Raw genomic sequence first — 55728 nt, 5'->3', positions numbered from 1 at the left:
CGGTCGAGCCGTCGGTGGTGACGTCGATGGAGTCGGGCTGGCCGCCGAGCTCGATGCTCGCGACGGGCGCGAGCTCGTCGGCGTGCAGCACGCTGACGTGGCCGGAGGGGTTCGCGAAGTCGCCGTCGCTCGTGTCGACCACCGCGAGCACGTACTCGCCGGTCGCGTAGACCGAGGTCGGCTCGCCGCCCACGCCGACGCCGCCGAGCGGCTCGGGGGCGTCGGGGTCGGAGATGTCGAGGACGTCGATGCGCTGCCCGGCGGAGTCCGTCGAGTAGACCAGGCGGCCGTCGGGCGACGCGCTCGAGATCTCGGCGACGGCGGAGTCGGCGGACGGGTCGGCCGCGTTCAGGTAGGCCGGCACCGTGGCGATGCGGGTGAAGAAGGAGTCGCCCGCGGCGGAGGCGGGCAGGGCCGCGGCTCCGAGGGTGCAGCCGGCGAGGGTGACGGTGAGGGCGAGGGCGGCGGTGCGGGTGCTGGTGCGGGTGTGACGAGAGGACACGGGTCTCCTGAGCGGCTTCGAAGGAACCCGCCCACGCTGGCCGCCCCCGGTGAACGCCCCGCCGCCCGCAGGTGTCCGCCCGGCGAACGCGCGGTGGCGGAGCCGCGACCGGGCGGGGGTCTCGAGACGCCGCGTGCCGCAGTCCGCCGCACGGACGCCTCGAGATCCGCCAGGCGGCGTGGTCAGCGCGCGAGGCCCTCCGCGGCCGAGCCCCAGGAGCCGAGGGCCGCGCGGACTCGCTCGTCACGCGCGAGCGTCAGCGCCTCCGCGTACCCCTCCTCCAGCACGTCGTCGAGCCGCACCCGCGCACCCGTCTCGGAGGAGCGGACCGCCGCCTCCACCATCGCGAGGCTCCGCACGTTCGAGTGCACCTCGCCCGAGGGCACCGCCCCCGAGCCCAGCACCCGCACGAACTCCGCGAGCGAGCCCGCGATCTCCTCGGGCACGGGCTCGAGCGTGGCGGTCCGCACCGCCTCCGACTCGCGCGACTGCCACTCCGGAGCGCCGTCGCCGTCCCAGTGCGCGGTGCCGCCGGCCCCGTTCACGCGCCAGTCGCCGTTCCACGAGGTCTCGAGGCCGTCGGCGCACCAGCTGCCGGTGTAGCTGAAGCGCACTCCGCCGGCGAACTCGAACACGGCGCTCGCCGCGGCTCCGTCGGCGTACCAGCTCCAGCCCGGGTTGTACTCCTCGCAGTAGACCGCGACCGGGTCGCTGTCGAGCAGGTACCGCGCCGCGTCGAAGGCGTGGATCGCCATGTCGACCAGGAGCACGTGGTCCATCTCGTCGCGGAAGCCGCCGAAGCGGGGCGCCTTCGCGAAGTGCACGGAGGCGGTGCCCAGCTGCCCGAGCCCGGCGATCTGCTCGCGGAAGGCGGTGATCGCCGCGTAGTAGCGGCGCGACTGGCTGGTCATCAGGAGCCGGCCCGAGGCCTCGGCCGTCGCCGCGAGCACCAGCGCCTCGGCGATGGTCGGCGCGATCGGCTTCTCGGAGAGCACGGGCAGCCCGGCGAACAGCGCCTCCGAGCTGACGGGCAGGTGCGCCCGCGGCACGGTCACGTTGACCACGGCGTCGGCGCCGGAGCGCGCGGCGACCTCGGCGACGGAGGTGCCGACCGCGACCGGGCCGACCCCCTCCTCCTCCGCGGCAGCCGTGGCGAGGTCGACGTCGAGGTCGACCAGGCCGACGAGCTCGGCGTCCGGGGAGTCGCGGATGGTGCGGATCCAGGCGCGGCCCATCGCGCCGGCGCCGACCTGGACGAGGCGGACCGTCATCGGACGAGCGCTCCCTCGTAGTCCTGGCCGTTGTGGAAGTCCTCGGTCTCGTAGCGCTGCAGCACCGGGAGGCGGCGCTCGGGGCGCGAGGAGCGCACCCACTCGACGCCGTTCGCGATCACGCGGCGCACCTCGGCCTGGTGGTAGACGGGGTAGTCCTGGTCGCCGGGGGAGAAGAAGAAGATGCGCCCGTGGCCGCGCTTCCAGGTCATGCCGGAGCGGAAGACCTCGCCGCCCGTGAAGGTCGAGAGGAACACGAGCTCGTCGGGCGCCGGCACGTCGAAGAACTCGCCGTACATCTCCTGCTGCGGGATCAGGAAGGGGTGCGGGATCCCCTGGGCGATGGGGTGCGTGGGGTCGACGGTCCAGACCAGCTCGCGGTCCTGCTCCGAGCGCCAGCGCAGCGTGCAGGTGGTGCCCATGAGCTTGCCGAAGATCTTCGACCAGTGGCCGGAGTGCAGGACGACGAGGCCCATGCCCGAGAGGACGTGACGCTGGACGCGCTCGACGATCTCGTCGGAGACGTCGCCGTGGGCCATGTGGCCCCACCAGACGAGCACGTCGGTGGCGTCGAGGACGTCCTCGGTGAGGCCGTGCTCGGGCTCGTCGAGCGTGGTGGTGGAGACGGTGGCGCGCTCGCCGAGGTTCTCGCGGATGCCGTCGGCGATCGTGCTGTGCATGCCGTCGGGGTAGATCGCGCGGACCTTCTCCTCGATCTGCTCATGGCGGTTCTCGCCCCAGACGAGGACGCGGACGGGGGAGGAGGGTGTGGTCACGGTGTTCCTTCTTCGACGGTGGAGACGGTGCGGCGGTGGGCGGCCCGACACGGGGTTAACCGCTTTACCGGCCGCGTCTCCTAGGATGCGGGAGACGTCCGCCCCGCGTCAACCACGGCCGGGCGGCGCGAGCGGAGGAGGCGCGGTGGCCACGATGAGGGATGTCGCGCGCCTCGCGGGGGTCTCGATCGCGACGGTGTCGTTCGTGGTCAACGACACCAAGCCCGTCTCGCCCGAGACCCGCGAGCGGGTGCGGGCGGCGATGCACGAGCTCGGCTTCCGGCCGCACGCCCTGGCCCGCGCCCTCGCGCGGCGCCGCTCGGGGATCGTCGCGGTCGTCTATCCGCTCGTGTCGAGCCGGCCGCTCAACACCGCCACCTCGTTCCTGCTCGGAGCCGCCGAGGCCGCGGCGGAGCAGGACCACTCGATCGTCCTGTGGCCGACGGTCGGCGGCTCCGACCGCCTCGCCGACCTGCGCGCCGACGGCCTGATCGACGGCGTCGTGCTGATGCAGGTCACCAGCGAGGACGAGCGCGTGCCGGTCCTGCGGGACTCCGGCACGCCCTTCGCCCTCATCGGGCGCACCCGCGACCCGTCCGCCCTCGACTGGGTCGACATCGACTTCGAGGGGATGGTCGAGGAGGCGCTCGGCCGGCTCGCCGGCCTGGGGCACGCGCGGGTGGCGCTCGTGCTCGGCCCGGACCGCGACGCCGCGGCCGACTTCGGCCCCTACGCGCGCACCCAGGAGGCGTTCGCGCTCGCCTGCGCGGCCCGCGGCGTCGAGGGCGTGCTGCTGCGCTGCGAGGAGTCGCCCGCCGGTGGCCGCACCCTCGCCCGCTCGTTCGACCCCGCCTCCGCGACCGCCGTGGTGATCGTCAACGGGGGCGCCGCCGTCGGGTTCGCGCACGAGGTGCGGCACCGCGGGCTGCGCGTGCCCGAGGACCTCTCGATCGTCCTGCTCGCCTCCGACCCCGACGTCGCCGACCTGGCCGACCCGGCGCTCGACCTGCTCGTCGCGCCCGGCCGCGAGCTCGGCCGCCGCGGAGTGGAGGCGCTGCTCGCCCGCCTCGCCGACCCGGCGGCGCCGCTCCTCCAGGAGCGCATCGGCGGCCCGTGGCGCCCCGGCGGCTCTGTCGCCCCTCCGCGCTGACGGCCGGCGCCCCGGGAAGCCCCGGGAGCGCGCGCTACGGCACGATCGAGTCGATGTAGCCGCCGTCGACGCGCACGGCGGCGCCCGTGGTGGCCGAGGCGAGCGGGGAGGCGAGGTACGCCACCATGTGGGCGATCTCCTCCGGCTCGATGAGGCGCTTCAGCAGCGACTGCGGCCGGTGCAGGCGCATGAACTCGCGCTGCGCCTCCTCCCACGGCAGCTCGCGGTCGACCAGCTCGTAGACGAAGTCCTCGACGCCGCCCGTGTGGGTCGGCCCGGCGAGCACGCTGTTCACCGTCACCCCGGTGCCGGCGGCGGCCTTGGCGAAGCCTCGCGAGACGCCCAGCAGCGCGGTCTTCGACACTCCGTAGTGGATCATCTCGGCGGGCGTGACGACGGCGGAGTCGCTGCCGATGTAGAGGACGCGACCCCACTCGCGCCCCATCATCCCGGGGAGGTAGGCGCGGGTGAGGCGCACGCCGGTGAGCACGTTGACCTCGAAGTAGCGGCGCCACTCGTCGTCGTCGATGGAGAGCGCATCGGCGGAGCCGAAGATCCCGAGGTTGTTGACGAGCACGTCCACCTCCGAGGCCGCGCGCAGGAGGGAGGCCGTGCCCTTCTCCGTCGACACGTCGGCCGCGACTCCGCGCACCCGCGCCTCCGGCACCGCCGCGCCGACGGCCTCGATCGCCCGGCGGATCGACCGCTCGGAGCGGGCGTTCACGATCACCTCGGCGCCCGCCTCCGCGAGCGTCGTCGCGATGGCCAGTCCGATGCCCTGCCCCGACCCCGTGACGAGGGCCGTGCGCCCGGTGAGATCCAACCCGATCATGCTGCTCCGCTCCGCTCCGCGCCGCCGCCCGCCGGCCGCGCTCGGGGTCGAGCATGCCACCGAGCCCTGACATCCGGCCCACTCCCGGCTGAGGACGCCCGCGGGTCGCCGCGGCGTCGCTCGGAACGGCGGAGACCGTTGCCAACCGTACACTCGTGCGTTACGGTCTAATCAATCGGCAATACGTATTACCCGTGGGTAGTACGCCGATGACCCAGACTGTCGACGAGGACGAGGCGGACGCGTGACCCCGATGCAAGCAGATGTCGCCGTGATCGGCGGCGGACTCGGAGGAGTGGCCGCGGCAATCGCCCTCGCCCGCAACGGCCTCTCGGTCGTGCTGACCGAGCAGTACCCGTGGCTGGGCGGTCAGCTCACCTCGCAGGGCGTCCCGCCGGACGAGCACACCTGGGTCGAGCAGTTCGGCGTCACCGCCGACTACCGGCGCCTCCGGGACGGCATCCGCGGCTACTACCGCCGCAACTACCCCCTCACCGCCGAGGCGATGCGCGACGACCGCCTGAACCCCGGCCGCGGACTCGTGAGCCGGCTCTGCGCCGAGCCCCGCGTCGCCGTCGCCGTGCTCGACGAGATGCTCGCCCCCTACCGCTCGAGCGGAGCGATCCGCGTCGTCACCGGCGTCGTCCCCTTCGCCGTCGACGGCGGCCCGGGCCGGATCGAGCGCGTCCTGCTGCGCGACGCGGTCTCGGGCGAGGAGCTCGCCGTCTCCGGACGGTACGTGGTCGACGCGACCGAGACGGGGGAGCTGCTCCCCCTCGCGGAGGTCGACTACGTCACGGGCTCCGAGTCGCGCGACGAGCACGGCGAGCCCAGCGCTCCCGCCGTCGCCGACCCGATGAACGTGCAGGCCGTCACCTGGTGCTTCGGCTTCGACAGCGCGGACGGCGACCACACCATCGAGCGCCCGGCCGACTACGACTACTGGCACGAGTACGAGGTGCCCTTCTGGGGCGGGAAGCTCCTCTCCTTCACCGCGCCGAACCCGAGGACGCTGCGCCCCGAGACCCGCACGATGCACGTGAACGCCGTGGGCGACACCCGCACCGCGGACCAGCGCGCGCAGGGCGGGGACACCGACCTCTGGATGTTCCGCCGGATCCTCGCGACCGAGACCCTCCGGCCGGGCGCGCTCGACAGCGACATCGTGCTCGCGAACTGGCCGATGCTCGACTACCTCGACAGCTCGATCCTCGACGTGCCGGAGCCGGAGAAGCACCTCGCCGGCGCCCGCGCGCTCTCGCTGTCGTACTTCTACTGGCTCCAGACCGAGGCGCCCCGGCCCGACGGCGGCCGCGGCTGGCCCGGGCTCCGGCTCCGCGGCGACGTGATGGGCACCGCCGACGGCCTCGCGCAGGCCCCCTACATCCGCGAGTCCCGCCGGATCCGCGCGCTCACCACGGTGCGCGAGCAGGACGTCTCCGTCGCCGCCCGCGGGACGGGGATCCCTGCGCGCTTCGACGACTCCGTCGGCGTGGGCATGTACCGGATCGACCTGCACCCGACCACCGGAGGCGACAACTACCTCGACGTGGAGTGCTCGCCGTTCGAGATCCCGCTCGGCGCCCTCGTGCCGCGCACCCCGACGAACCTGCTGCCCGGGGGCAAGAACATCGGGACGACGCACATCACCAACGGCGCGTACCGCCTCCACCCCGTGGAGTGGAACATCGGCGAGGCCGTCGGCGAGCTGGCGGCCCTCGCCCTCGCCGAGGACCTGTCGCCCCACGAGATCGCCGCCGACCCCGCCCTCGTCGCCCGCCTGCAGGCGAGGCTCGAGTCGCGCGGCGTAGAGACCCACTGGCCCGACGTCGTCGGGTACTGACCGGGAACACCGAGAAGACCATTGGAGAAAGAGAGACGATGAGACCAGCGAAGAAGCTGATGGCCTCGCTCGCCGCAGTCGGAGTGATCGCCGCCCTCTCGGGCTGCGGCGCCGCCGGCGGCGGGGACGACTCAGCACCCGTCGCTCTGAGGATGTCCGTCTGGACCTCCGACGAGAAGCAGCTCGCCCTGTTCGACTCGATGGCCGACGAGTACATCGCCGACCACCCCGAGATCGAGTCCGTGACCTTCGAGTCCCTCCCGTTCGCGGACTACAACTCGACCCTGACCACGCAGGCCGCGGGCGGCAACGCCCCCGACCTCGCCTGGGTCGGCGACATCGCGAAGGACCTGATCGACGCCGGAGCGCTCGCTCCGCTGACCGAGACCTTCGAGGGGACCGAGGGCTACGAGTACGACGACATCCTGCCCAGCGTGGCGCAGTCGTTCAGCCAGGACGGCGAGCTCTACGCGTACCCGTTCTCCAACTCGCCGTTCGCGCTGTACGTGAACCAGGACCTCATCGCGCAGGCCGGGCAGACCGTCGACCCCGCGACGCTCAGCTGGGAGGACGTCGACCGCATCGGCGCGGCCGTCAACGAGTCGACCGGCAAGGCCGGCTACATCATCCGCGACTTCGACTTCTCGGGCTGGCTGAGCCTCGCGAACCTCTGGGCGGGCTGGGGAGCCCAGCCGTGGAGCGACGACGGGACCCAGTGCACGATGGACTCGCCCGAGATGGTGGAGGCGTTCCAGTTCTTCCACGACTCGGTCTACGTCAGCGGCGCGACCCCCGGACCCGGCGTGACGGCGGACTTCTTCGCCGGCGACGCCGCGTTCACGACCGCGCAGGTCTCGCGCGCGAGCCTGCTCGACGGCTCGTTCCCGTTCGAGATCTACCCGCTGCCCGTCGGCCCCGCCGGCGAGTACGGCAACATCGGCCAGGCCGGCATGGCGGCGCTCGCAGGCGGCGACCACGTGGAGGAGGCGACCGGCTTCCTCTCATTCATGACCAACCCGGAGAACTCCGCGAAGCTCGCGCAGTTCTTCCCGCCGCCCCGCGAGTCGCTGCTGTCCGGTGAGGAGCTGGCGAAGGTCAACACCCGCCTCAGCGCCGAGCAGCTCGACCGCGTCGTGGTCGACGAGCTCGCCGACGTGTCCGCCACCCCTCCGGTGACGAGCCCCGCCGAGATCACCTCGGTCGGCAAGACGGCGCTGGACCGCATGTGGTCGGCCGACGCCGACGTCGCCGAGGTGCTCGGAGGCGTCTGCGACGCCATCGCGCCCGTCCTCCAGGGGAAGTGATCCCGTGACCGCGACCTCGACGGACAGCCGCCGATCCGCTCCCGCCGGCGCCTACTGGAACCTCCGGCGCCGCGACGCGCTCGCCGGCTGGCTCTTCATCGCGCCCCAGCTGCTCGGTGTGATCGTGTTCGTGCTGCTGCCCGTCGGGCTCGCGGTCTGGTTCAGCCTCAACGAGTGGAACGTCTTCACCGGCTCCATGACCTTCGTGGGCGGCGAGAACTACGAGCGGGCGATCAACGACCCGAGCATCGGCGCGGTGCTCGGCACGACCGCGGTCTTCTCCGGGGGAGTGGTCGTCCTGAACCTCGCCCTCGGGCTGGGCCTGGCCGTGCTGCTGAACCGGAGGATCCCGGGCGGCGCCCTGTTCCGCACGCTCTTCTTCTCGCCCGTCGTCATCTCGGTGGTCGCCTGGACCCTCGTCTGGGGCTTCCTCCTCCAGGACAACGGCGCGATCAACGGCCTGCTCTCGCTGGTCGGCCTCGACGGGCCGAACTGGCTCCAGGAGGGACCCACCGCGATGGCGAGCGTCATCGTCACGCAGGTCATCCGCAGCGTCGGCGTCAACATGGTGCTCTTCCTCGCCGCGCTGCAGGGGGTGCCGGGCGACCTCTACGAGGCGGCCCGGCTGGACGGCGCGAGCCCCCGCGCGATCTTCTTCCGGATCACGCTCCCGCTCATCTCGCCCACCCTGCTCCTCACCGCCATCCTCACGATCGTCGGCTCGCTGCAGGCGTTCGCGCAGGTCGCCGTCCTGACCGAGGGCGGGCCGGAGCTGTCGACGACAGTGCTCGTCTACTACGTGTTCCAACAGGCCTTCGAGTTCAGCGACATCGGCTACGGCGCGACGCTCTCGCTGATGCTGCTCCTCTTCGTCCTGATCCTCACGGTCGTGCAGTGGCAGCTGCGCAGGAAATGGGTCTTCTATGAGAACTGACGCCGTCGTCGAGCAGGGGACCCCGCTCACGCCACGCCTCGAAGCCGTCCCGGAGCCGCCCGTCAAGCGCCGCCGCGGCCGCAGCCCGCTCATGACCGCCCTGCTCGTCGTGACGCTGATCCTGCTCGTGCTGCCGTTCGCGGTGCCGACGTTCTGGATGATCGCCTCGTCGTTCAAGCCGGTGAACGAGATCTTCTCGAACCCGCCGACCCTGCTGCCGGACTCGCCGAGCCTGGCGGGCTACGCCGAGGCGTTCCGGTTCCAGCCGTTCGCGCTCCAGTACTGGAACAGCCTCTACATCGCGGTCACGGTCACCGTGGTCACGCTGCTGGTGTCGAGCCTGGCCGGCTACGCCTTCGCCCGGATCCCGTTCCCAGGCCGCAACGCGGTGTTCCTCGTCGTCCTGACCGGCCTGCTGGTGCCGACGGAGGTGACGATCATCCCGCTGTTCCAGATCTTCCGGCAGCTCGGCTTCATCGACACACACGTGCCGCTGCTGCTGGTGCCGATGGTCGGAGCGCCGGCGGTGCTGGGCACGTTCATCATGCGGCAGTACTTCATCGCGATGCCCGGCGAGCTCGAGGAGGCCGCGCGCCTGGACGGCCTCGGCCGCTTCGGGATCTGGCGGCGCATCTTCCTGCCGCTGTCCAAGCCCGCGCTGTCGGCCGTCGCGATCCTGACCTTCCTCGGGTCCTGGAACATGTACCTCGAGCCGACGGTCTACCTGACCTCGCCCGAGCTCTTCACCCTGCCCCAGGCGCTCACCCGCTTCACCGACGCCTACGGCGGGGAGATGTGGGACGTGCAGCTCGCCGCGGCGACGATGACGGTCGTGCCCGTGCTGGCCGTGTTCCTCCTCGCTCAGCGGCAGTTCGTGGAAGGGCTCGCGCACTCCGGTCTGAAAGGCTGACCCGGTGTTCACGGATCGCCCCCTCGCCGCCCTCCGCGAGTTCCGTGCGGAGGTCGCGGAGCCCGACGACTTCGACGCCTTCTGGCGGGCCACCCTCGCGCTCGGGCGGGAGGGCGGCCCCGGCGTCAGCGCCGTGCCGGTCGACGCGGGCCTCCCGCTGGTGCGGGTGCGGGACGTGCGGTTCCCCGGCTTCGCGGGCGAGCCGATCGCCGCCTGGCTGGTGACCCCCGCGGTCGACCCGGGCGCCCCGCTCCCCGTGGTGATCGAGTACCCCGGGTACGGCAGCGGACGGGGCCGGCCGATCGAGCACCTCTGGATCGCCGCCGCCGGGTACGCGCACCTGGTCGTCGACGCGCGAGGCCAGGGAGCCGGCCGCCTCGCCCGCTCCGGAGCCACCCCCGACCCCCACGGCAGCGGCCCCGCCTACCCTGGGGTCACGACCCGCGGCATCGAGTCGCCCGAGACGTACTACTACCGGCGCCTGATCGCGGACGCGGCGCTCGCCGTCGACGCCGTGGAGGCGCTCCCCGGGCTGGACCCGGACCGGGTGTCGGTCTTCGGCGGCAGCCAGGGCGGAGCGCTCGCGACCGCCGCGGCGGCGCTGCGCCCCCGGGTGCGCGCGGCGATCGCCCTGGTGCCCTTCCTCTCCGACGTCCTCCGCGCCACGACCGTCACGAACGAGGCGCCCTACGTCGAGATCGCCCGCTACCTGGCGACCCGCCCCGAGGACCTCGACGCCGTCGAGCGGACCCTCTCCTACGTCGACGGCGTCCACTTCTCGCGGCGCCTGCGCTGCCGGGTGCACCGCTCGGTCGGCCTGATGGACCCGATCTGCCCGCCCTCGACGGTCTTCGCCTCCCACAACGTCTCCGGCGGCGAGACGTCGATCGACGTGTGGCCGTACAGCGGGCACGAGGGCGGCGGGGTCGGCGACCGCGAGCGGGCGCTGGAGGTGCTGCGGGAGGTCCTCGGGTGACCGCGCGGGCGTGAGCCCGCGTCTCAGGACGCCGGCGCCTCCTCCATCCCGAGCCGCATCGCCAGGTCCATGGCGCGCAGGCGGGCCGGCGAGACGTCGTAGGGCAGGCTCCGGATGATCTCGCCGGCGCTCCGGGCGCGGGAGCCCTGCGCGGGATCGGGGGCCGGCGCGGGGTCCTCGGGCGGGTGCGCCTCGTCCCACGCGTCGAAGATCGCCTCGTCCTCCTCGAGCTGACCGGACTCCTCGACGACGCGCATCAGCCGGGCCTCGAAGGCGTGCCGCTCCTGCGCCACCTGCTCCACCCGGGGGTCGTCCTCGGCGACCGTGTCGTCGAGGGCCTCCTCGGCGGCGTCGACGCGGTCGGCCTCCGCCCGCAGCGCCGGATCGGCGGCGAGGACGACGAAGCGGCCGGCCTGGGAGACGGCGCCCAGCGGGCCGAACATCCGCTCGGTGACCAGCAGGGTGTCGAGGTCGGCCTGGCGCAGCGAGCCCTCGGGCGCGCCCTCGAGGCGGCGCGAGACGATGTCGTCGAGCAGCCCCAGCCGGCCGCCGAGGGTCCGCATGCGCCGGACCGAGGCCCGCTTCCGCTGCAGCTCCTCCTCCTGCGCGGCGAGCGCGGCGTCCAGCCGCGCGAGGACGCCCGCGACCTCGTCCTCGCGGTCGGCGCTGTCCTCGGCGCCGGCCGGGGCTGCGACGGCGAAGGCGTCCCGGATGTCCTCGAGCGCGACCCCGGCGTCGGCCAGGCGGCGGATCCAGAGCAGCCGGATGATGTCGTCGTAGCCGTAGCGCCGACGACCGTCTCCGCCCCGCTCGCGCTCGGGAAGCAGGCCGAGCCGGTGGTAGTGGCGGATCGCCCGCGGAGTGACGCCGGCGAACGCGGCGGCGTCGCCGATCTGCACCTGGCGGGGCGGGGCGGGGAACGACTGCATGGGGGACCTCTCCGATCGGGACGGTGTGCATCGAGCAGACCACATGACGCAGGGGCAGGAGCAAGCCGGCCCGGCCTGCTCCCGCCCCTCGTCCCCTCGCGCTCAGCGCGCCAGGCGCACCGTCGCGATCTCGAACGGACGCAGCTCGAGGCGCACGTCGGCCGACTCCGCCTCGACGGAGCTCTCGATGCGGACCTGCTCGGTGGGACGCTCCATCAGGTCGGTGCGGGTGACCGCCCGGGCGGCGAAGGCGGCGCGGAGGGTCGCTGCGGCGCGGCGGCCGAGCGACTCGTAGAGCCGCACGATCACGTCGCCGCTCCCGTCGTCCGCCGCCTTCACGGCCTCGACGATCACCGAGGGGTCGTCGATCGACACCAGGGGAGCGACGGGCGCGGCGCCGGTCAGCCTGCGGACCGGGGTGTTCAGCGCGTAGCCGGCCTCGACGGCGTCGGGCAGCTCGGCGCCGACCACGAGCGAGACGGCGAGGCGGTGGCGGCCCTGGTCGGCGTCCGGGTCGGGGAACAGCGGCGCGCGCAGGAGCGAGAGCCGGACCGTGGTCGTCGGGGTGCCGGCCGCGGCGCGGTCGCGGGTGATGTCGTGCCCGTAGGTGGAGTCGTTGACGACCGCGACGCCGAAGCCCGGCTCGCCGACGTGCACCCAGCGGTGCGCGACGGTCTCGAAGCGGGCGGCGTCCCACGTCGTGTTCACGTGGGTCGGGCGGTGCACGTGGCCGAACTGGATCTCGGACGTCGCCCGGTCCGAGAGCAGGTCGAGCGGGAAGGCGAGCTTGAGCAGCTTGCGGCGCTCGTGCCAGTCGATGTCGAGGCCGAGGTCGACGGCCGCCCGGCCGATCTGCAGCGAGACGGTCTGCACGACCGTGGAGCCGCCGAACGAGCGGGTGATCACGACCGCCGGCACCTCGCGGCCGAGCGGGTCGCTCACGGTGCCGGCGCGGACCGAGTCGACGCCGACGAGGTCCTCCACCGTGCGGCGGTAGTTGTCGTCGAGGTCCCAGGCGTCCCACTTGTTCGGGGTGTCGCGGTGGAGCTGGAGGAGCCCCGCGGCGGCACCGGCGGGCACGACCTCCCGGCCGCTCGCGAGGTCCACGACCGACTCGAGGAGCCCGGAGGCGCCGATCCGCACCCGGACGAGCCCGTTGTCGAGCACGTGGGCGTCGCCGTCGGAGCGGAGCGTCGGGGCCGAGTGCTCCGCGGCGGGGTCGGCCGCGGCCGCGCCGAGCGCCGGCACGCCCCCGACGGCGAAGGGGGAGGAGTTCACCAGCAGCTCCGCGGAGCCCTCGCCGGCGAGGGCCCGGACGGCCTCGGCGATCATCTCCTCGATCCGCTGCGCGATGCGGGCGTAGTTCTCCTCCGCCTCGCGGTGCACCCAGGCGATGGAGGTGCCGGGCAGGATGTCGTGGAACTGCTGCAGGAGGACCGTCCGCCACATCTCGCGCAGCTCGTCGGCCGGGTACGGGACCCCGGCGCGGACGAGGGCCGTGGTCGCCCACAGCTCGATCTCGCGGAGCAGGTGCTCGCTGCGGCGGTTGCCCTGCTTGGTGCGCGCCTGCGACGTGTAGGTGCCGCGGTGGAACTCGAGGTAGAGCTCGCCCGACCAGGTGGGCGCGTCCGGGTACTCGGCCTGCGCCTCCTCGAAGAAGCGGCGGGGTGTGGACAGCTCGACGGTCGGCGAGCCCTCGAGGCTGCGCGTGCGGCGGGCGGCCGCGATCATCTCGCGGTTGGGGCCTCCTCCGCCGTCGCCGTAGCCGAAGGGCACAAGCGACATGGTGCCGCTGCCCTTCTCGGCGTACTGGCGCTCGGCGCGGGCGAGGTCCTCGCCGGAGAGGTCGGAGTTGTAGAGGTCGACGGGCGGGAAGTGCGTGAACACGCGGGTGCCGTCGATGCCCTCCCACCAGAAGGTGTGGTGGGGCATCGTGTTGGTCTCGTTCCACGAGATCTTCTGCGTGAGGAACCAGCGCCCGCCCGCTCCGGCGATGATCTGCGGCAGCGCCGCGGAGTAGCCGAAGGAGTCCGGGAGCCAGACCTCCTCGGTGTCGATCCCGAACTCGTCGAGGAAGAAGCGCTTGCCCTCGAGCAGCTGGCGCACGAGCGCCTCGCCGCCGGGCATGTTCGTGTCCGACTCGACCCACATCCCGCCGACCGGCACGAAGCGGCCCGCGAGCACGTGGCCGCGGACGCGCTCGAACAGCTCCGGGTGGTCGCGCTTCAGCCACGCGTACTGCTGCGCGGAGGAGGCGGCGAAGACGAAGCCCTCCTCGCGCTCGATCAGGTCGCAGACGTTCGAGAAGGTGCGGGCCACCTTGCGGGCGGTCTCGCGGGCGGGCCAGAGCCAGGCGGAGTCGATGTGGGCGTGGCCGACGGCGTGCAGGTGGTGCGCGCTGGCCGAGGCGGGCCGCTCGAGGACGGTCCGCAGCGCCTCCCGGCCCGCGGCGGCGGTGACGGACACGTCGTCCGGATCGAGGACGTCGACGGCGCGGTCGAGGGCGCGCACGATCTCGGCGCGGCGCTGGGAGGACTCGGGCAGCTGCCCGATCAGCCCGACGAGCACGGCCATGTCCTGCTCCAGCTCCCAGACCTCCCGGTCGAGCAGCCCGAGCTCGAGGCGGCGGAGGCGGTAGAGCGGGTCGGACGGCAGGGCGCCGTCGGCGGGGCGGCCGCCGAGCGCCGTGGGGGTGAAGGACCAGTCGCCGGTGATGTTCGGGTTGGCGGCGGCCTCGATGTAGAGCTCGACCGTGCGGTCGCCCGCCTCGCGGCCGGGCAGCCGGTCGAGCGGGACCGACTGGTTGAACGGCTCGACGGCCTTCACGACCGTGCCGGTCGCGGTGAAGACGAGCCCCTCCGCCTCGAAGCCGGACTGGGCGCCGGTGTAGCCGAGGTCGACGACGAGCTCGGGCTCGCAGCCGTCGACGCCGAGCCAGGAGGCGGGGATCTCGCCGCGCACGTGGAACCACACGGTGCCCCAGGGGGCGCCCCACGGCTCCCCGATGCGGGCGGGCGCGTAGGACGCGGCCCGCGCCTGCTCGAAGGGGACCGGCTCGCCCGGAGCGGTCCACGACTCGATCCCGAGCGGCTCGACCGCCCGGTGGATCGCCGGCCGGAGGCTCTCGGCGCGGAAGCGGGCGATGCGGGCTTCGATGCGGGTGCTGTCGTCATGCATGCGTTCTGGTGCTCGTTCCGTGTGCGGTGGGGGAGGGCGGCGGCGCGGAGGGCGCCGCCGCCCGGGGTCAGGAGGCGATGACGACGCGGTGCCCGTCGGGGAAGACGGCCACCTTCCGCCAGGTGTCGCCGGAGCGCTCCCAGCCCTCGTTGACCTGCCCGGCCGGAGGGGTCGGGATGGTCTCGGGGGCGCGGGCGATCGTGGTGTAGCCGGCCGCGCGCTCCACCCGGCCGCGGCCGAGCTCGAACGAGGTCAGGCGTCCGTCGTCGACGATCAGCGAGCCCTCGTCCACTCCCGCGGCGCCGCGCTCGATGAACGGGTTCACGAGGCGCGTCTGGGAGGAGTCGCTGCCCAGCACGATCGCCTTCTGCTGCGGGAAGCGGCCGAGGCTGAGCCCGTAGAAGCCGCCGAGGACGGTGAGGTTGCGCACCTCGAAGTCCGCTCCGCCGTTCGTCAGGCCGACGCCGAGGCAGTTCGCGCCCGAGGTCGGGAAGAAGTTCGGGTTCACGATCATGTGGCTCGTGCCGGCCTCGATCAGCACCTCCCAGCCGTCGCGGGAGCCCTCCGAGCGGAAGTTGATCAGGGTCAGGCCGGAGTTGACCGAGCGCCGGTTCTCGTTGCGGATCGACCGGAGGCCGACCGTGCCGCCGATGGCCTGGCAGTCGAGCAGCGTCATGTTCGTCGGCGCGAGGAGGAAGCCGCCGAGGCCGGGGCTGATCGCCTCGACGTTGGTCATCGAGCCGCCGATGGAGGCCTTGCCCGAGTCCTCCACGCCCCAGCCGGCGGGGGCGACGATCTTGATCTTGTTCCAGGAGTTGGCGTACGAGTACTCGTCGTCGACGCCCGAGACGAAGGTGGCGCGCTCGCGGAAGATGCCCGACTTGCCGGTCTTCTGGATCCACAGGTTGCGGAACTCGCAGTTGACCAGCGAGCGCAGCGACATCCCGTGGCCGCCGGAGGGCGTGCCCGTCATCTCGAAGTCGGCGAGGACGACGCCGGTGGCCTTGTTGTTGTTGGCGGGGCCGGCCGCGTCGCCGGTCTGGCCGGAGACGGTGAAGATGTCGCGGGTCGAGCCCTCGATCTGGACGATCCTCGTCTGGCGCATGCCGGCGCCGACGATCTTCGGCCCGGCGTAGCCGTAGGGCGGCCCGTTCTCGGGCTGCACCGGGTAGCCGCGGTAGTCGACCGCGAGGCCCGTCACCCGGATCTCGCCGGCGGGCAGCGACACCTCGCCGCCCGGAGCGGTCATCGCCTTGTCGATGGCCGCCTGCACCGCGCGGGTGTTGTCGGCGCCGGCGCGGTCGTCCCAGCGGAACTCCTTGTCGAGCGGCGAGATCGGCCCCTCGGTGACGCTCAGGCGCTTCTTCTGCCCGGGAGCGTCGGCCGGGGGCGCGGCGGCGGCCGGAGTGGCGGCGCCGACGGCCCCTGCCGCGCCGGCGAGGGCGGCGGCGCCCCCGGCGAGGAAGAGGCGGCGCGAGTTGTCGGGCCTGCGCTGCGGATCGTGCTCGGGCTGCTGATCGGGCTTGTGCTGCCGATCGGGCCTCGGGGAGGCCGTGGTCTGGTTGTCTGGGTCTGCGGGATTCATCATCGTCGACGTTCCGCCCTCTCTCGCCCCGGATGGGCGTACGGCGATCCTTCGTCATCGGTAGCCTGAGGTCAAGACGTAATACCTATTACCAGGATGAAGCGGGGGTGTCCGGGTGCCGCGGATCACGCAGAAGGACATCGCGCGTCTCGCGGGAGTCAGCCAGACGACGGTGTCGTTCGTGCTCAACGACAAGGGCGAGCAGCTCGCCCGGGTCCCGGAGGCGACGCGGGCGCGGATCCTCAAGGCGATCCAGGAGACGGGGTACGTCGCCGACCCCATCGCGCGCCGCCTCAAGCAGGTCGGCACCGGCATGATCGGCGTCTACACCTACGAGAGCCTGTTCCCGCTCGACCGCGAGGACTTCTTCCACCCGTTCCTCGCCGGCATCGAGGAGGAGGCGCAGAACCGCGACATCGACCTCCTCCTGCTGACCAGCGGCCGTGTCGGCGGCCGCCGCGGCGGCCTCAGCGGCGGCACCACCCGGCTGCGCCTGGCCGACTCCTGCATCCTCCTCGGGCAGCGCATGCCCCGTGAGGAGCTCGAGTTCCTCAACGCGAGCGGCTTCTCCTTCGTCAGCGTCGGCCGCCGCGACGACGCCGGCGGGCCCGTGCCCTACGTGGCCGCCGACTACGCGTCGATCGTCCGCGAGCTGATCTCCTGCGCGCGCGCCCTCGGCCACACCCGCTTCGCCTACGCCGGCCACGGCGAGGGCGTCGAGTCGTACACCGACCGCATGGCCGGCGCGCGGGCCGAGCTCGGCGACGGCTTCCTCCACCTCGTCCCGGGGCCGGAGGCGTCGCCGCGGGAGTGGATCCGCCGGATCGCCACCGAGGGCGTCACGGTCGTCCTCGCCGAGCAGGAGGAGCAGTTCGTCCTCCTGCAGGAGGCCGCCGATGCCGAGGGGGTGGCGGTGCCGGGCGACCTGTCGCTGGTGTCGCTCTCCGGATCGGCCGACCGCACCGGCTGGCAGGCCGGCTTCGAGCTGCCCCGGCGCGACATGGGCCGCCGCGCCGTGCAGATCCTGATCGAGGGCGACCCCGCGCGACGGGAGCAGCAGCTCCTCCGCTGCACGCTCGTCGACGGCGCCTCCCTGGCCGCGGCCCCGGCCTGACCGCTCAGTCTGAACGGCCGGGCTCAGCCCGAGTGGTGGCGCCCGATCGGCAGCACCAGCGGCGTCCGCGAGACCGGGTCCTCGATCACGCGCGACTCCATCCCGAACACCGCGCGCACCGTCTCCGGCGTCACCACCTCGGCGGGCGTGCCCGAGGCGTACAGGGCTCCGTCGCGCACGGCGACGAGGTGGTCGGCGTAGCGGGCGGCGAGGTTGAGGTCGTGCAGCACGATCACGATGGTCGTCCCGCGCGAGCGGTTGAGGTCGGTGAGCAGGTCGAGCACCTCGACCTGGTGCGACACGTCGAGGTAGGTCGTCGGCTCGTCCAGGAGGAGCACGTCGGTCCGCTGGGCGAGGGCCATCGCGATCCACACCCGCTGGCGCTGCCCGCCCGAGAGCTCGTCCACGGGGCGGTCGGCGAGCTCGAGCGTGCCGGTGTCGCGCAGCGCCTCCTCGACGATCGCGTCGTCGTCCGATCCGGAGCCGCGGCCGAAGAGGCCCCGGTGCGGGTAGCGGCCCCGGGCGACCAGGTCCGAGACGGCGATCCCCTCCGGCGCGATCGGGGTCTGCGGCAGCAGCCCCACCTGCTGCGCGACCTGGCGCGTCGGGAGCCGGTGGATCGCGCGCCCGTCGAGCAGGACGCTCCCCGAGCGCGGGGTGATCAGCCGCGCCATCGCGCGCAGGAGCGTCGACTTGCCGCAGGCGTTCGCGCCGACGATCACCGTGATCCGGCCGGGCGGCACGGCGAGCGAGAGCCCGTCGACCACGACGCGCTCGTCGTAGGCGAGGGTGACCGCGTCGGCGGAGAGGGTGGGCGGGGCGTCGGTCACAGGGAGCCTCCGGAGCGGTTGCGGCGGGCGAGGAGCCAGAGCAGGAAGGGCGCGCCGAGGGCGCCGGTGACGACGCCGACCGGGAAGCGCGCGCCCGAGAACAGCGCGCCGACGACGTACTGGGCGAGCAGGTCGGCGGCGAGCACCACGACCGCGCCGACCAGGGCGGAGGGGATCAGCAGCGTGCGCGCGCTCGGCACGATCCGCCGCGCGATCGGCCCCGAGACGAAGGCGACGAACGCGATCGGGCCGGTGGCGGCGGTCGCGACGGCCACGAGGCCGACTCCGACCGCGAGCAGGGCCAGCCGGCTGCGCCGCACGTCGAGCCCGAGCGCGGTCGCCGACTCGTCGCCGAGCTGCAGCACGCCGAGCCGGCCCGAGAGCAGCAGCGCCAGCGGCACCAGCACGAGCATCGTCAGCGCGAGCGGCGGGACGGAGGGCCAGGCGGCCGAGTTGAGGCTGCCGGTCAGCCAGCGCAGCGACTCCTGGACGTCCTCGAAGTCGGCGCGGGTCTGCACGTAGGCGATCACGCTCTGGAACATCGCCGCGACGCCGATGCCGATGAGGATCAGCCGCGCCCCGATCACTCCGCCGCCCTCGGCCAGCCCGGCGATGATCAGGGCCGTCGCGAGCCCGGCCGCGACCGCGATCACCGAGACCGCGCCTCCCGAGAGCCCGAAGAACGCGATCGCGACGACGGCCGCCGCGCTCGCCCCCGAGGTGATGCCGATGATGTCGGGGCTGGCGAGGGCGTTGCGCAGCATCGTCTGGAAGATCACGCCGCCCATTCCGAAGCCCACGCCCACCAGGACGGCGGTGATCGTGCGCGGCAGCCGCAGCGTGCCCACGGTGAAGGAGGCGCCCGGCACGGTCTCGCCGAGGATCACGCGGACGACCTCCGGCACCGAGTAGACCGTGCTGCCGACCGTGAGCGAGACGACGACGAGCGCCAGCGCGAGCACCGCGAGGACCGCGCAGCCGATGACCGTGCGTTGACGGCGCAGCGTGCGGCCGGCCGCGATGCCGACCGCAGCGGGCGCCTCCGCGGTCCTCACAGCGCCCGCACCTTCGAGCGGCGCACGATCGCGATGAGCACCGGGGCGCCGATCAGCGCGGTCACGATGCCCACCTCGACGTCGCTCGGCCGGGCGACCACGCGGCCGACCACGTCGGCGACGAGCAGCAGCAGGGCGCCGAGCAGAGCGGAGGAGGGCAGCAGCCAGGCGTGCGCGGGGCCCGTGACGCGGCGGGCGAGGTGCGGGACGACCAGGCCGATGAAGCCGATCGGTCCGGCGATCGCGGTCGCGGCGCCGCAGAGCAGCACGGCCGCGAGCCCCGCGACCAGGCGGATGCGCCCCACGCGCCGGCCGAGGCCGGTCGCCAGGTCGTCGCCGAGCGCCAGGGCGTCGAGCCCTCGCGCGCTGGAGAGGGCCAGCACCGCGCCGACCGCGAGGAACGGGAGGACCTGCAGGATGCTCGCGGTCTCGGCGCCGCCGACTCCGCCGACCTGCCAGAAGCGGAAGCGGTTCAGCGTGGCCTCCTGGGTGAGCAGGACCGCGCTGATGAGGGAGGTGAGCGCGGCGGCGGTGGCGGCTCCGGCGAGGGCGAGCTTCAGCGGAGTGGCGCCCTCGCGGCCGAGCGACGCGACCGCGTAGACGCACGCCCCGGCGGCGGCGGCTCCGAGGAACGCGAGCCAGATGAACTGCGGCAGGCTCGTCGCGCCGACCCCGGCGATCCCGAGCACGACCGCGAGCGAGGCGCCCGAGTTGAGGCCGAGGATGCCCGGATCGGCGAGCGGGTTGCGGGTCAGGCCCTGCATCACGGCTCCGGCGAGCCCGAGCGCGGCGCCGACCAGGATCGCGAGGACCGTCCGCGGCACCCGCCCCTGCACCGCCGCGTCGACGATGGACGCCGGATCGGGCGAGGTCAGCGCCGGCCAGACCTCGCCGAGCGGGATCTCGCGGGAGCCGTACACGAGCGAGAGGACCGAGGCGACGGCCAGCGCGACGAGGGCGACCGCCAGCGCGGTCGCCCTCGTCTTCCGGGTGGGTGCGGTGCGGGTCACGACACCTTGTCGGCGGCCGCGGCGAGGCCGGCGGTGTACTCGTCGAGCACCCACGGGATGCTGAGCAGGTTCGGCGACGAGGTGGCCATGGCGGCGGAGGAGCCGTCCTCCAGCACGTAGACGGAGCCGCGCTCGACGGCCGGGATCTTGGAGAGCAGCGGGTCGGCCTGCAGCGCGGCGAGGGTCGTGTCGTCGCCGTAGACGACGAGCACGTCGGCGTCGAGCTGGTCGGCGTTCTCGGAGCTGATCGTGCCGCTGAACGCCTCCGAGTCGCCGGATAGCTCGGCGACGCTCGGGGCGACGTCCAGCCCCAGGTCCTCGACGAACTTCACGCGCGCGTCGTTCGGCGTGTAGTAGGTGAAGGTGCTCGCGTCGGTCGGGTCGTACCAGCCGTACATGAACGTGGTGCCCGCGAGCTGCGGGTAGGACGCGGTGGTCTGCGTGATGTCGCTCTCGATCTCGCCGACCTTCGCGACGGCCTCGTCCTCGAGGCCCAGCGCGGCGCCGTCGAGCTTCGCGGAGTCCTGCCAGGTCGTGCCCCAGGGCAGGCCCGGGTAGGCGACGGTGGGGGCGATCTGGCTGAGGGTGTCGTAGTCCTGCCGGGTGATGCCGGAGTAGGCCGAGAGGATCACGGTCGGGCTGAGGTCCGAGATCGCCTCGAAGGGCACGCCGTCGGTCTCGTCGAACAGGGTCGGGGTCTCGGCGCCGGAGGCGTCGAGCGCTTCCTTCGTCCACACCAGCAGGCCGTCGCCGTCCTCGTCGCCGTAGGAGGCGCGGGTGAAGCCGACCGGGGTCACACCCAGCGCGAGCGCCACGTCCTGGTTGGTCCAGCTCGTCGCGACGACGCGGTCGGCCGACTCGACGGTGGTGCTGCCGAAGGCGTGGTCGACGGTGACGGGGAAGCCCTCGCTGCTCTCGGCGGCGCTGCTCTCGGACGTGCCCTCGGAGCCGGCGTCGGCTCCTCCCGAGCAGGCGGTGAGCAGCAGCGCGGCGAGGCCGAGCGAGGCGACGGCGGTCAGGCGGAGGGGGGTGCGAGTGGCGGGCACGGCGATCCTTCGAAGGGGGTGGTGTGGGTTGCGAAGGTTAACCTAACCTAACCGCCTGGACGGGGCCAGTGGCCGAGGGGATCAGCGGACGGGTCGCGCCTCCGCCGCCGCGTCCATCCGTCGCCCGCGGCCCGTGCCCGCCGCGGGGACGGGCCGCTGCTGACGGATCGATCGCGGGTGCGGCCCAGCGGGAGCATCGTTAGCGTGGAGGTCCGCGCCGATCGCCGGCGCCGAGGGGAGCCCCATGGATCAGACCGTCGAGATCGACGCCCGGGCGGAGGCCCTGCGCGCCGACCCCGAGAGCTTCGCCGCGATGGACGCGCTCTGGCGCAGCGTCTACGCCCTGCCGATGTGGTGCTTCATCGCGCGGGGGCCGGACGACGCGCCCACCCCCTTCGTCGGCGGCCTGGAGTCGGGGCCGATGGTCTTCGCCTTCACCACGGGGGAGCGCGCCCGCGCCGGGGCGCTGCACGCCGGCCTCTCCGACGAGGACGCGTCGCGCGTGCTGAAGGTGCCGATGCCGGCCGCGCTCGAGTGGATCGCGGCGATGGGATCCTCCGGAGTCGCGGGAGTGGTCTTCGACCTGCCCCGCTTCGGGTACTTCGCGCCCCTCCAGAACCTGCTGCCGATGCGCGACTTCATGGCGGCGAACCCGCCGGCCTGAGCCCCGCCCCGTCGAGACCAGCGGATCCGCCGATACCAGCTGATCCGCCGGTTGTCGCCGCCCCGAACTGGTCACTGGACGACACCCGAGGATGGTGGGCCGGAGGCGCGCCCGTCCTCCGAGGACGAGGCCGGGAGACGCCGATGGGGAAGCTGCACTACGACGGATCGGTCGAGATCGACGTCGAGGACCGGGTGCTCGCCCACCTGCAGATCGTCCTCACCGCGAAGCTGCGCCGGGGGGAGTCGTGCCTGCTCACCTGGCGCGACGAGAACGGGATGAGCGACGGCCGCAGCGCGATCTGGCTGCACCCCTCGCACACGCTCCGCTACACCTACGCCGGCGGCCGCATGCCCCGCATCAACCCCGCCTGGATCTCGGCGCTCACCGATCTCGCGAACTCCGCCGGCGGCCTCCGCTTCGTCCCCGAGCCGCCGGAGCCCGTGCATCCCCCCGGCGGGAGCGCTCGCCGGTGACCGGCGGCCGGCCCCGTGCCCGGCCTCGGGCTCAGCAGCCGGGGTCGGCGGTGTCCGCGTCGAGCGCCGCCGTGGTGCCGAGCGCGATCAGCGACTGATCCGTCGCGACCGCGACCCTCGGGAAGCCGAGCGCTCGCAGCAGCCCGGCGCGCTCGCGGTCGCCCGCGTAGGCCCCGGCGCCCTTGCCCGCGCGCCGGGCCGCCGCGGCGATCCTCGGCAGCGGGTCGTCCGGTCCGTCCGCGGCGAGCAGGTCGGACAGGTCCCGTCCGAGGCCGATCGCGAGGTCGAACGGGCCGACGAACACTCCGCTCACGCCCGGCACCGCGAGGATCCGATCGACGGCGTCGAGGCCGGCCTGCGTCTCGATCATGACCCAGAGCGCGGTGCGCGCCTCGGCGGCCGACGGGGGAGCGGCGCCCCAGAGATCGGTCATCGGTCCCCAGCTGCGGCGGCCGAGCGGCGGGTAGTGCGCGGCGCGGACGGCCGCGAGCGCCTCCTCGACCGTCTCGATCATCGGGACGACCACGATGTCCGCTCCGGCGTCGAGCGCCCTGCCGATCAGCGCGTCGGAGAGCCCGGCGACCCGGACGCCGACGGGCGGCCTCCCGCTCACGGCGCCGAGTGCGCGAAGGGAGGCGAGGACCGCGGCGTCGTCGAACGCGCCGTGCTGCGCGTCCAGGCACAGCCACGCGGGCCCGCCGCGAGCGATCTGCGCGACCGTCAGCGGCTCCCCGAGCCGGCACCACACCCCGTCGGCCCGTCCGTCTCCGAGAACCCGTTCCGCATCCACGGGTCCGATCCTCGCGCACGGGGCGCCGCCTAGGCGAGGACCGCCAGTGCCGTCGACAGGATCCCGAGGACGACGCCCGCCCCGAGCAGGATCAGCCCGGACAGGCGCAGGGCCCGCACCGCGTCGCTCCACCGGTGCAGGCGGATGCGGTGCGGATCCTCCTCGCGGTAGTGCACCTCCCGCTGGTCCGACCGCGTCGGCGTCAGCGGGTCCCCGGCGGACAGCGGACGCGACCGGACCTCGCCGGCCCGGGTCACCCAGTGCAGCGCGAGGGGCGGCCCCTCCTCGAGGTAGGCGGTCGTCGTCAGCCAGCGTCCGTCGATCAGCGCCGCGACGAACGCGGCGAGCAGGAACAGCACGCCGAGGGGGAGGGTGACCAGCGAGAGGGCCTCGGAGATCGTCTCCAGCATGCAGCGTCCCTCCGACCGGATCCGGTGCTGAGCGTACCGAGTCGGCGGCCGGCGCGTCCGCAGTGGGACGCGCCCCGCCGCCGAGCCCGCGGGCCTCAGCCCCAGGCGACCTCGAGGTCGACGACGAACGTCACTCCGAAGCGATCGCGCAGCATCCCGTAGAGGGGCGACCAGGCCGCCGGGGCCAGGGGCACGACGACCGCCGCCCCCTCCGAGAGGCCGTCCCAGAGGCGGTGCAGCTCGTCGGCGTCGGAGCCGCGCAGCGACACGAACACCGGGATCGTGCCCGGGTCGTAAGCCGTGTGCGCGGGGACGTCGTACGCCATGACGCGGAAGCCGGCCTCGGAGACGACCTGGCCCCACATCAGCTGGTCGGCCTCGTCGGGCGCGGTGACAGCGTTCGCGTCCGCGTAGGACATCGCGTCGACTCGGCCTCCCGTGACCGAGGCGTAGAACTCCAGTGCCTCGCGGGCCTGTCCGCGGAAGTTGAGGTGGGTCGTCGTGGTGATGCTCATGGTGCGCTCCTCGCAGTCGTGCCGGGTCGATCACCCGGTGCCCCGACGCTCCCAGGAGAAGAGGACGGTGACGGTCCTCTTCTCGGAATACCCTCGGGACGTGCCCACGACGACCGAGCGGCTCCTCCTGCTCCTCTCCCTCCTGCAGACCCGCCGCGACTGGCCGGGCGGAGTGCTCGCCGAGCGCCTGGGGATCGCGCCGCGCACGGTGCGTCGCGACGTCGACCGACTCCGCACGATGGGCTACCGGATCGACGCGGCGAAGGGCCCCGACGGCGGGTACCGGCTCGAGGCCGGCGCCGAGCTCCCGCCGCTGCTCTTCGACGACGAGCAGGTGCTCGCCCTCACCGCCGCCCTGCGCGCGCCGATCGCGGGGCTCGAGGAGGCGTCGGCCCGTGCGCTGGCGACGGTGCGGCAGGTCCTGCCCGCCCGGCTCCGGCCCCGAGCTGATGCGCTGCGCTTCACGGTCGCGGCGGCGCCGGCTCCCGCGGTCCCCTCGGAGCGGCTGGTCGCGGTCGCGGCGGCCGTCCGGGCCTCGGAGGTGCTCCGCTTCGCGCACGCGGAGGCGGTGCGCCGCGTCGAGCCCCACCACCTGGTCGCGCGTCAGGGCCGCTGGTACCTCATCGGCTTCGACCTCGACCGCGACGACTGGCGGGTGTTCCGCGTCGACCGGCTCGAGCCGCGCTCACCCCGCGGTGCCCGCTTCCGCCGCCGGGCGCTGCCGGTCCGGAGTCCCGCCGAGTTCCTGGAGGCGCGGTTCCGCGGCGGAGCGCCCGGGGAGGGGTGGCCGTGCCGCGGCTCGGTCGTGCTGACGGCGCCCGCCGCCGAGGTCCTGCCCTACGCGGGCGACGGGGAGGTGGAGGACCTCGGCGACGCGGGCTGCCGACTCGCCCTCGGCGCCTGGTCGTGGGAGGCGCTCGCCGCGTCGTTCGGCCGGTTCGACGCTCCGATGGCCGGGGCCGAGCCGCCCGAGCTGGCCGCCGCGTTCCGCGTGCTCGCGGAGCGGTACGCCGCGGCGGGAGCCTGACCGGACCGCGGCGGCCGTCCTCCGCCGCTACTTCACCGAGTACCGGGCGCTCCCCGTGCTGCCGTCCGCCGTCGTGACCGTCAGCGTCCAGCAGGTGCCCCGCTTCGCGGGCACCGTCCACGCCTTCACGTAGCGGTTCGTCGCGGTGTCGTAGCGGAGGCGTCCGGTCAGGGTGGTCGTCGGCGCTCCGGTGAGGACGGCGCCGGCGGTGCAGGAGGTCTGCTTCTGCGTGACGCTGCGCACGTCGGCGAGGGCGGAGTGGCGGAACGTTCCCGCGGAGGACGTCGAGGTCACCTGGAACGTCATGCCGGTCGCGGCTCCGGCGGCCACGCTCTTCACCGAGGTGCTGAGCCCGCCGATCGTCCACGGGGTCACGGTGTAGGACGCGGTGAAGGTCGAGACGTTGCCCGCCCGGTCGGTCGCGGTCGCCCGGTACACGTGCGGACCGACGGAGCGGCCGCCGCCCGTGATCACGCAGTCGCCGGTGAGGCCCGAGAGCGCGTCGTCCGCGAGGCAGCGCGCCTCCGGGAGCACCGTGCCGTAGGGGTAGGACCCCTCGGGCCTCGACGTGAACGAGAGCCGCGGCTTCGTGGTGTCGATGGCGATGCCGCTGCGGGTCGTCGTGGCGCGGTTGCCCGCGTTGTCGACGGCGGTGCCGGTGACGCTCTGGCCGGGGCCCTCGCGCAGGATCCGCGCGGGGGTGCAGCTGCGGACCCCGGAGCCGCTGCCGTCGGCGCAGGAGAAGCCGACGGAGACGGGGGAGCGGAACCAGCCCGCGGCGTTCGGAGCCGTCGGCGCGGTCGTCGCGGCGATGGTGGGGACGCCGGTGTCGACGATCCGGTAGGTCGCGGCGGCGGTCGTGGTCAGTCCTCCGGGGTCGGTCCAGGTGCAGGTCGCCGTGCGGGTGCCGAGGCCGTTCACGAGCGTGCCGGTGACGACGGCCTCCTCGCTGAACGTTCCGCTCTCCGCATCCGTGATCGCGCAGGCGGCCCTCGGCTCCGAGCCCTTCTCGTAGGAGGCGCCGTCGGTGGCGGAGGCGACCGTCACGACGGGCGGGGTGTTCGCGGGGACCACGGTGACCGTGTGCGGCACGCCGGCCGTGGTGCCGTACGCGTTCCGCGCGCTCACCGTGAAGGTGGAGTCGCCTGCGGTGGTCGGCCTGCCCGAGACGACGCCCTCCGGCGAGAGGGTCACCCCCGCGGGAAGGGCGCCGGACGAGACCTCGAAGGTCGCGGCCGGGCCGGACGCCGTGAAGGTCGCGGAGTAGCGGGTCCCGGTCTTGACGAGCGTCTCGGCGGTGTCGGCGGTGAGGGTCGGCAGCGGGCCGATCGCGAAGGCGTGGTTGAAGCCGACCGCGATGCCGGTGGCGCCGGTGATCCCGGCCGGGACGTCCAGCTCCGTGTCGCCGTCGGGGTGAAGGGAGACGACGGTGCCGTCGGACGTCAGCAGGACGCTGAAGCCGATGCCGGCGGCGATCGCGGTGATGCCGCCGAGATCGGCGGGGACCCGCGGCAAGCCGGAGTCGGCGGGGTCGCCCCAGGTGACGACGGTGCCGTCCCGCTTCAGGGCGAGGCTGTGGGAGTAGCTGACCGAGACGGCGACGACGTCGCGGAGGCCTGCCGGGGCGGTGTACGCGCCCCTGTCGTCGCCGCCCCACGCCACGACCGTCCCGTCGGCGCGCAGCGCGAGGCTGTTCCAGCCGCCCGCGGCGATCGCGACCACTCCGGAGAGACCCGCCGGCACGTCGGTCGCTCCGAACTGATCGGAGCCCCAGGCCGCCACGGTCCCGTCGCCCCGCAGAGCGAGGGTGTGGTAGCTGCCCGCGGCGACGGCGGTCACGCCGCCGAGTCCGGCCGGGACGTCGGTCTGGCCCTGACGGTCGTCGCCCCACGCGACGACCGTCCCCTCCATCGTGAGGGCGATGCTGTGGAGGTACCCGGTCGAGATCGCGGTCACCTCGCGGAGCCCGGCCGGCACGTCCCGCTCGCCCTCCAGATCCGCTCCCCAGGCCTCGACCGTCCCGTCGGTGTGGAGCGCGAGGGTGTGGCTGTAGCTGCTCGCGACGTCCGTGAGGTCGGACATGCCCGCCGGCACGTCCCACTCCCCGTTGAGGTAGCGCCCCCAGGCTGCGACGCCGTTGGCGAGGTGGTCGTTCCCGACCGGCACCGGGTCCGGCTCGGCGGAGGCGAGGGGAGCCGCGGTGCCGGCGAGCAGCGCGACGGTCGCGGTCAGAGCGAGCAGAGTGCGGCGCAGACCCGCGGCGGTGCGGGCGGGGCGCGGAGAAGCGGGGTCGGTCACGGGCTCACGCTAGGGGCCGGCTCTCCTCCGCGGCGGGGGCGGGGGCGCCCTGTAGCGGACATGTCCTCTAGAGGGCGGAGCGCCGCTCCTCCAGGGCGGAGCCCGTCCCCTCCAGGGCGGAGCCTGGCCCCTTGAGGCCCGCGGCGGAAGGGCTTGCCCGGATCCGCGGCGGGGGATTGGCTGGAGGACAGGAGAGAGAGGTGTCACCATGACGCAGACCTTCCCCGCCTGGTTGCGGGATCAGCAGAAGAGGGACGACGAGGTCGGCCGCTTCGCGCAGGCCTTCGGCGGTCGCGACGACCTGCCCGAGCACGGCGGCCGCGCGATCTACGACGGCTACTTCGCCAGCGAGCCCGAGTCGGCGCAGGCCGATCTGGACCGCGCCTGGATGGAGTTCGAGGCGCACCCCGAGCCGTCCGCCACGTCCGACGAGCCGGAGGGACTCCGATGAGCGACCAGACCCCGAGCCCCGTCGAGGACCCGGACGACCAGTCCGACAAGCCGTCGCAGGCCGAGGGCGAGGACGAGCGCGACACCCCGCACGAGGTCCTGCCCGCCGAGGGCAAGCCCTCGAAGGCCGAGGGCTGAGCCGACGCACTGAGCCGACGCACTCCCCGGAGGGGCGAATCCTGCAGAGGGTGCGCCCCTCCGTCGCGTCAGCGCCCGGTGACCGCCAGCAGCTCGTGCGCCGCGGCGCTGTCCGGGTAGCGGGAGAGCACGCGCTCCAGATCGCGCCGAGCAGGAGCCGTGCGCCCGTCCGAGAGGAGCGTGCTCGCGCGCTCGAGCAGCGCCTCCGCCCGCAGCTCCACGGGACGCGCGCTGGTGACGGTCGGGCGCACCACGCGGTCGAACGCCTCGAGGGCGCCCTCGATCGGGCCGAGCTCGCGGAGAGCGACGCCGCGGCGGATGAGCACCGCGGCGGAGGCGGCGTCCACGTTCTCGACGGGCGCCGAGAACTCGGCCACGTCGCTCCAGCGGCGGCGGGCGGAGTAGAGGGAGGCGAGCGTCGACGCCGCGAGGGTCGACGGCTCCAGGGTCTCGACCGCCACGACAGCCGCGGTCGGATCCATCGGTGCTGCCAGCTCGGCGTAGAGCAGGCGCAGCGCCGGGGCGTCGAGCGGCACCTCCACGTCGAGGCCGCCGCTCAGCGGCAGGCGGACGGTCAGCGCGATCCCGTAGCGGCGGAGGAAGGAGTCGGCCGACGGGTCGTAGCGGATGCGCACCAGCCAGCCGGTGAGCCGCAGAGCGCGATCGTCGTCCGCGGAGTGCAGGGCGTCGCGGACGAGCTCGACGACGGCCGCGAGGCGCGAGCCCTCGGGGGAGCCGGTGGTCGCCTCGTGCAGGTCCTCCGCCGGCGCCCCGGCGCGCACGAGCCGGAGCAGGGGCGCCTCCCACGCCGGAGCGAGGGCGGAGGGGCGCACGAGACCCGGCCCGCCGGGCATGCTGAGCCAACCGGACAGCCGGGAGCGGTGGTCCTCGGGGGAGAGCGGGTCGCCGGCCGCCCGGAGCCGGGGGCGCGCGAGGGCACGGAGCTCACCGCTCCGCCGGAAGCCGACTGCCACGGCCGATCCCCCTCCGCGTGCGGCGGCGGCTGAGGACCGTCGATCCGCCGAGTCTACGGCGTCGCCCCCCGCCGTCACCCCCGAACGGGGAGCGACGCGCTGGCGGCGATCCCCCGCCTCCCGTCGTCGCCCCCCGGCGCTGTCAGGCGCCGATCGAGCCCGCCGTGCGCAGCGGCATCACGTCGGGCTTCTCGGCGGTGCTCGCGATCGTCACGACCGCGTTCTCCTCGTTCGAGCGGAGCACGGCGTCCATGATCTCGAGCACGTGCAGGGCCACGCGGCCGGAGGCGCGGTGCGGGCGGTCCTCCGCGATCGCCTCCGCGAGGTCGGCCAGTCCCACTCCGCGACCGGTGTCGATCACGCCGGCGGAGTCGGGGACGACCCGCCAGTCCTCGTCGCGGACGGCGACCTCGACCGGGTCCGAGAACATGTTCGGATCCGGGACCGAGATGGTGCCCTCGGTGCCGTAGACCTCGAACTTCGGGGCCCGGCTGCGCCAGACCTCGAAGCTCACGGTGACGGTGGTGGCGACTCCGCTCGCGTGCTCGAGCAGCGCGGTGATGTGCGTGTCGATCGTCACCTCGATCGGCGTGCCCGCCTTCGGCCCGGTCTCGATCGTGCGCGGGCGGTCGGAGCGGGTGGCCAGGCCCGTGACGCGGACGACCGGCCCGAAGAAGTGCACGAGCGCCGTCAGGTAGTACGGGCCCATGTCCAGCAGCGGGCCGCCGCCGGGCTGGTAGTAGAACTCGGGCGCCGGGTGCCAGCGCTCGTGGCCGGGAGCGGCCCAGTGCACCTGCGCGGCGATCGGGGTGCCGATCGCTCCGGAGTCGAGGGCGAGGCGCGCGGTCTGCACGCCGGTCCCGAGCACCGTGTCCGGGGCGCTCGCGAAGCGCAGGCCCAGCTCGTCCGCGAGGTCGAGCATCGGCGCGGCCTCGGCCGGGTTCAGCCCGAGCGGCTTCTCGGCGAAGACGTGCTTGCCCGCCTTCAAGGCGCGGGTGCCGATCTCGACGTGCGCCGCCGGGATCGTGAGGTTCAGCACCGCGTCGATCTCCGGGTCGTCGATCAGCGCGTCGACGGTGAGGGCGCGGACGCCCTGCTCGTCGGCGACCTGCTGCGCCCGCTCCTGGTTCAGGTCGGCGACCGCGACGAGGCGGAGGCCGGGGAAGGTCGGGAGGTTCGCGAGGTACTGCTCGCTGATCTTCCCGACGCCGATGATGCCGACTCTCAGCGGGACGCCCACAGCATTCCCCTCTCGATGATCGTGCGGACGTTGTCGTCCTGGAGGATCTCGACGCGGTGGCCCGGCGTCGAGACGAAGATGCGGCCCTCGCCCCAGAGGCGGGTCCAGATCGCGGGGGAGGTGATGGGGCGCTTCCACGGGTCCCACGGGCGGACGGCCTGCGTGGTCGTGGCGAGCACGTCGTTGTAGTCGTCGTGCAGCACCCAGTACTGCTCCGTGACCAGCTCGAAGTCGGAGATGCCCTGCGTGATCGGGTGGTCGGCGGCGAGGGCCGTCATCTCGATCGTGTGCGGCATGTAGTTGTCCGACTGCTCGCCGGTGCGCTCGTCCGGGTGCTTGCCGGGGTGCGAGGCGAACTGGCCGCCGATCAGCTGCAGGTAGTCGGAGTTGTCGCGGTAGGAGTCGGCGATCCCGCCGTGCCAGCCGGCGAGGCCTGTGCCGCGCTCGACCGCCGCGCGGAGGCCCAGGAACTCCTCCCACTGGATGGAGGTCATCGTGTTCGACTGCACGATCAGGTCGACCGTCCGCATGTAGGCCTCGTCGGCGTACACGGCGGTCGACTCCTCGACGCGCACGTCGTAGCCGTTGTCGCGGAGGAACGGCAGGAACAGCTCGGTCGCCTCGACCGGTTGGTGGCCGTCCCAGCCCCCTCGGACGACGAGGGCCGTCTTGCCGGGAGTGGTCGGGGAGTGGTCGGTCATCGTCGTCCTCACGTGCGGGCGGATCGCTCCGCGGTTCGTCATCGAACAGGACTTGCGCAACTTCTGTGCGGGAGCCCCGGCGTCCGACCATCATGCACCGCGGTTCCCGGCGGAGCAAGCCGTCCTGGCGCAGGGCTAGTTGCGAAAGTCGGTATCCGCTACGGTGAGCACATGCCCGACCACGACGACGTCTCCGGAGCGACCACCCGCCCGACCATGGCGCTGATCGCCGAGCGCGCCGGGACGAGCGTCCCCACCGTCTCGAAGGTGCTCAACGGCGGCACCGACGTCTCGGAGGCGACCCGCCTGCGCGTGATGGAGGCGGCGCACGCGCTCGGCTACCGCCGCCGCCCGCGCCTGCGCCCGCCGGTCGAGGATCCGCACTCCGCCCAGATCGTCGACGTCGTCGTCGGCCACATCGGCGGCACCTGGATCGGACCGGTCCTCGAGGGGATCGAGGCCGAGGCCTCCGCCGCCGGGGTCGACCTGGTGCTCACCCGCGCCCGCGACGACGGCGCCTGGATCAGCCGCCTCCTCCGCCGCCCCTCGCTCGGCGCCATCGTGGTGCTGGTCAACGTCTCGGCCGCGCAGCTGCACCTGCTGACCACCGCCGAGCTGCCCGTCGTCGTCGTCGACCCCAGCACGCGGCCGCCGGCCGACGTCGCGAGCGTCGGCGCGACCAACTGGGACGGGGGCCGCATGGCCGCCGAGCACCTCCTCGACGCCGGCCACACCCGCTTCGGCGTCCTCGGCGGCACCCGCACCCAGCTCTACAGCAGCGCCCGGATCGACGGCTTCACCACCGCGCTCCGCGCCGCCGGGGTCGAGGATCCGCGCGTCGCCTACTGCGACTGGGACCGCGAGCTGGCCCGCGAGGCCGCCGGGCTGATGCTCGCCGAGCCGGACGCGCCGACCGCCTTCTTCGCCTGCTCCGACGTGATGGCGCTCGGCGTCTACGAGGCCGCCGACGACGCCGGCCTCCGCATCCCGCGAGACCTCAGCGTCATCGGCTTCGACGACGTCGAGGAGTCGGCCTGGGCGACCCCGCCGATGACCACGATCCAGCAGCCCATCGGCGAGATGGGCGCCATCGCCTTCCGGATGCTGCACCAGGCGCACCGGTCGGCGACCCCGCTCGCCTCGGGAGCCTCGGCCACCCGCATGGAGCTGGAGACGCGGCTGATCCGCCGCGCCTCCGTCGCACCCGTGCGCGTCTAGCGCCGCCCGCGGGCCCTCCCGCCTCCCGCCCTCCCCGAGATCGATGCGTCACGATCGGCCCCTCTCCCGCGCCCGTGACGACCGTTCGTGACGCATCGACCCCGGCGGGCGCCGCGGTCGGTGGCGACCCGGGTCGCACCGCCTATGCTGCCCGGATGCGCAGCGCGACCGGGGGGATGGTGGTGGGGTCGTTCGTCTCGCGGATCCTCGGGTTCGTCCGGCTGGCGCTCCTGGTCGTGGCGGTCGGCGGCACGAGCGCGTCGGTCGGCGGGCAGGTGTTCGAGGTCGCGAACTCCGCGCCCACCTACCTGTACGGGCTCATCGCGGGCGGGGTGCTCGGCGCGGTGCTCGTGCCGCAGATGGTCCGGGCGCGGGCCGACGGACCGGAGGGCGTGCGGACCCTCGAGCGGCTGCTCACCGTGTGCCTCGGCGGAGCGGCGCTCCTCACGGCCGCCTGCACGCTCGCGGCGCCGCTGATCGTCGGGCTCTACGCCGGGGGCTGGTCGGCCGACTGGGCTCTGCTCGCCACCCAGATGGCCTACTGGTGCCTGCCGCAGATCTTCTTCTACATCGTCTTCGCCGTCTTCTCGCAGCTGCTCAACTCCGCCGAGAAGTACGGGCCGGGCGCGTGGGCGCCCGCCTGCGCGAACGTGATCTCGGTGCTCGGGATCGCGGTGTTCCTCCTGATCCACCCCGAGGCGGCGTCGACACCCGCCGACGAGTGGACGCCGGAGATGGTGGCGCTCCTGTGCGGCACTGCCACTACGGCGATCGTGGTGCAGGGGGTGATCGCGGTCGCGTTCTCGCGGTCCGTCGGCGTCCGCCTGCGGCCGCGCTTCGGCGTCGCCGGGCTCGGCGGAGTGTCGCGGGACGCGGTCTGGGTGTTCCTCGGCGCCCTCGTCGCAGAGGTGTCGTACATCGTCGTCTCGAACGCGGCGACGGCGGCCGGCCAGGCCATGAACCGCGCCGGCGTCGACGGGCCGAGCCTCAACTCCTTCTCGAGCGCGCAGCTGCTGCTCCTGCTGCCGCACGGCATCCTGGTCGTCTCCGTCGCCACGGCGATGTTCACGCCGCTCAGCCGGGACCTGCACCGCGGCGATCGGGCGGCCGCGGCGGTGAACCTCCGACGGACCGAGGACGCGGTGCTCGCCGTCACTCTGCTCGCGACGCTCCTGTTCGTCGCGGCGGCGCCACTGCTCACGCAGCTCGTCTTCGGCACACCGGTGATCGGCGGAGTCCTGCAGCTGCTCGCCCTGAGCCTGGTCGGCTTCAGCCAGACCTACGTCCTCAACCGGGCGATGTTCGCGCTGGGTCGGGCCCGCGACTCGCTGGCGACCCAGGTCGTCTCGGCCGTCGGCGTCGCGGTGGGGGCGCTCGTCGGCGGGCTCCTCCTGCCTGCCGAACTCGTCGTGCCGGCGATCGCGGGCGGCACCGCCCTCGGGACCACGGCCGCGTGGGCCCTCGCCCACTGGCTGGTCCGGCGCCGGATCGGCGTCGTGCCGCAGCCGACCCGGGACCGCCGCGCCGCTCTCGTCGCGGCGCTGGTCACAGCCTGCGCGTCGGTGCCGCTCGGCCTGCTGCTCGCCGTGCCCGCCGACCGCCTCGCGGCCGGCGCCGTGCTGCTGCCGGTCGGACTCGCGATCACCGCCCTGTTCGTGGTCGTGCACCGGGTCGTCGGCGGGCGCTGGCTCTGGTCGCTGGTGCTCGCGCCGCTCTGAGGGGCTGCGCGTGCGGTCCCGCAGCCCCGACCCTCAGTGCCCCGCGCCGAGGTTCCCGGCGAGGCGGCCGTGCATCCGGGTGGAGGCGTCGTTCATCCCCTCGATCACGGCGCGGGTGCCGTGGCGCTCGTACTTGGTGGTGACGGCGTCCAGCGCGGCGACGGTCGAGGCGTCCCAGATGTGGGAGCCGGAGAGGTCGATCACGACGTGCGCGGGGTCCTCCGCGTAGGAGAACTGCGTGGTGAGGTCGTTGCTGGAAGCGAAGAACAGCTCGCCGGTCACCGTGTAGTGGGCCGTCGATCCGTCGGCCGAGAGGGTGCGCTCGACGGTGGCGAAGTGGGCGACCCGGCGGGCGAAGACGACCATGGCGGCGAGGACGCCGACGACGACTCCGATCGCCAGGTTGTGGGTGAGGACGACCACGACGACCGTGGCGATCATGACGACCGTCTCGCCCACGGGCATCCGCTTCAGGGTCGACGGGCGGATGCTGTGCCAGTCGAACGTCGCCACCGAGACCATCACCATCACCGCGACCAGCGCGGCCATCGGGATGATCGCGACGAGGTCGCCGAGCGCGACGACGAGGATCAGGAGGAACACGCCGGCGAGGAAGGTCGAGATGCGGGTGCGGGCGCCGGACGCCTTCACGTTGATCATCGTCTGGCCGATCATCGCGCAGCCGCCCATGCCGCCGAACAGGCCGGAGAGCACGTTCGCGGCGCCCTGCCCGAGCGACTCGCGGGTCTTGCGGGAGGGGGTGTCGGTGATGTCGTCGACGAGCTTCGCAGTCATCAGCGACTCGAGGAGTCCGACGAGCGCCATCGCGACGGCGTACGGCGCGATGGTCGTGAAGGTCTCCCAGGTCAGCGGTACGTTCGGCAGGAACAGCTCGGGGAGGCTGCGGGGCAGCTCGCCCTGATCGCCCACGGTGGGGACGGCGACCGCCGTCACGACGACCGCCGCGGTGATGAGGACGATGGCGACGAGAGGCGCCGGAACGGCCTTCGTCAGGCGCGGCATCACGACCATGATCACGATCCCGACGGCGACCAGCGGGTAGACCAGCCAGGGCACGCCGATCAGGTTGGGGATCTGCGCCGAGAAGATCAGGATCGCCAGCGCGTTCACGAATCCGACCATCACGCTGCGGGGGATGAAGCGCATGAGCTTCGCCACTCCGAGCAGCCCGAGCACGATCTGGAGCACGCCCGCGAGGATCACCGTCGCGATGAAGTAGTCCATCCCGTAGTCGCGGGCGACGGGGGCGATCACGAGGGCGACGGCGCCCGTGGCGGCGGTGATCATCGCGGGGCGTCCGCCGAGGAACGCGATCGACACGGCCATCACGAACGACGAGAAGAGGCCGACCCGCGGATCCACGCCCGCGATGATCGAGAACGAGATCGCCTCGGGGATGAGCGCGAGCGCGACCACGAGGCCGGCGAGGACCTCGCGGGTCAGGATGCGGGGGGTGCGCAGCGCCGTCATCACGGTGGGCTCGGCGTGAGGGCGGGCAGGGGTCTTCGAGGCGAGGGCCATCGCGGCGGCTCCAGGGAGTGGGAGGGGTGCTCGACGAGGAGCGCGGAGGGCTGCGGCATCAGGTCGGCGGAAGCGGGCGGGGATGCCAAGCTTGCAGAGGCGTGTCAGCAGCACGGGCAACCCTACCCTCACGTAAGGGTAGATCTGAAGGGGTGAGCAGGATCGGCACCATGCACATCGGCGAGCTCGCCGAGCGGACCGGCCTCTCGCTCCGGACCCTGCGCCACTACGACGAGATCGGCCTCGTGAAGGCGTCCGGCCGCACCGAGGGCGGCTTCCGCCTCTACACGTCCACCGACTACGACCGCCTGATCCTCATCCGCCGCATGAAGCCGCTCGGCTTCTCGCTGGAGGAGATGGCCGCGCTGCTCCGCGTGATCGACACCCTCGAGGCCGAGGGCGACGACGCGCCGGCCGAGGTCCGCGCGCAGCTCGACGCCTTCGTCGCGCAGGCCCGCGAGCGCCGCGAGGCGCTGAGCGCCCAGCTCGCGATGGCCGACGAGTTCGTCGAGCTGCTCACCAGCCGCTGAGCCCGGCCACCTGCGCGATCGATGCGTCGCGAACGGCTTCCCTTCGCCTCCGATGACGACCCTTCGCGACGCATCGGATCCCGGGAGCGCGGGAGAGCCGCTCAGGTCGCGCTCGCGTCGGGCAGCTGCTCCGGGCAGTCGCCGCCCGGCTCGGTGGCGAGCTCGAAGTGCCAGATCTCGTTCGCGTAGATCTGACAGAGCCCGTAGTCGGTGCCGTGCTGCGCGAGCCGGCTGTCTGCGTCCGTGTAGCCGATGTCGACCGCGCCGCCGGTGAGGTGGGCGGAGGAGGTGACGGATGCGACGCGGCGGCCGCGGCCCGACGGCGGCCGTCAGCCGCGCGGGCCGCGGGCCAGCAGGGCGTGCAGCAGCGGCAGCGCCGACGCGATCATCAGCACCGTGCCGAAGCCGCTGTCGTCCGGGCGCACGACGGCGCCCGCGATCAGCAGGCCTGCGAACAGCACGGCCGAGATCACGCGGCGGACGGTGCCCTCGAGCCGGTTCAGCCGGCGCTCGATGGTGGGGACGGTGACCGCGAGCTCGCCGTCGTCGAGGGTCGTGACGAGCTCGTCGAGCCGGCGCGGCAGGCGCCAGATCAGGCCGAGCGTGTCGACGGCCTGCTTGCCGACGTCCTGCACGACGGAGCCGCGCTCCTCGCGGATCAGCTGCTGCGCGTAGGGCTCGACCGAGTCCCACAGGTTGAAGGCCGGGTCGAGCGCGCTGCAGACGCCCGAGGTCAGCGACATCGCGCGGATGACGAGCAGGAAGTTCTCGGGGAGCTGGAACGGCAGCGCGCGCACGACGTCGCCGAACTGCACGGCGAAGTCGCGGAACTCGCGCGGATCCACCTCCCGCAGCTCGGCGAAGCCCATGCCGCCGAAGCGGGCGAAGAGCTGCGTGAGCGCCCGCTCCAGCTCGCGGGAGTCGGCCGAGGGGAGGAGGACGCCGACCGCGCGGGCCGCGTCGACGAGCCCCTTGCCGTCGCGGGAGGCGGCGGCGATCAGCATCCGGCGCAGGCCCGCGCGGGTGCTCGGCGGCACCTCGCCCATCATCCCGAAGTCGATGAAGGTGAGGCGCCAGGGCAGCTCGCCCCCGGGGGTCGGCGTGACGAAGACGTTGCCGGGGTGCGGATCCGCGTGGAAGTAGCCGTTGGTGAAGAGCTGGTCGAACATCACGGCCGCGAAGACCGGAGCGACCTCCCGCGGGTCGATCCCGGCGGCCAGCAGCGCGGCGTGGTCGGTGATCTTGATCGCGGTGACGTCCTCGAGCGTGAGGACCTTGCGGGTCGAGCGCTCCCAGACCACGTCCGGGACGGCCACCCGGGCGTCGCCCGCGAAGTCGGCGGCGAAGCGGACGGAGTTGGCCGCCTCCTGCAGGTAGTCGATCTCCTCGAGGCTGGTGACCGCGAACTCCTCGACGAGCGCCGGGGCGTCGACGCGGTCCGAGACCAGGCGCACGTGGCTGAGCCAGCCGCCGACGCGGCGCAGAGCCGCGAGGTCGACCTCGACGATCTGGTCGATCCCCGGCCGCTGCACCTTCATGATGGCCGCGGAGTAGCCGGTGTCCTCGGCGTCGGCGGGGGAGAGCCGGGCGCGGTGGGCCTGGCCGAGCGAGGCGGCGGCGACGGGCGACTCGTCGACTCCGGCGTACGCGCGCTCGAGCGGCAGCCCGAGCTCGGACTCGGCCAGCGCCCGGATCCGCGGGAACGGGACGGGCGGGACCTCGTCCTGCAGCCCCTCCAGCTCGCGCGTGATCTCGGGCGGCAGCACGTCCAGGCGCGACGACATGAACTGGCCGACCTTGATCATCAGGCCGCCGAGATCGACCGCGAGCACGTGGAAGCTGCGGGCGAAGCGGCGCATCCGGCCGGGCCGGGTGCGGAGCGCGACGCGCGTGAGCCCCACCCGCGGCAGGAGCAGGTCGAAGAACCAGGTGACCGCGAGATGCCACGCGGCGAAGCGGAGGATCCGGCGGTAGCGCCGCCGGTCCTCCCGCTCTCGGTGGCCCGGGGCGGCAGGACCCGGGCTGACCGAGGCCACCCGGGTCAGTCCTGCGCGAGGATCGCGTACAGGCGGCGGCGCACGTCCTCGAGTTCGGCGACGGCCTTGCGGATCTGCTCGGGGGTGCCCGAGCGTCCGACCTGGGCCGCGGCCTGGGCGAGCTCGAGGCCCGCCTTGGGCAGGGCGCCGAAGTCGACGTGGTCGGAGTCGTTCCACGGGGTCGAGGTGCCGTGCTCGGCGACCGTCGCGCGGCCGGCGTCGGTCAGCGTGTAGGTCTTGCGGCCGTTCTGCTCGTCGGCCGTGATGAGGCCCTCGTCCGCGAGGAGCTGGAGGGTCGGGTAGACCGAGCCGGGGCTCGGCTTCCAGTCGCCTCCGCTGCGCTCCTCGATCTCGCGGATGATCTGGTAGCCGTGCATGGGCTGCTCGGCGAGGAGCGCGAGCACCGCGGTGCGCACGTCCCCGCGGCCGACCCGGGAGCCGACGCGCTTCTCCATGCGGGAGCGGGCCTGCTCCATCGCGCGCCAGATGCTCTCGATGGGCGTGCCGGTGCCGAACGCGCCGGTCGATGACGATCCGTTCATGATGACCTCCTGTTTCTCCGAACGATACTCAGCGATATGGGTGGCGACTGTGAACGACTGCCGCGTCGGCTCAGAGCTTCGCGAGCTTCGCCCGGGCGACGAGGAACAGCCCGTACATGACCAGTCCCGCGCTGACCAGGGTCAGGGCGATCGTGCCGTACGGAGGGACGTCGAGGAAGCGGATGGCCCCGTCGAGCCCGGTCGCCTGGCGGGCGTCGCCGGTCAGCGCCGCGACCACGAAGATCCCGCCGGCCAGGCCCAGAGCGAGCCCCTTCGTGATGTAGCCGGTCGCGCCGAGGATCAGCACTGCCGTCCCCGTCGGGCCCTCGGGGATGCGGACGAGCTTGCGGAAGCCGCGCCGGATCCCGATCGCGACGAAGCCGATCCCGCTGCCCAGCACGATCCCGCCGACGATCACGAGGATCACGACGCCGACCGTGCTCGTCAGCAGCTCGGTGTTGATGCGGCGGATCGTGGCCGAGGAGCTCGTCGAGCCGCCGAGCGCGAAGACGAGCGTGGTGCCCGCGAGCGTGAGCGAGGCGAAGCCCTTGCCCGACTCGACGATCCGGCGGCCCAGGCGGGCGGGGAGCCCCGGCGCGGAGGAGCGCCCGCCGAGGGAGAGCTGCCAGAGCCCGAGCGCGACCAGCCCGACCAGCGCAGCCCAGACCACCACGAGCCCGACGGGGGAGTCGGCCATGCGCCCGATCGCTCCGGACGCGTCCGCCTCCCGCGAGGTCTCGTCGCTGACCGCGACGCGCAGGGCGAGGCCGCCGATCAGGAGGTGGATCAGTCCGTTCACGGCGAATCCCGTGCGGGCGAGGCGCCGGAAGCGCCGGGTCCGGACTCCGGCGCGCGGCGACGGCACGCTCGCAGTGGACATCGCGCAACCCTCTCATCCCCGGCCGCCCCGGCGCCTCCTGACCCGCCGACGCGCGCGTGGCAACCCTCTCCCCGGCCGGGTGCCCGAGTCGTGGGATGGAGGTGCGGCGCGGTTCGCACCGCAGCAGGACGAGAGAAGGAACCCCATGCGTGCACGCCGACGTCGCGCGGGCGGTCGCCGAGGGCCGAGGCGGGGCGGACCTCCCGGACCGGTCCCGGGCAGGGGAGGGCGGCGACGATGACCGGAGCGACGCTCCTCGTCCGCCGCCCGTCGAGCCCGGCCTCGCGGGTGCTGGTGCTCCACGCGACCGCGGTCGAGCTGGAGCTGCTGGTGGCCGCGCTGCTCGGGCTCGCCGAGGAGACGCCGTGCCTGGACGTGCGGGTGGCGGCGAGGTCGCGGGCGGCGCTCCTGCTGGCGACCGTCGATCCGGAGGCGGCGCTGCCGCTGGCCGAGGCGCGGCGGGTCCGCGTCGGGCTCCGCCGCGAGCGCGAGGAGCTGGAGCGCGGCGGGGTCGGGTGCCGGCACGTCGTCGAGGCGCGGGCAGGCCGTCGGTGAGGGGATGCCGGGATGTCGGCTGATCGGCGTCTCCGCGGTGCTGAACGGGGGGTGCCCTGATCCGTGTGCGAGCGGGCGGCTGACCTCAGACTGGGGAGGCCGCTCTCCGCAGCGACTCCGCGCCTCCCTCCCGATCCGACAGGACCCGGCATGCCGCTCAGCTCCGACCGCCCCGCCGTCGCCGATCCGCGGCGCCGCTCCCTGGTGCAGGCCGCGTGGGCCGCTCCGGTCGTGATCGCCGTCGTCGGCGCCCCCGCCGCGATGGCGTCGACCTCGGCGGCTCCCACCCTCTACGTCTTCTTCACGGGCGTGGGCGATTCGGGCGACGTCTTCCTGGAGCTCCTCGCCGGCGACGGGACGCCGCTCCAGCAGCAGTTCGAGTTCCAGGGCGTTCCCCGCGGCACGGACGCCTGGGTCACGGCTTTCCGACCGAGCACCGACGCGTCGGGGATCTTCCGGGCCCGGATCCCCGCCACGCTCACCGCGGCCTACTCCGCCCTCCGCATCGTCGTGCGGGTCCTCGGGTTCGCCGAGCCGCTGATCAGCCAGGTGCAGAGGCTGCCCTTCGAGGCCTGAGCGCGAGCGAATGGACGGCTCGAGGCCCGTCCGACAGCGCCGCCGCTCACTTCTCCCGTCGGCGGCGACGCCGCCGCAGGACCACGACCGCCGTGAAGAAGGCGGCGGAGAGGACGAGCAGCGCCGCGACTCCGACGAGCAGGAGTCGGGCGGCCACGAGGAACTCCTCCATCGGAGCGTCCGACAGCAGCATCTGGATCGCCGCGACCGCGTGCACCAGTGCGATCCCGCAGAGGATCCGCCCGGTGTTCGCGATCCACCGCCACCCGTCGAGGTCCGGATGCGGCCGCTCGACCTCGGCCTGCTCCGCCTCGAAGTCCGCGATGAGCTCCCCGAGATCCCCGAGGTCCAGCGGCGACTCCGGCGGAAGCGCCAGCAGGCTCCGCAGGCGCTCCTCCGTGCTCGCTCCGGTCCGCTCCATCACTGCGACGAAGAGCCGGCGCTCGCGAGCAGTCGTCCACCCGGGCACGAGGACGCCCCAGCGGCCGGCCTGATCGTCGTAGCCCTCGTCGCGATAGGTCTGCGCGAGGAGCTGCCGCGCCTCGAGGGCGAGCGGATCCGCGTCGATCCGTGCGCGCAGCTCGGTCCGCCGCGCTCTCAGCCGGCGCCGCTCGTCGGCCCCCGCTCGATCCATCCGGTCAGTATGGCGCCCGGAGGCCGCGCCTGAGGTTCCGCTGAGACCCACCCGCCCACGCGTCTAGAGGGTGGCGGGCCTCGTGACGAAGGCCGTCTCCAGGTAGGGCAGCTCGGCGCGGGCGAAGACCGCAGTGAGGACGCGGTCCTCGAACGCAACGCCGAGGCCGACCACGAGGGCGTCGGTGTCCACGCGCATCCCGTCGCGTGCCACGCCGTCCACCAGGACCGGGACGCCGTGCTCGACGGCCGACTCGGTCACGGGCCCGAGCAAGTCTCCCGGCAGGCCGCCGCGCACCCGCTCGTTCCGGAACTGATTGATCAGCACGTGCTCGAGGTGTTGCACCAGCGCCTGCTCGGGAGTAGCCCAGGGCCCGTCGGAGTCGAGGGGCACCGTGGTCCTCACGGCTTCCCAGAGCATCGGGTGCCTCATCTGCTCGCGGACCTTCATCAGGCTGTCGGGGAGCGGCCGACGCGGCGGCCCGTCGAGCTCGGCCCGCAGGTCGTCGTCGAGGTCGGCCAGGTTCACCGGATCGCTGCGGTCGTCCGGATTCCGCCACAGAGCGTAGGAGAGGGATGCGGACTCGAGGTGGGTCCGCCCCTCCGACGTGGTACTCACGGTCGAGACGCCGAGCTCTTCGATCGACGGCTGAGGCGTCAGCGCGAAGAGGGGCCCGCCGAAGCGTGCCGTCACCTCGTCGGGCGTCGGAAGCTCGAACTCCTCGGACGGTCCAGGATCCACCACGAACATGCGCCTCAGCCTGCCCGCGGCCCACGCCGCGTGCAACGGCTGCGCGCGATCCGACGCGCGGCCGTCGCGATCGGTCCGGGGGAGCGTCCCTGCCCGCCCTCCTCGAGGGAACAGCACCGCCCCGTCAGCAGCAGCCGCAGGCCTCGGAGTCCTCGCTCGTCAGCGCGGAGATCGGCGTCGTGCAGGACTCGCCGCGCCAGGCCTCCAGGCCCTCGCGGACGGCGACCGCGGCGATCACGAGGCCGGCGACGGGGTCGGCCCACGTCCATCCGAGCGTGCTGTTCAGCAGCAGGCCCACCAGGACGGCGGCGGAGAGGTACGAGCAGAGGAGCGTCTGCTGCGAGTCCGCGACGGCCGAGGCCGAGCCGAGCTCGCGGCCGGTCCGGCGCTCGAGCAGGGAGAACGCGGGCATCACCAGCAGGCTGACGGCGGCCAGCACGATGCCGACAGGGGAGTGCTGGGCCTCCGAGAATCCGAGCAGCGCCCGGACCGAGTCGACGGCGACGAACGCGGCCAGGCCGAGGAACGAGACGGCGATCACCCGCAGCGCGGTGCGCTCGCGCGCCTCCGGATCGCGGCCCGAGAACTGCCAGGCGACGGCCGCGGCGGAGAGCACCTCCACCACGGAGTCGAGGCCGAAGGCGACGAGTGCGGTGGACGAGGCGACCGTCCCGGCGGCGAGGGCCACGATCGCCTCCACCACGTTGTAGGCGATGGTCGCGCCGACGATCCAGCGGATGCGCCTCTGCAGCACGCGGCGGCGGGCGGGGAGGAGCGGAGCGCGCAGGGCGCTCATGCGCAGCGGCAGTCGTCGCCGGAGCAGCAGTCCGGATCGACGACCAGGGCCAGGCGGAGAAGATGGTCGAGCGCCCCGGCGATCCGGGTCTCGGCCAGCCGGTACCAGGTGTACCGGCCGTCCTTCACGGCCTCCACCAGCCCGCATCCGCGGAGGCACGCGAGCTGATTCGACATCACCTGCCGCGAGACCCCGAGCGCGTCCGCGAGGTCGGAGGGGACGGCCGGAGCCTCTCGCAGCGCGAGCAGGATCCGGGACCGCGTCTCGTCGGCCAGGGCGGATCCGAGGCGCGCGAGAGCAGCGGAGTGGGTGAGGGTCGCGGTGGCGGGCACGGGAGCGACGGTACACGCGATGCTGTATCGAGCGCGAGGGCGGTGGTCTCTCCTCGAACGTGCGAGCCCCCCTCCTGCTCCCCCCGTCGGGTGGGCGGACGTGCCGCACTGCCGCGGATCCCCGGGGCCGGCCTCCACGGCGCGCCCCGAGCGGCCCGCGCGCCGTGCCAGGATCCCCTTGATCACGGCGCCCGTCCGCCGCTCCGCCGCTCGGTCTCCTGGAAGGGCCACGGACCCGCCTTGCTCGATGCCACGGCCCTCCGCGTCGCCTTCGGGGTCACCGCCCTCACCCTCTTCCTGCTGTTCGCGCTGGTCACCTACCGGTCGACGCGCTCGTCCTTCAGCTTCTGGTGGTGCACGGCGCTCGCGCTGTTCATGGGCGGCTCGCTCGCCTACCTCCGCGACGGCACGGCCGACCAGGTGTGGGCGAATCCGCTCGGCAACGGGCTCATCGTGGCCGGCGCCGCCGCGGTCTGGGCGGCGAGCCGCTCCCTCCGCGGCCGGCCGACGCCGTGGTGGCTGGTGGTCGCTCCGACCGTGGTGGTGACGGGCGTGTCCAGCCTCGACTCTCCCGCCGTCAACGACTGGTCGGGAGGGCCGCTCTACCTCGCCTCGATGGCGCTCCTCATCGGCCTGTCGACCCGCGAGATCGCGCTGCTCGGCGCCGGGCGCTCGCGCACGCGCTGGCCGCTGCTGCTGAGCTCCGGCGCCCTCTCCCTCTACTACGCGCTCCGGTTCGCCGTGTTCCTGGCCGCGGGGCTGCGCAGCGAGCTGTTCGCGACCTGGTTCGGGACCCCGACCACCACGCTGATCACGCTGGTGCTGCTGGTCGTGGTGTCGTTCAGCATGGCGTCGCTCAGCGGCGAGCAGGTCGCGCAGATGCTCACCGCCGGCGCCGCCCGCTCGCGGCAGGAGCTCGCCGACGGCGAGAGGGTGCAGCGGCGGCTCGAGCCCCGCTCGGTCCCGGACCTCCCGGGCTACGACGTCGCCGGCGCCTGCGTGCCCAGCGGGACGGTGAGCGGCGACTTCTTCGACTGGCGCTGCACGCCCGACGGGCTCGCCGTCACCGTCGCCGACGTCATGGGCAAGGGGGTCGGCGCCGCGATGATCGCCGCCACGGTCCGCGCCGCCCTGCGCGTCACTCCTCCCGCTCTCGGCCCCGCGGCGACGATGGCGCTCATCGACCGGGTCGTCGAGCCGGACCTGTCGGCGAACGACGCGTTCGTCACGCTCCTCCACCTGCGGCTCAGCGCCTCGACCGGCGACATCGCGCTCGTCGACGCCGGGCACGGACTCGGGATCGTCTGCCGCGCCGACGGCTCGCGCGAGCGCATCCCCTCCGCCCATCTGCCGCTCGGCCTCCTCGGCACGCAGGAGTGGGAGCCGACCGGCCTCCGGCTCGACCCCGGCGACCTGCTGCTGATCTGCAGCGACGGTGTGCTCGACCTCTTCGACGGCTCCCTCGCCGCCCTCGACCGGGTGGCCGACGCGGCCGTCGCCGCCCCGGCGACCGCCGCCGACGCGGTCGCCGGCGTCACCCGCCTGGCGGCCGAGGGAATGCTGGCGGACGACGTGACCGTGGTGGCGATCCGGCGGACCTCGGGGAGCTGACCCGGCCTCAGCCCCGCCCCGCCTGCAGCCGGAGCCCGGCCAGCAGCAGGTCGAGGCCGGAGCGGAACACGTCGAGGTCGTCGTGCGTCGCCATGACGTCGGCCGCGTGGTGGCCGAAGGGGAACTCCTCCGGATCGAGGGCGCGCCAGCGGTCGGCCAGGTGCTCGAGGAACTCGCCCCTCTCCATCCCGCTCTCGAGGAACTCGCGGGGCGGCGGCTGCGCCAGGTCGGCCGCGACTCCGACGACGTAGCTGACGATGGACGACACGGCGTGGAACCGCTGCCGGGGCGTCAGGTCGAGAGCCATGAGCTGCTGCCCGAGGCGCTCGTACATCGCCATCGAGTTGGGCTGCACCCCGGTCGTGCGGAGCATGTAGAGGCCGAACCAGGGTCGGCGGACGCACTCGTCGAAGAGGGCCAGTGCGACGGCGCGGACGTTGTCGATCGGGTCCGGCCCGTGGGTGAGCGGCTCGCTGTCTGCGAGGACCCGACCCATGACCTCGTCGGTCGCCCGCTCCAGCAGCTCGTCGCGGCTGCCGACGTACCAGTAGATGCTCGCCACGCCGCCGCCGAGTCGGGCCGCGAGCGCGCGGAACGTGAGGGCCGACTCCCCGGACTCGTCGAGGATCGCGATCGCCTCGGCCAGCACGGTGTCGAGCGAGTGCGACGCTCGGCGGCGGCCCCGGGCGGGGGAGGGCGCGGCGGCGGTCTCCGTCGGGCGATCTGCAGGCATGGCTTGCATCTTACCGAACGGCGTTCCATACTATCGAACGCCGTACGAGAGTCGAACGGCGTTCGATAGGAAGGCGCCTCGATGTCCGCTCCGACGACCACCTCCGCCGAGTCCCGCGCTCACACCTCCCTCCGCTCCGCGGCACTCCCGCTCGCCGCTCTCTGCCTCGCCTTCTTCGTCGAGATGGTCGACAACACGCTGCTCTCGATCGCCCTCCCGACGATCGGACGCTCACTCGACGGCTCGACCGCCGGACTGCAGTGGGTGACCGGTGCCTACTCCCTGACCTTCGGCGGGCTGCTGCTGACAGCCGGGTCCGCCGCCGACCGGTTCGGCCGCCGCCGCGTGCTCCTCACCGGCCTCGCCGCGTTCGGGCTGATCAGCCTCGCCGTCGTCCTCGTCACCGACATCGGCCAGCTGATCGCCCTCCGCGCGGCGCTCGGCTGCGCCGCGGCCGCCATGGCGCCCGTCACGATGTCGCTGGTGTTCCGGCTCTTCGACGACGAGAGGCTCCGCATGCGGTCGATCACGATCGTGATGATCGTCGGGATGTCCGGCATGGTCCTCGGCCCCCTCCTCGGCGGCTCGATCCTCAGCACCGTCAGCTGGCAGTGGCTGCTCGTCGTCAACGCCCCGATCGCGCTGCTGGTCTGGATCGGCGTGCGCCTCGGAGTTCCCGCGGACCAGCGCGCCGACCTCACCTCCGGTCGGCTCGACCTGCCGGGGACCGCCCTCACCGTCGCCGCGGTGGGGCTCGGCTGCTACACACTCACCAGCGGAGTCGAGAACGGCTGGCTGTCGCTCCTCACGATCGCCTGCGCCGCGGGGACCGTCGCGGCCGTCGCGGGATTCGTCGTCCGCGAGCGCCGCGCCGTCTCGCCCATGATCGACCTCGCGATCTTCCGCGCCGGCCCCGCGCGGGGAGCGGCGCTCACGCAGCTCGGCGCCTCGGTCGCCTTCGCGAGCGTCCTGTTCGGCCTGATCCTGCACTTCCAGTACGCCTACGGCTGGAGTCCGGTGCGCGCCGGCCTCGCGAACCTGCCCGTCATCGTCACGATGCTCGCCGCCACTCCGATCACCGAGCGCCTCGCCGCGAAGCTGGGGCACCGCGCGGCCTGCCTGATCGGCACCGGGCTCCTGGTCGGCGCGCTGCTCGGGATGTCCTGGGCGGTGGACCGGGGCTACCTCGCGATCGCCGTGATGATGGTCGTGATGACGGTGGGCCTGCGGACGATCATGACCATCTGCGCCGTCGCCCTCGTCGAGGCGATGCCCGCGAACCGCACGTCGATCGGTGCGGCGCTCAACGACACGGCCCAGGAGATCGGCACCAGCATCGGCACGGCCGTCGTCGGCACGCTGATCGCCGCACTGGTGGCGACCACCCTCCCGGCGGGCGCGTGGAGCGCGGACCTCGTCCGGAGCTTCTTCGCGGGTGAGCGGGTCGCCTTCCTGGTCGTGGCGGTCCTCGTCGGCGTGATCGCGACGATCGGCTCGCTGTCACTCAGCGACTCCCGCTCCACCGAGGAGTCGGCGGCGGCCTAGTTCATCGGGTCGCGCCGGGCGTCCTCGAGGTCGGCGATGTCCGTGTACTCGAGGAAGTCCAGCGGCGGGATGTCCGTCATCTCCTCGCTCCAGGAGGGGCGGGCCGGCTGCATGCGGCGCGTCTCGAGCTCGATGTGGGCGATGACCTCCGCGTCGTCCGGCTCCTCCACCTCGCTGCTGTCGATCGGCACCGACCAGAGCTGGCTCGCCGGCCCGATCAGCAGGTGGGCGTAGGCGCGGCCGCCGCCCTCGGTCAGGACAGGCACCGAGACGACGTCCGACTTGTTGACGTCCGCGAGGGCCCGGGCGTACCGGAGGACCGCCTTGCAGGTCAGGTCGCCGACGAGGAGGTGGCCGCTGGAGTAGTGCAGTTTTCGCATGCGTCCAGCCTCCGAGCGCCGCCCGCGGGCCCTCAAGAGGGTTGCCGCGGGGAGGCGGCTCCTCTAATGGGCCGGGAGGTCCCGCCCGATCGGGGTCATCGCTCCGGGTGTCCGGCGCTCTCGCGGAGCTCGCGGCCGTCGGCGACGTCCTCGGCGTGCTTCTCGGCTTTCTTGTCGCTCTGCCGGGTGTCGCGGGGCGGGAGCCGGATGTGCTCCTCGGCTTCGATGCCGGCCTGCAGCTGGCGGCCGCGCTCGAGCTCGGCGTCGAACTCGGCCCCGAAGAGCAGGGCGAGGTTCGTGATCCAGAGCCAGAGGAGGAAGACGATCACGCCGCCGAGGGCGCCGTAGGTCTTGTTGTAGTTGCTGAAGTTGGCGACGTAGAACGCGAAGCCGGCCGAGGCCAGCGCCCAGACGACGAGGGCGAGGATCGAGCCCATGCTGGTCCAGCGGAACTTCGGCTGCCGGACGTTGGGGGACCAGTGGTAGAGGACCGCGACGATGACGACCATGATCACGATCAGCACCGGCCACTTGGCGATGCTCCACACGGTCAGGGCGACCTCGCCGAGGCCGATCGCGTCGCCGATGGTCTGCGCGATCGAACCGCTGAGCACGAGGATCAGTCCGGCGATCACGAGCAGGAGGACCGTCACGAGGGTGACGGCGAGCATCGTGGGGCGCAGCTTCCAGATCGGGCGGCCCTCGTCGATCTCGTAGACGCGGTTCATCCCGCGCCCGAACGCGCCGACGTAGCCGGAGGCGGACCAGAGGGCGCCGAGGACACCGGTGACGAACGCCAGGCCGGCGGCGGGGCTGGAGGTGAGCTCCTGGATCGGGCCGCGGACCGTGTCGAGGACGTCGGCGGAGACGAATCCGCCGAGCAGGTCGAGGACCGTCGAGGTCGTCGTCTCGGCCTGGCCGAAGAGGCCGAGGATCGAGACGATCGCGAGCAGCCCGGGGAACAGCGCGAGGACGGCGTAGTAGGTCAGTCCCGCCGCGATGTCCGTGCACTGGTCGGCGCCGAACTCGCGGAGCGTCTTCTTGAGGACGTAGCCCCACGAGCGCTTGGTGACGTCCGTCGGTCCGTCGGGCTTGCGGGAGTCGTCGGGGTCGGGCGCGGTGCGGTCGCGCTCGGTGCTGGTCTGGGCCACGGTCGTCCTCCATCTCGAGCGTCTGCGGATCGTCGGGGACGGAAGGACCGCCTGCGATCGCTCCGAGCCCCGACGACGCCGTGCTCGCCACCGACCGTAGGAGCGCCGGACGCTCAGGGCAGGACGGTTGACAGCCGCCCGTCGAGTCCGGTGGGGGAGGTGTCCCGCGGTGGAGCCCGCGCTCAGAGCTGCGCGAGCAGCCTCTCGCACGCCTGCTCGCAGCGGCGGCAGGCCTCGGCGCAGATCCGGCAGTGCTCGTGCATCCCGGCGTGCTGCTCGCAGTCGTCGGCGCAGGCGCGGCAGGCCAGGAGGCAGGCCTCGACGAGGGCGCGGACGGCCGCGGATCCGACGACGCCGCGGCGCGAGAGCACGGCGCCGGTCGCGGCGCACACGTCGGCGCAGGCGAGGTCGGTGCGGATGCAGTGGACCAGCTCGGCGACCGACTCCTCGCCGAGGCACGCGTCGGCGCAGGCGGTGCAGGTGAGCGCGCAGGCGCCGCACGCGTCGATGCACTCGGCCAGGACCTCCGGATCGACGCCGCGCAGCTCCTCGGGGTGGCTCCGGATCATGTCGCTCGTGCTGCTCATGGCGCGTCCTCTCGTCGTGACCCCGGCGGGTCGATCGGTCCGGGCGACGCTACGGGCCCGCCCGCCGCCGGGCGAGGGCCTGGCCAGGCACCGCGGCCGGTGGTAGCCGGGCCGTCAGCTCCTCACGACGAAGGCGTCGTGGATCAGGTTGCCCCCGGTCGCTGCGGGGTTCCGCGTGCTGCCGCGGGTGATCGTGACGGTGTGGGTGCCGGCGGGCAGGGTCCCGCTGGTCCAGACGGTCTGGGCGGAGCGGGTGGTGGCGCTGTAGCGGTCGACCGAGGCCACGAGGACGCCGTCGAGGCGGACCTCGTCGATCCCGGACGTGCTGGACCGGCGGCTCACCCACGAGACTCCGGTGCCGGTGAAGCGGAGGGTGGCGGAGGCGCCCCCTGTCGACGAGAAGGAGACGCCTCCGCCGCTGTCCGCGGAGGAGGAGGTCGTGGACCAGGTGCCCGTGACGGCGACGGCCGGCGAGCCGTTCTGGTGGGTGCCGGCCCCGACAGCGGCGAGCGGAGTCGCGGTGGCGGTCGGCGTCGAGGTCGGCGCGGGGGTGGCGGTCGGCGTGGGCGTGGCCGTCGGCACCGGAGTGGCGGCCCTCTTCGCGAGCACGATGGACGCCGTCGCTCCCTTGAGCCCGCTCGGCCGGAACGTGATCGTCGTCGCGGTGCTCGTCCTGCTCGTCACGCTCAGGGCGGCGCTCGAGGACACCGTGCCCGCGGTCGGCCGCGCGAGCGTCACGGTGAGCGCGCTCGTCGAGACCTGCGTCGGGTCGACGGTCGAGACGGTCACCGTGTCCGCGTCCTCCCGGATCGAGACCAGTCCGGCGCCGGTGATGCTCGCGACCCGGGTGCCTCCGACGAGCACGGGGCTCGTGGTCCCGGCCTTCCACGACACGGCGCTCACGGTGCCGGTCGAGCGGTCGCGGGCGGCGCTCAGCTGGGGGGTGTTGCTGAGCACGGTCACGTCCGGGTCCACCGCGTACGCGGCGGTCGCCGCCTCGGAGGCGCCGGGGAGGACCGTGTACGCGTAGGAGGCGCCGGTCGGGTTCGTGCCGTGGCTCGTCGTGAGGGAGTAGTAGTGGCCGGTCACCGGCGCCGTCGGACCGGCGGCGCTCACGGCGCTCCAGGCTCCGGTGCGGGTCCGCCCCTGCGCGGTCAGGGCGATCGGCGTCGGGAAGACGTAGCCCACCGACTCCGCGGAGCCGGTGATCGAGGCCCAGCGGGCGGTGCTCGTGGCGGTCGCCTCCGCACCGCGGAGGACGCCGTCGACGCGGAGCCTCGCATCGGGAGCGACGTCGCGGCGGTCGTCGATCACCGTCTCCGCGCGCCGGCGCGCCCCGTCCCAGCCGGTCCCGGACATGTCGGTCGCCGTGATCCCGGAGCCGAGCGCGAGGATCTCGTCGTCGAAGGTGAACCAGGCCTTCTTCGCGACCAGGCTCACCGACGCCGCGTCGAAGTCGAGCGCCGCGATCCCCGTCCGCCGCGACGGGCTCTCGAGGCTCCCGGTGAAGGTCGTCGTCGGGCGGGACGACGCGCCCTCGCCCGCGCTCCGGACGATCGTGTCCTCGGTGGTGCCGGGCATCCGGTACGGGTTCGCCGTGGCCCAGTAGCCGTCGTCGTACTGGCGCCCGCTGCCCAGGTGGAGCGAGGTCGCGCCGTCGCCGGTGTACCAGCCGCTGCGGTTCTCGCCGTTGAGCGACTCGTAGCGCGCGATCCGCGTGCTCGACAGGCCGACGGCGAAGCCCGAGGTCGCCGTGGTCCGCGTGAAGCGGTCCATCCCGGCGAAGGCCCGGACGCCCGAGCCGATCGGGGTCGCGGTCAGGCCCGTGTCGGCGAGGACGAGCCGCGCGCGCACGACGTCGCTGACGGACCCGGCCGTCTCGATGCTCACGGGGCTGCCGGAGTTGCAGGCCAGCCAGCTCTTCGCCAGCGCGTTCGTCCGTGTCCTGGCCGAGGGAGGGGCGCTGTCGGCGAGGCGCAGCACCGCCGCCTGCAGCTGGACGCCGACGTCGCCGTCCTCCGACTCCGCCCGCGCCGTCTCGCGGCCGCGGACCGTCGACATCACGGCGCCGCACCAGGTGACGGGGGCGAAGGAGGAGGCGAGCCGGTCGTACACGCCGAGCCCCTCCGGGCTCGTGATCTCCCAGCGGGAGCCGTCGAGCAGCGAGTACAGGTCGTCGAGGGTGTCGAGCATCGAGAGCCCGTACCCGCCGCTGTAGGCGAAGACGCTGTGCTGCACGAAGGAGCCGTCGGCGTGGAAGCCGTCGCCGGACGCCACCGTCCGCAGCGCCGGGTCGATGCCGGCGGCCGCCTCCGCGATCTTCGCCGGCTGCTTCAGCAGCACCGCCCGCCCGGCGATCACCGCCGCCGTCCAGACGCGGTTGGCGCCGGTCCGGGTGACGGTGTCGGCGAAGCGCGTCGAGGCCGACAGGTAGGCCTGCACCTGCGCCGCCGAGAGGTCGGGGTAGAGGAGGGCGGTGATGCTGTTCAGCTCGAGCGGGATGCCGATCTGCTGCTCCCACCAGCGGGAGGTGCCGGTGGTGGAGCGGTTGTAGCGGTTCGCCGAGAGCCAGTCGGCGGTCGTGACGACGTCGCGGAGGAGCGCCGGGTCGCCGCTGAGGGCGGTGCCGGGGGTCTTCAGCGCGGTCGCGAGGACGGTGACCCGCTTGTAGGCGGCCCACACCTCCACCGCCGAGGTGCCCGTGACCAGATCGGGCCAGGGCTCGCCGCCGTCGGTCTCGAGCGTCGACCAGTAGCCCTCGGCCTCGGCGACGAGGCGGCCCTTCGCCGCGGCGAGGCCGCCGACGCTCCCGCTTCCCGGGATCGTGCCCGTCAGATCGGCGACGAGGGCGAGGCGCATCGCGTCGTACTCGTCGCCCGCCGAGTCGACGGCGGACGCGGTGGGCGCGGCGGCGAGCGGGAGGATCAGGACGGTCACGAGCAGGAGCGCCGCAGCGAGCGGGCTCCCGCGCCGGGGCGCGTCGGATCGAGAGGGTCGGTTCGTCTCCGCGCGCGATCGGCGGGGGGGACGCGGCTGGGTGGGCACGGGCGCTCCTGAGGCGACGCCCACGAGCCTGCGGGCTTCGGGTGCTCGCGGGTCGCCGGGGGAGCGTCGGGTGAAGAGTAGGGGTCCGCTCCGTCCGGCGGCAAGAGGCGGAGGCGAGGACGGCCGGGATCGGCCACCGCCGACGCTCCCGACCGCGCGATCTGCGACAGCCGTACCCCGTGAGGGGTACAGAGGCGCCTAAGGTCCCCCACCCGTCAAGCGGGGCGATACGGTCGGAGGTGCGTGTGCGCTCCGGGGAGTCCCGGCGCGGCGCGCAGGGGGAAGGGGGCACGGATGATCGAGGCCGAGCAGGATCCGCGGCTGGTGGCGCTCGAGGCGCTCGAGATGATGGGGTCGGCTCCGGAGGAGCGCTTCGACCGGATCACGCGGATGGCCGAGGAGCTCTTCCGCGTGCCCGTGGCCGAGATCCACTTCCTCGACGACACCACGCTGTTCACGAAGTCCCCGCAGCGTCCGGACGCCGTGCTCGCGTACCCGCGCGCCGGCACCTTCTGCGACGCGACGCTCGAGAAGCGCACCACCTTCGTCGTGCCGGACCTCGGTGCCGACGATGCGTGGGCCGGGCACGAGCACGTCGCGGGGTACCCGCACGTCCGCTTCTACGCCGGGCGGCCGCTGTCGGTCGAGGGCGACCTGCAGCTGGGCACCCTCTGCCTCATCGACTTCGTGCCCCGGAGCCTCACCCCGGACGAGCGGCAGCTGCTCGAGGAGTTCGGCGAGTGGGTCGAGCGGGAGCTGCGCGACACGGCGGAGCGCGACCGCGCCGCCGACATGCAGACGCAGATGGCTCCCTCCTCCCTCCACCACCCCGCCGGCTACGAGCTCTCGGGGCTCTCGCTGCCGCGGTGGACGATCACCGGCGACTTCTACAGCTGGCGCGGCGACGACGAGACGGTCGACCTGACCCTCGTGGACGTGATGGGCAAGGGGACGGCGGCGGCGATCGTGGCCGCGTCGATCCGCTCCGCGTTCCGGGCGCGCCTGGGCGGCGACCCCGACGCGGTCGTCAGCGCGGTGAGCGCCCAGCTGCACGACGACTTCACGGCCACCGAGACCTTCGCGACCCTCTTCCACGGGCGCCTCGACACCGCGTCCGGCCGGATCGACTTCGTCGACGCGGGCCACGGGCTCACCGTCCTCCTCCGCGCCGACGGCTCGTTCCAGCGGCTCGCGGCACTGGGCCTCCCGCTGGGCATCGCGGAGGACGGCGGCTGGATCACCCAGACCGTGGAGCTCGCGGTCGGCGACTCGCTCCTGGCCTTCACCGACGGCGTCCTCGACCTCTACGACGGGACGCTGCAGTCCCTGGCGCGCGCGGTCGACCTCGCCCGCGACTCCGCCGACACCGCCGAGTTCCTGCAGGCGCTGAGGGCGCTCGCCGCCTCCGGCTCCGCGTCCGACGACATCACCGCCCTCGTGCTGACCCGCACGGGCGCCGACCGCTCCGCCGAGAAGGACCCCGCATGACGTTCACGACCGAGACGATCGCCCCCGACATCGCCGTGCTGCGGGGGGAGGGGCGGCTCAACGCGGCCTCGGCTCCGGAGCTGCGCTCGGCCGTCCGCCGGGCGATCGACGAGGGCAGCCCCCGCATCGTCGTCGAGCTCAGCGCGGTGACGTTCATGGACTCCTCGGGTCTCGGCGCCCTGGTCGGCGCTCTCAAGACCGCGCGGCAGGCGGGCGGCGACCTGCGGATCGCGGCGCCCAGCGAGCAGGTCGTGATGGTGCTGCAGCTGTCCAACCTGGACCGGGTGCTCACCCTCTTCGACACGGCCGGCGACGCGTACCGTGACTGAGCGCAGCGTCGGGTTCCGCACGCCCCCGGGCGACACCGAGGTCGTCCACGAGATGCTCGCCGAGCTCTGGGGCGAGCGCCCGGACCTGCCGACCCGCGACCGCATGGCCGTCGAGACGGCGCTGGTCGAGCTGGTCGACAACGTCATCCAGCACGCGACGTCGACGACGACGATCGTCTGCCGCCTCGTCGTGCGCGTCGAGGGAGACGCGATCCACGCGGAGCTGGTCGACACGGCCGATCCGCCGGACATCGGCACGGGGCCGCGGGAGATGCCGGACGTCTTCGCGGAGTCGGGCCGCGGGCTCGCCCTCATCCAGGCTCTGACGACCACGTTCGAGCACGAGCGCTCGGAGGGGCGCAACGTCTGGACCCTGACCCGGGCGCTGGACTCCTAGCGACTGGCGCGGATCAGCGGATCGTGTGCGCGGTGATGACCGCGGCGGCACGCGCCAGGTCGTCCGCCATGCCGTTCAGCCCGGGGGAGGCCTTCAGCACCTCCGCGCTGACCTCGTCGTAGCGCTCGTCCACCTGCGCGAGCAGCTGCTCCCCGGAGGCGGTGAGGCGCAGGAGGACGCTGCGGCGGTCCTGCGGGTTGGCGAGCCGGTCGACGTGGCCGGCGGTCGCCAGCCGGTCGAGGAGCGCGGTCACGGCGCCCGTCGAGAGGGAGAGCTCGAGGCCCAGCCACTTCGGCGTGAGGTCGGGCGACTCGCCGAGGACCTCGAGCGCGGTGAGCTCCGAGATGCCCACGCCCACGCCCGCGGCGATGCTCGCGCGGAGGTGCCGCTGCGCGTTCTCGAGCAGGCGGAGCGACTGCCGCAGCTGCACGGCGGGCGCGTCCTGGTCGACGTCGCGCGGGGTCGGTCTCTCGGTGGTCATTCGTCCTTCTCGGGGTAGGGCTGGGGTCATCGTACGGGTCGCCCTCGGGGGTCCCGGCCTGTCACCCGGACAGGGGGTGAAAGAACGATTGCAATGTATCTTTGCCATCAAGTAACTTAGCGGTCAATCGAGTTCGGCGGAACACCAGCCGGACCCTCCCCCTTCAGCATCAGCCCGCCCCACCCGATCAGGAGTCCTGCCATGTCGACCCACACCGCCAAGTCCAAGCGCGTCCGCTTCGCTCCCCTCGCCATCGCGACGAGCATCGCCGCCGCCGCTCTCCTCTCCGTCTCGATGTCCGGCACCCTGTCCGGCTTCGTCGCGAGCATCTCCAACACCGGCAACACCGCCGCCTCCGGCTCGCTCGTCATGGAGGAGAAGTCGACCGGCGCCAGCCCCATCACCTGCCTCAGCACCGACGGCGGCTCGATCAGCACCAACACCGCGACCTGCGCGACCATCAACAAGTTCGGCGGATCGACCACGATGGTCCCCGGCCAGACCGTCACCACCGCGATCACGCTGAAGAACACCGGCACCGTCGCCGCCAACACCTTCACGCTGACCCCCGGCGCCACCTGCTCGCAGAGCAACAACGTCGCGGCCGGCGCCTCCGGCTCCGCCACCGACTTCTGCGGCAAGCTCAACGTCGTGATCACCTCCGGCGGGACCACCGTCTTCACGGGCACCGCCGCGACCCTCGCCGGCTCCGCCGTCAAGACCCTCAACACCGCCCCGGTCACCCCCGGCACCTCCACCCCCTTCTCCATCGCCGTGACCCTCGACTCGTCGGCCACCAACGCCTACCAGGGCCTGTCCGCCTCGCTCCCGCTCACCTGGACCTTCGCGAGCTGATCCCCTCTCCACCCGGCCCGGAGCGCCCCCGCGCGACGGGCCGGGGGAGGAGCGTCCCGCAGCGCTCCTCCTGCACCGCCCCCGAGAACC

The 55728-nt window shown here is 73.5% G+C and carries 55 protein-coding genes (1 of these 55 only partly in view); 23 read left to right on the top strand and 32 right to left on the bottom strand.

The features are described from left to right. The 3 genes from C5C56_RS13225 to C5C56_RS13215 form a co-directional block, all read right to left on the bottom strand. Window positions 1-502: the 5' end (the start) of an esterase-like activity of phytase family protein gene (locus tag C5C56_RS13225; protein ID WP_104319759.1), read on the bottom strand. Its footprint begins 2033 nt before the window's first position; the window shows 502 of its 2535 coding nt (coding positions 1-502); it begins with the start codon at window positions 500-502; its stop codon lies off the left edge, out of view. A gap of 182 nt (window positions 503-684) precedes the next feature. Continuing rightward, window positions 685-1773 carry a Gfo/Idh/MocA family protein gene (locus C5C56_RS13220; protein WP_104267971.1) on the bottom strand — a complete coding sequence of 363 codons (1089 nt, stop codon included), beginning with the start codon at window positions 1771-1773 and terminating at the stop codon, window positions 685-687. Beyond that, on the bottom strand, window positions 1770-2549 hold the full coding sequence (locus tag C5C56_RS13215; protein WP_104224317.1) for a ThuA domain-containing protein: 780 nt from the start codon (window positions 2547-2549) through the stop codon (window positions 1770-1772). Before C5C56_RS13215 ends, C5C56_RS13220 begins: the two co-directional genes overlap by 4 nt. A gap of 154 nt (window positions 2550-2703) precedes the next feature. Between C5C56_RS13215 and C5C56_RS13210 the strand changes: the two genes are divergently transcribed. Beyond that, window positions 2704-3699: a LacI family DNA-binding transcriptional regulator gene (locus tag C5C56_RS13210; protein ID WP_258063691.1), complete on the top strand. Its 996-nt coding sequence runs from the start codon at window positions 2704-2706 to the stop codon at window positions 3697-3699. 34 nt (window positions 3700-3733) lie between these two features. Here the strand turns inward: C5C56_RS13210 and C5C56_RS13205 are convergent, their stop codons facing one another. Next, window positions 3734-4528, bottom strand: a complete 795-nt coding sequence (locus tag C5C56_RS13205; RefSeq protein WP_104319761.1) for an SDR family NAD(P)-dependent oxidoreductase — start codon at window positions 4526-4528, stop codon at window positions 3734-3736. A 256-nt stretch (window positions 4529-4784) separates the two neighbouring features. Here C5C56_RS13205 and C5C56_RS13200 point away from each other — a divergent pair, with 256 nt between their 5' ends. Genes C5C56_RS13200 through C5C56_RS13180 form a run of 5 tightly spaced genes read left to right on the top strand, consistent with a single transcriptional unit; the run spans window position 4785 to window position 10498 of the window. After that, window positions 4785-6374: an FAD-dependent oxidoreductase gene (locus tag C5C56_RS13200; RefSeq protein ID WP_104319760.1), complete on the top strand. Its 1590-nt coding sequence runs from the start codon at window positions 4785-4787 to the stop codon at window positions 6372-6374. A 38-nt stretch (window positions 6375-6412) separates the two neighbouring features. Then, complete coding sequence (locus C5C56_RS13195; protein ID WP_104224315.1) at window positions 6413-7678, top strand: sugar ABC transporter substrate-binding protein; 1266 nt, start codon at window positions 6413-6415, stop codon at window positions 7676-7678. A 4-nt stretch (window positions 7679-7682) separates the two neighbouring features. Beyond that, the gene (locus C5C56_RS13190; protein WP_104234014.1) at window positions 7683-8612 is read left to right on the top strand and encodes a carbohydrate ABC transporter permease; all 930 of its coding nucleotides are present in this window, start codon (window positions 7683-7685) and stop codon (window positions 8610-8612) included. Beyond that, window positions 8602-9522 (top strand): carbohydrate ABC transporter permease, encoded by a 921-nt coding sequence (locus C5C56_RS13185; protein WP_244229554.1) that lies wholly within the window; start codon window positions 8602-8604, stop codon window positions 9520-9522. Before C5C56_RS13190 ends, C5C56_RS13185 begins: the two co-directional genes overlap by 11 nt. A 4-nt stretch (window positions 9523-9526) precedes the next feature. After that, window positions 9527-10498 (top strand): acetylxylan esterase, encoded by a 972-nt coding sequence (locus C5C56_RS13180; RefSeq protein ID WP_104319758.1) that lies wholly within the window; start codon window positions 9527-9529, stop codon window positions 10496-10498. A 23-nt stretch (window positions 10499-10521) separates the two neighbouring features. Here C5C56_RS13180 and C5C56_RS13175 read toward each other — a convergent pair whose 3' ends face one another. The 3 genes from C5C56_RS13175 to C5C56_RS13165 form a co-directional block, all read right to left on the bottom strand. After that, on the bottom strand, window positions 10522-11427 hold the full coding sequence (locus tag C5C56_RS13175; RefSeq protein ID WP_219813896.1) for a MerR family transcriptional regulator: 906 nt from the start codon (window positions 11425-11427) through the stop codon (window positions 10522-10524). Between the two features lie 102 nt (window positions 11428-11529). Beyond that, entirely contained in the window at window positions 11530-14604 is a 3075-nt protein-coding gene (locus C5C56_RS13170) for a glycoside hydrolase family 38 C-terminal domain-containing protein (RefSeq protein WP_104319756.1), read from the bottom strand. Between the two features lie 67 nt (window positions 14605-14671). Continuing rightward, window positions 14672-16192 carry a hypothetical protein gene (locus tag C5C56_RS13165; protein ID WP_104288675.1) on the bottom strand — a complete coding sequence of 507 codons (1521 nt, stop codon included), beginning with the start codon at window positions 16190-16192 and terminating at the stop codon, window positions 14672-14674. 112 nt (window positions 16193-16304) lie between these two features. On the opposite strand from C5C56_RS13165, the gene C5C56_RS13160 reads away from it, so the two are divergent. Continuing rightward, complete coding sequence (locus C5C56_RS13160) at window positions 16305-17303, top strand: LacI family DNA-binding transcriptional regulator (RefSeq protein ID WP_104319755.1); 999 nt, start codon at window positions 16305-16307, stop codon at window positions 17301-17303. Between the two features lie 23 nt (window positions 17304-17326). Here the strand turns inward: C5C56_RS13160 and C5C56_RS13155 are convergent, their stop codons facing one another. From C5C56_RS13155 to C5C56_RS13140, 4 genes are read right to left on the bottom strand one after another with little or no spacing between them, the layout of a single operon-like run. Next, a complete protein-coding gene (locus tag C5C56_RS13155; RefSeq protein WP_104297731.1) occupies window positions 17327-18133 on the bottom strand; it encodes an ABC transporter ATP-binding protein in 807 nt (268 codons plus the stop codon). Beyond that, entirely contained in the window at window positions 18130-19188 is a 1059-nt protein-coding gene (locus C5C56_RS13150) for an iron chelate uptake ABC transporter family permease subunit (RefSeq protein WP_104319754.1), read from the bottom strand. Before C5C56_RS13150 ends, C5C56_RS13155 begins: the two co-directional genes overlap by 4 nt. Then, window positions 19185-20198, bottom strand: coding sequence for an iron ABC transporter permease (locus C5C56_RS13145; RefSeq protein ID WP_104319753.1), 1014 nt, complete (start codon window positions 20196-20198; stop codon window positions 19185-19187). Before C5C56_RS13145 ends, C5C56_RS13150 begins: the two co-directional genes overlap by 4 nt. Continuing rightward, window positions 20195-21244 (bottom strand): iron-siderophore ABC transporter substrate-binding protein, encoded by a 1050-nt coding sequence (locus tag C5C56_RS13140; RefSeq protein ID WP_181027213.1) that lies wholly within the window; start codon window positions 21242-21244, stop codon window positions 20195-20197. The genes C5C56_RS13145 and C5C56_RS13140 overlap by 4 nt, the downstream gene beginning before the upstream one ends. 244 nt (window positions 21245-21488) lie before the next feature. Here C5C56_RS13140 and C5C56_RS13135 point away from each other — a divergent pair, with 244 nt between their 5' ends. Together C5C56_RS13135 and C5C56_RS13130 are read left to right on the top strand one after the other, a co-directional pair. After that, window positions 21489-21908, top strand: a complete 420-nt coding sequence (locus C5C56_RS13135) for a hypothetical protein (RefSeq protein ID WP_104224305.1) — start codon at window positions 21489-21491, stop codon at window positions 21906-21908. Between the two features lie 143 nt (window positions 21909-22051). Continuing rightward, the gene (locus tag C5C56_RS13130) at window positions 22052-22384 is read left to right on the top strand and encodes an ATP-dependent DNA ligase (protein WP_104224304.1); all 333 of its coding nucleotides are present in this window, start codon (window positions 22052-22054) and stop codon (window positions 22382-22384) included. A 31-nt stretch (window positions 22385-22415) separates the two neighbouring features. On the opposite strand, the gene C5C56_RS17960 is transcribed toward C5C56_RS13130, so the two are convergent. From C5C56_RS17960 to C5C56_RS13120, 3 genes are all read right to left on the bottom strand, one after another. Further along, a complete protein-coding gene (locus tag C5C56_RS17960; RefSeq protein ID WP_181125668.1) occupies window positions 22416-23174 on the bottom strand; it encodes an HpcH/HpaI aldolase/citrate lyase family protein in 759 nt (252 codons plus the stop codon). A 29-nt stretch (window positions 23175-23203) separates the two neighbouring features. Then, entirely contained in the window at window positions 23204-23584 is a 381-nt protein-coding gene (locus tag C5C56_RS17955) for a hypothetical protein (RefSeq protein ID WP_181137606.1), read from the bottom strand. A 95-nt stretch (window positions 23585-23679) separates the two neighbouring features. After that, entirely contained in the window at window positions 23680-24099 is a 420-nt protein-coding gene (locus C5C56_RS13120; protein ID WP_104224302.1) for a VOC family protein, read from the bottom strand. Between the two features lie 100 nt (window positions 24100-24199). Here C5C56_RS13120 and C5C56_RS13115 point away from each other — a divergent pair, with 100 nt between their 5' ends. Next, complete coding sequence (locus C5C56_RS13115) at window positions 24200-25126, top strand: YafY family protein (RefSeq protein WP_258065677.1); 927 nt, start codon at window positions 24200-24202, stop codon at window positions 25124-25126. Between the two features lie 27 nt (window positions 25127-25153). On the opposite strand, the gene C5C56_RS13110 is transcribed toward C5C56_RS13115, so the two are convergent. After that, window positions 25154-27424: a PxKF domain-containing protein gene (locus C5C56_RS13110; protein WP_104247746.1), complete on the bottom strand. Its 2271-nt coding sequence runs from the start codon at window positions 27422-27424 to the stop codon at window positions 25154-25156. A gap of 208 nt (window positions 27425-27632) precedes the next feature. On the opposite strand from C5C56_RS13110, the gene C5C56_RS13105 reads away from it, so the two are divergent. Then, complete coding sequence (locus C5C56_RS13105; protein WP_104227148.1) at window positions 27633-27875, top strand: hypothetical protein; 243 nt, start codon at window positions 27633-27635, stop codon at window positions 27873-27875. Beyond that, a complete protein-coding gene (locus tag C5C56_RS17950; protein ID WP_159940045.1) occupies window positions 27872-28012 on the top strand; it encodes a hypothetical protein in 141 nt (46 codons plus the stop codon). The genes C5C56_RS13105 and C5C56_RS17950 overlap by 4 nt, the downstream gene beginning before the upstream one ends. 68 nt (window positions 28013-28080) lie before the next feature. On the opposite strand, the gene C5C56_RS13100 is transcribed toward C5C56_RS17950, so the two are convergent. From C5C56_RS13100 to C5C56_RS13090, 3 genes are all read right to left on the bottom strand, one after another. Then, the gene (locus C5C56_RS13100) at window positions 28081-28986 is read right to left on the bottom strand and encodes a tol-pal system YbgF family protein (protein ID WP_104288670.1); all 906 of its coding nucleotides are present in this window, start codon (window positions 28984-28986) and stop codon (window positions 28081-28083) included. 142 nt (window positions 28987-29128) lie between these two features. Continuing rightward, the gene (locus tag C5C56_RS13095; protein ID WP_104319750.1) at window positions 29129-30226 is read right to left on the bottom strand and encodes a Gfo/Idh/MocA family protein; all 1098 of its coding nucleotides are present in this window, start codon (window positions 30224-30226) and stop codon (window positions 29129-29131) included. Then, window positions 30211-30927 (bottom strand): ThuA domain-containing protein, encoded by a 717-nt coding sequence (locus C5C56_RS13090; RefSeq protein ID WP_104224320.1) that lies wholly within the window; start codon window positions 30925-30927, stop codon window positions 30211-30213. Before C5C56_RS13090 ends, C5C56_RS13095 begins: the two co-directional genes overlap by 16 nt. Window positions 30928-31098: 171 nt before the next feature. On the opposite strand from C5C56_RS13090, the gene C5C56_RS13085 reads away from it, so the two are divergent. Beyond that, window positions 31099-32145, top strand: a complete 1047-nt coding sequence (locus C5C56_RS13085) for a LacI family DNA-binding transcriptional regulator (protein WP_104224297.1) — start codon at window positions 31099-31101, stop codon at window positions 32143-32145. 155 nt (window positions 32146-32300) lie between these two features. Then, complete coding sequence (murJ, locus tag C5C56_RS13080) at window positions 32301-33863, top strand: murein biosynthesis integral membrane protein MurJ (protein WP_104319749.1); 1563 nt, start codon at window positions 32301-32303, stop codon at window positions 33861-33863. Window positions 33864-33896: 33 nt separating this feature from the next. On the opposite strand, the gene C5C56_RS13075 is transcribed toward murJ, so the two are convergent. After that, complete coding sequence (locus C5C56_RS13075; RefSeq protein ID WP_104227143.1) at window positions 33897-35405, bottom strand: SulP family inorganic anion transporter; 1509 nt, start codon at window positions 35403-35405, stop codon at window positions 33897-33899. A gap of 170 nt (window positions 35406-35575) precedes the next feature. Between C5C56_RS13075 and C5C56_RS13070 the strand changes: the two genes are divergently transcribed. Continuing rightward, window positions 35576-35935, top strand: coding sequence for a MerR family DNA-binding transcriptional regulator (locus C5C56_RS13070; RefSeq protein WP_104227142.1), 360 nt, complete (start codon window positions 35576-35578; stop codon window positions 35933-35935). A 329-nt stretch (window positions 35936-36264) separates the two neighbouring features. Here C5C56_RS13070 and C5C56_RS13060 read toward each other — a convergent pair whose 3' ends face one another. The 3 genes from C5C56_RS13060 to C5C56_RS13050 form a co-directional block, all read right to left on the bottom strand. Then, a complete protein-coding gene (locus C5C56_RS13060) occupies window positions 36265-37971 on the bottom strand; it encodes an AarF/ABC1/UbiB kinase family protein (protein WP_104227141.1) in 1707 nt (568 codons plus the stop codon). Between the two features lie 5 nt (window positions 37972-37976). After that, on the bottom strand, window positions 37977-38513 hold the full coding sequence (locus tag C5C56_RS13055) for a PadR family transcriptional regulator (protein ID WP_104224292.1): 537 nt from the start codon (window positions 38511-38513) through the stop codon (window positions 37977-37979). Between the two features lie 70 nt (window positions 38514-38583). Beyond that, a complete protein-coding gene (locus tag C5C56_RS13050; RefSeq protein WP_104227140.1) occupies window positions 38584-39393 on the bottom strand; it encodes a DUF1206 domain-containing protein in 810 nt (269 codons plus the stop codon). A gap of 237 nt (window positions 39394-39630) precedes the next feature. Here C5C56_RS13050 and C5C56_RS13045 point away from each other — a divergent pair, with 237 nt between their 5' ends. Together C5C56_RS13045 and C5C56_RS13040 are read left to right on the top strand one after the other, a co-directional pair. Beyond that, window positions 39631-39948 carry a hypothetical protein gene (locus C5C56_RS13045; protein WP_104319748.1) on the top strand — a complete coding sequence of 106 codons (318 nt, stop codon included), beginning with the start codon at window positions 39631-39633 and terminating at the stop codon, window positions 39946-39948. Between the two features lie 150 nt (window positions 39949-40098). Beyond that, on the top strand, window positions 40099-40524 hold the full coding sequence (locus tag C5C56_RS13040; RefSeq protein WP_104309979.1) for a hypothetical protein: 426 nt from the start codon (window positions 40099-40101) through the stop codon (window positions 40522-40524). Window positions 40525-40570: 46 nt separating this feature from the next. Here the strand turns inward: C5C56_RS13040 and C5C56_RS13035 are convergent, their stop codons facing one another. The 4 genes from C5C56_RS13035 to C5C56_RS13020 form a co-directional block, all read right to left on the bottom strand. Beyond that, complete coding sequence (locus C5C56_RS13035) at window positions 40571-41158, bottom strand: hypothetical protein (protein WP_104319747.1); 588 nt, start codon at window positions 41156-41158, stop codon at window positions 40571-40573. A gap of 63 nt (window positions 41159-41221) precedes the next feature. Further along, window positions 41222-41902 (bottom strand): hypothetical protein, encoded by a 681-nt coding sequence (locus C5C56_RS13030; RefSeq protein WP_146084339.1) that lies wholly within the window; start codon window positions 41900-41902, stop codon window positions 41222-41224. A gap of 130 nt (window positions 41903-42032) precedes the next feature. Then, complete coding sequence (locus C5C56_RS13025; RefSeq protein ID WP_104319746.1) at window positions 42033-42704, bottom strand: cation diffusion facilitator family transporter; 672 nt, start codon at window positions 42702-42704, stop codon at window positions 42033-42035. Beyond that, window positions 42701-43036, bottom strand: coding sequence for a helix-turn-helix transcriptional regulator (locus tag C5C56_RS13020; protein WP_104234042.1), 336 nt, complete (start codon window positions 43034-43036; stop codon window positions 42701-42703). The genes C5C56_RS13025 and C5C56_RS13020 overlap by 4 nt, the downstream gene beginning before the upstream one ends. Before the next feature lie 240 nt (window positions 43037-43276). Between C5C56_RS13020 and C5C56_RS13015 the strand changes: the two genes are divergently transcribed. Then, window positions 43277-44647 carry a PP2C family protein-serine/threonine phosphatase gene (locus C5C56_RS13015; protein ID WP_104319745.1) on the top strand — a complete coding sequence of 457 codons (1371 nt, stop codon included), beginning with the start codon at window positions 43277-43279 and terminating at the stop codon, window positions 44645-44647. A gap of 7 nt (window positions 44648-44654) precedes the next feature. Here the strand turns inward: C5C56_RS13015 and C5C56_RS13010 are convergent, their stop codons facing one another. Continuing rightward, on the bottom strand, window positions 44655-45380 hold the full coding sequence (locus C5C56_RS13010; protein WP_219812210.1) for a TetR/AcrR family transcriptional regulator: 726 nt from the start codon (window positions 45378-45380) through the stop codon (window positions 44655-44657). 81 nt (window positions 45381-45461) lie between these two features. Here C5C56_RS13010 and C5C56_RS13005 point away from each other — a divergent pair, with 81 nt between their 5' ends. Next, a complete protein-coding gene (locus tag C5C56_RS13005) occupies window positions 45462-46925 on the top strand; it encodes an MFS transporter (RefSeq protein ID WP_104315486.1) in 1464 nt (487 codons plus the stop codon). Here the strand turns inward: C5C56_RS13005 and C5C56_RS13000 are convergent. The 4 genes from C5C56_RS13000 to C5C56_RS12985 all read right to left on the bottom strand — a co-directional run bounded on the left by C5C56_RS13000 (window position 46922) and on the right by C5C56_RS12985 (window position 51980). Next, on the bottom strand, window positions 46922-47305 hold the full coding sequence (locus tag C5C56_RS13000; RefSeq protein ID WP_104315485.1) for a hypothetical protein: 384 nt from the start codon (window positions 47303-47305) through the stop codon (window positions 46922-46924). The two genes, C5C56_RS13005 and C5C56_RS13000, sit on opposite strands and share 4 nt — an antisense overlap. A gap of 95 nt (window positions 47306-47400) precedes the next feature. Then, window positions 47401-48456 carry a YihY/virulence factor BrkB family protein gene (locus C5C56_RS12995; RefSeq protein ID WP_104319744.1) on the bottom strand — a complete coding sequence of 352 codons (1056 nt, stop codon included), beginning with the start codon at window positions 48454-48456 and terminating at the stop codon, window positions 47401-47403. A 182-nt stretch (window positions 48457-48638) separates the two neighbouring features. Continuing rightward, window positions 48639-49043, bottom strand: a complete 405-nt coding sequence (locus tag C5C56_RS12990) for a four-helix bundle copper-binding protein (RefSeq protein WP_104255963.1) — start codon at window positions 49041-49043, stop codon at window positions 48639-48641. Window positions 49044-49157: 114 nt separating this feature from the next. Then, window positions 49158-51980 (bottom strand): polysaccharide lyase 8 family protein, encoded by a 2823-nt coding sequence (locus tag C5C56_RS12985; RefSeq protein WP_104319743.1) that lies wholly within the window; start codon window positions 51978-51980, stop codon window positions 49158-49160. A 402-nt stretch (window positions 51981-52382) separates the two neighbouring features. Between C5C56_RS12985 and C5C56_RS12980 the strand changes: the two genes are divergently transcribed. The 3 genes from C5C56_RS12980 to C5C56_RS12970 are packed head-to-tail and all read left to right on the top strand — an operon-like array spanning window position 52383 to window position 54302. Continuing rightward, on the top strand, window positions 52383-53576 hold the full coding sequence (locus C5C56_RS12980; protein WP_104319742.1) for a PP2C family protein-serine/threonine phosphatase: 1194 nt from the start codon (window positions 52383-52385) through the stop codon (window positions 53574-53576). Further along, window positions 53573-53905: an STAS domain-containing protein gene (locus C5C56_RS12975; RefSeq protein ID WP_104224279.1), complete on the top strand. Its 333-nt coding sequence runs from the start codon at window positions 53573-53575 to the stop codon at window positions 53903-53905. Before C5C56_RS12980 ends, C5C56_RS12975 begins: the two co-directional genes overlap by 4 nt. Beyond that, window positions 53898-54302: an ATP-binding protein gene (locus tag C5C56_RS12970; protein WP_104319741.1), complete on the top strand. Its 405-nt coding sequence runs from the start codon at window positions 53898-53900 to the stop codon at window positions 54300-54302. Before C5C56_RS12975 ends, C5C56_RS12970 begins: the two co-directional genes overlap by 8 nt. 13 nt (window positions 54303-54315) lie before the next feature. Here C5C56_RS12970 and C5C56_RS12965 read toward each other — a convergent pair whose 3' ends face one another. Next, window positions 54316-54783: a MarR family transcriptional regulator gene (locus C5C56_RS12965; RefSeq protein ID WP_104224277.1), complete on the bottom strand. Its 468-nt coding sequence runs from the start codon at window positions 54781-54783 to the stop codon at window positions 54316-54318. A gap of 201 nt (window positions 54784-54984) precedes the next feature. Between C5C56_RS12965 and C5C56_RS12960 the strand changes: the two genes are divergently transcribed. Continuing rightward, the gene (locus tag C5C56_RS12960) at window positions 54985-55638 is read left to right on the top strand and encodes a hypothetical protein (RefSeq protein ID WP_104234050.1); all 654 of its coding nucleotides are present in this window, start codon (window positions 54985-54987) and stop codon (window positions 55636-55638) included. Window positions 55639-55728 lie beyond the last annotated feature (90 nt).

Source organism: Rathayibacter sp. AY1D1 (genome assembly GCF_002932635.1).
GTDB lineage: Bacteria > Actinomycetota > Actinomycetes > Actinomycetales > Microbacteriaceae > Rathayibacter.
The sequence above is the reverse complement of the archived record's forward strand: the minus strand, read 5'-3'. Positions and strand labels throughout refer to the sequence as shown.

Excerpts from the sequence above, each read along its gene's own strand:
- C5C56_RS13220 (WP_104267971.1), bottom strand. The coding sequence starts at position 1,773 with ATGACGGTCCGCCTCGTCCAGGTCGGCGCCGGCGCGATGGGCCGCGCC.
- C5C56_RS13210 (WP_258063691.1), top strand. The coding sequence starts at position 2,704 with ATGAGGGATGTCGCGCGCCTCGCGGGGGTCTCGATCGCGACGGTGTCG.
- C5C56_RS13200 (WP_104319760.1), top strand. The coding sequence starts at position 4,785 with ATGCAAGCAGATGTCGCCGTGATCGGCGGCGGACTCGGAGGAGTGGCC.
- C5C56_RS13195 (WP_104224315.1), top strand. The coding sequence starts at position 6,413 with ATGAGACCAGCGAAGAAGCTGATGGCCTCGCTCGCCGCAGTCGGAGTG.
- C5C56_RS13185 (WP_244229554.1), top strand. The coding sequence starts at position 8,602 with ATGAGAACTGACGCCGTCGTCGAGCAGGGGACCCCGCTCACGCCACGC.
- C5C56_RS13175 (WP_219813896.1), bottom strand. The coding sequence starts at position 11,427 with ATGCAGTCGTTCCCCGCCCCGCCCCGCCAGGTGCAGATCGGCGACGCC.
- C5C56_RS13170 (WP_104319756.1), bottom strand. The coding sequence starts at position 14,604 with ATGCATGACGACAGCACCCGCATCGAAGCCCGCATCGCCCGCTTCCGC.
- C5C56_RS13165 (WP_104288675.1), bottom strand. The coding sequence starts at position 16,192 with ATGATGAATCCCGCAGACCCAGACAACCAGACCACGGCCTCCCCGAGG.
- C5C56_RS13135 (WP_104224305.1), top strand. The coding sequence starts at position 21,489 with ATGGATCAGACCGTCGAGATCGACGCCCGGGCGGAGGCCCTGCGCGCC.
- C5C56_RS13130 (WP_104224304.1), top strand. The coding sequence starts at position 22,052 with ATGGGGAAGCTGCACTACGACGGATCGGTCGAGATCGACGTCGAGGAC.
- C5C56_RS17955 (WP_181137606.1), bottom strand. The coding sequence starts at position 23,584 with ATGCTGGAGACGATCTCCGAGGCCCTCTCGCTGGTCACCCTCCCCCTC.
- C5C56_RS13120 (WP_104224302.1), bottom strand. The coding sequence starts at position 24,099 with ATGAGCATCACCACGACGACCCACCTCAACTTCCGCGGACAGGCCCGC.
- C5C56_RS13105 (WP_104227148.1), top strand. The coding sequence starts at position 27,633 with ATGACGCAGACCTTCCCCGCCTGGTTGCGGGATCAGCAGAAGAGGGAC.
- C5C56_RS17950 (WP_159940045.1), top strand. The coding sequence starts at position 27,872 with ATGAGCGACCAGACCCCGAGCCCCGTCGAGGACCCGGACGACCAGTCC.
- C5C56_RS13090 (WP_104224320.1), bottom strand. The coding sequence starts at position 30,927 with ATGACCGACCACTCCCCGACCACTCCCGGCAAGACGGCCCTCGTCGTC.
- C5C56_RS13085 (WP_104224297.1), top strand. The coding sequence starts at position 31,099 with ATGCCCGACCACGACGACGTCTCCGGAGCGACCACCCGCCCGACCATG.
- murJ (WP_104319749.1), top strand. The coding sequence starts at position 32,301 with ATGCGCAGCGCGACCGGGGGGATGGTGGTGGGGTCGTTCGTCTCGCGG.
- C5C56_RS13075 (WP_104227143.1), bottom strand. The coding sequence starts at position 35,405 with ATGGCCCTCGCCTCGAAGACCCCTGCCCGCCCTCACGCCGAGCCCACC.
- C5C56_RS13070 (WP_104227142.1), top strand. The coding sequence starts at position 35,576 with ATGCACATCGGCGAGCTCGCCGAGCGGACCGGCCTCTCGCTCCGGACC.
- C5C56_RS13055 (WP_104224292.1), bottom strand. The coding sequence starts at position 38,513 with ATGAACGGATCGTCATCGACCGGCGCGTTCGGCACCGGCACGCCCATC.
- C5C56_RS13050 (WP_104227140.1), bottom strand. The coding sequence starts at position 39,393 with ATGTCCACTGCGAGCGTGCCGTCGCCGCGCGCCGGAGTCCGGACCCGG.
- C5C56_RS13045 (WP_104319748.1), top strand. The coding sequence starts at position 39,631 with ATGACCGGAGCGACGCTCCTCGTCCGCCGCCCGTCGAGCCCGGCCTCG.
- C5C56_RS13040 (WP_104309979.1), top strand. The coding sequence starts at position 40,099 with ATGCCGCTCAGCTCCGACCGCCCCGCCGTCGCCGATCCGCGGCGCCGC.
- C5C56_RS13035 (WP_104319747.1), bottom strand. The coding sequence starts at position 41,158 with ATGGATCGAGCGGGGGCCGACGAGCGGCGCCGGCTGAGAGCGCGGCGG.
- C5C56_RS13025 (WP_104319746.1), bottom strand. The coding sequence starts at position 42,704 with ATGAGCGCCCTGCGCGCTCCGCTCCTCCCCGCCCGCCGCCGCGTGCTG.
- C5C56_RS13010 (WP_219812210.1), bottom strand. The coding sequence starts at position 45,380 with ATGCCTGCAGATCGCCCGACGGAGACCGCCGCCGCGCCCTCCCCCGCC.
- C5C56_RS13005 (WP_104315486.1), top strand. The coding sequence starts at position 45,462 with ATGTCCGCTCCGACGACCACCTCCGCCGAGTCCCGCGCTCACACCTCC.
- C5C56_RS13000 (WP_104315485.1), bottom strand. The coding sequence starts at position 47,305 with ATGCGAAAACTGCACTACTCCAGCGGCCACCTCCTCGTCGGCGACCTG.
- C5C56_RS12990 (WP_104255963.1), bottom strand. The coding sequence starts at position 49,043 with ATGAGCAGCACGAGCGACATGATCCGGAGCCACCCCGAGGAGCTGCGC.
- C5C56_RS12980 (WP_104319742.1), top strand. The coding sequence starts at position 52,383 with ATGATCGAGGCCGAGCAGGATCCGCGGCTGGTGGCGCTCGAGGCGCTC.
- C5C56_RS12975 (WP_104224279.1), top strand. The coding sequence starts at position 53,573 with ATGACGTTCACGACCGAGACGATCGCCCCCGACATCGCCGTGCTGCGG.
- C5C56_RS12965 (WP_104224277.1), bottom strand. The coding sequence starts at position 54,783 with ATGACCACCGAGAGACCGACCCCGCGCGACGTCGACCAGGACGCGCCC.
- C5C56_RS12960 (WP_104234050.1), top strand. The coding sequence starts at position 54,985 with ATGTCGACCCACACCGCCAAGTCCAAGCGCGTCCGCTTCGCTCCCCTC.